Source organism: Streptomyces sp. NPDC088254 (assembly GCF_044740925.1).
In the GTDB taxonomy this organism is placed as follows: Bacteria; Actinomycetota; Actinomycetes; order Streptomycetales; family Streptomycetaceae; genus Streptomyces.
The window spans coordinates 507,233-548,325 of sequence record NZ_JBIURQ010000004.1; the positions used below are offsets into that span (position 1 = coordinate 507,233).

The window sequence follows — 41,093 nt, forward strand, 5'->3', positions numbered from 1 at the left end:
GCGCCGGTCGGGGCCGTGCCCCTCACGGGGCACGCTCACCAGCCAGCGGCCGTCGGCGAGCCGGACGAGACGGGGGTTGAGCGTCTCGGTGTCGTCGGACCGCTGGGGCACGACCGCGAGACTCCGGGCACGCGCCCGGCGGGGATCGACTCCGACCACCGTCACCAGTCCGTCCACCCTGGTCAGCGCGAACGTCGTGGCACCCGACCAGTCGTGCTCCAGCTCCGGGCCGCCGGGCCCGGCGCAGGCGGCGGCCAGCAAGGCCGCCGGGCCGGCCAGTGCGACGCCGAGGCGCACCCGCGTGCCGTTCGAACGGGCCATGCCCGGGCTCACCAGTCCCTCATCGCGTCGGTCGGCGACATCCGAGCCGCCCTGCGGGCCGGACCGAGCGCGCCCGTCACCACCACCAGCAAGGTCACGGCCACAAGGGTGAGCACGGTCCCGGGCGCCGGCAACGGAACCCAGCTCTCCGCATAGGGCGCGAGATCGGCGCTGCCCCGCATCAGGGCCGCGCCCACGCCGCCGAGCAGGACGCCGAGCACCGTGCCGGCCACCGCCGCGACCGTCCCGGCCAGGGCCATCTCGGCGACCAGCATGGTCAGCACCGTCCCGGTGCGGAACCCCACCGCCTTGAGGACGCCGATCTCCTGGACCCGCTGCCGCGCGAGCGCGCCCGTCACGGTGACCGCGCCGGCGAAGGCCAGCACGGCGAGCACCGCGAGCAGCACCCGCCCGGCCGTCTTGACCAGCTCCAGCACGGCCGGCAGCGCGTCGAGCTGTTGACGGAGGGTGAGAGCCGGGTAGCCCAGCTTCTGCACCGACCGCATCACACCGGGCACGTCGGCGGCCGTCTCGGCGACGACGGTCAGCTGGTCGTAGCCGACGGTGCTCAGGTAGCGGTCGGCCGGTTCCCCGGCGCGCTCCGCCGCCCAGGCGACCACGTCGGCGTCGGCGGCGTAGGCCGCGTCGGGGCCGTCCAGTTGCCAGGCTTGGTCGTAGACGCCGACCAAGCGGGCGTGGCGGGTGACGCCGACGCCCTCGCCCGGCCGTACGTAGCGGATCGTCTCCACCTCGATCTCACGGCCCACCAGCCGGCTCAGGTCCACCCCCTGGGAGACGGCCGGGGCGACGATCTCGCCGGGCCGGAGAGGGAAGAGACGGGCGCGGACCGACTTGGTGACCGGCGGAGCGAGCGCCGCGCGGTACGTCGTCGCGTACAGCAGCGCGGTGACCCCGGTCGGCGTGGACACGCCGAACGACGCCTGCGCCCGATGCTGCACAGAGGCGACGTGCGGGAGTCCAGCCAGCCGGGCCGCCGTACGCGTCGTCAGCGGCGCTGTGCCGGGGCGGCCGTCGGGCCGGTCCACGGTGACGCTGCGGTTGGCGGCGCTCTCCTCCACCCCGGTGTGGGTGGCCCGCCGCGCCGTGTCGGCGATGCCCAGCGCCCCGAGGCAGACGGCGCCCCCGACGGCGACCAGCGCGACGAGACCGTACATACGGCGGCGCAGCGCGCGGGCGTTGGCCCACGCGAGCAGGAAGACGTTCACGCGGCACTCCCCTCGGGCGCGGGCGCGCCGGAGTCCAGCCGGTGCACCGTGTCGGCGGCGCCGGACACGACCGGGTTGTGCGTCACCAGCACGACGGCCCGCCCTTCGTCGGCGAGTTCGCGGAACAGGTCCAGGAGCAGCCGCTCGGCGGCCTCGTCGAGGTTGCCGGTGGGTTCGTCCGCCAGTACCAGGGGCGGATCGTTGATCAGGGCGCGGGCGAGCGCGACCCGTTGCTGCTCCCCGCCGGACAGCTCGCCGGGAAGGTGCCGGGCCCGCCCGTCCAGCCCGACGCGCTCCAGGAGCCGCCGGGCCCGCTCCTCGCTCCGGGCACGGGGGCCGGCGTGCGGCAGCAGGACGTTGCGGAGCGCCGAGTGCTGCGGCAGCAGGTTGTACGCCTGGAAGACGAACCCGATCCGGCGACGGCGCACATCCGCGAGCGCGCGGTCGCCGAGCCCCGTCATGTCGGTCCCCTGGACGAACACCCGGCCGCTGTCCGGCACGGTCAGCAGGCCGAGGATGTGGAGCAGCGTCGTCTTCCCCGCTCCGGAGGGGCCGACGAGGGCGCTGATCTCACCGGCCCGCACGGTGAGATCGACGTCTTTGAGAACGTCGATCCGCTGCCCGCCCTGCGGGTGGGACCTGTTCCGTACGTAGGACTTGCGGACGGCCTCGGCCCTCAGCAACACGTTCACCACACTTCCGCCCGCCTTCCGGTCCCGCCGCCCGCGCTCGTCAGCCGGCCCACGCGGCCGTGCAACTGCCGGTCGAGGGCCCGCACGCCCCACGTGGTCTTGAGGTCGCAGGCGGTGTCCCCGCCGCCGACCTGGAACAAATCGGGCAGCCCGGGGCAGCCCTTGTACGCCGGGACGCCCCGTGCCAGGGCGGCCCGCAACGCCCCGTCGGGTGCGCCGCCGAGCACCGCGTGAGCCCGTGTGACCAGCGTGTAGTCGTAGACCGAGGCGAACGACTCCGGCTGGCGGGCCCACCGTTGGAGGCGGTCGGACGTGATCCAGCCGGGGACGCGGTCCCGTCGCCCCGCGTCCGTCATGCCGATGACGACGGTGGCCGCGGCGACCGCCCGGTCCGGTGTGTCGGGTCGCCACGGGACGACTCGGGGGGCGGTGATCCGGACGCCGGCGTCCGCGCAGTCGAGGGCGATGCGCTGCCATCGGGTGGCGTTGCGCTCGGTCACGGTGGCGGGCAGCACCGCCTCATCGGCGCACAGGCGTTCCGCCTCGGGAGGCGGTGGGCCGCCTCCGCCGGCGACCCTGCGCAGAGCGGCGCGGCTGAGACGTTCCACGGCGTCCTGGCCGGCGGCTCCCGTTCGCTCGTCGCGGTCGAGTGCCGCGACGAGGCGTGGATCGGCGAGGGGGCGGCCGCTGAGCGCGCGCAGCCGTTCGACGAACAGGGAGGTGTCCGGGTTGCCGACATAGGAGTGGGAGTCCCGCACGGTCCCGTCGGCGAGCCGCTCACCCTCCAGCCGTTCGATCACGGGCGTGAACACGCTCGCAGGGGAACCGGCCGCCTTCAGGACGTGGACGAGGAAGTACAGGTGCTCGTAGGAGAGGACCGGCGCACCCGCCCGCAGGATGGCCTCCCAGCTCCGGCGGCGGATGACGGGCCGAAGGCCGGCCGCCTCCCGGATCAGGACGTGGTCATAGGTGTCGTTCAGCCGCGCAGCCCGGACCTCAGGCGTCAGGGTGGCCCAGTCGTGGGTGCTCGGCGCGGCGATGGCCGTGAGGGCTTCCGGTACCGGCTGGTCGAGCAGCCGCAGGGCGCAGGCCAGCGCGGCGCTTTCGTCGAGAGGCCGTGGGGTGCGGGCCAGCGAGTTCAGCCAGGCAGCGGTCCCGGGCGCGCCCCGCCGGCCGAGCGACCGGAGTACGTCCAGTGCCGCCCAGGTGGCTCCCAGCCGTGCCGCGTCCCCGTCGTCGCCCAGCGCGGGGTCGACGTACCAGCCGCCTTCGGTGCGCAGCTCTTCCACGGCTGTTACGTCGTCCAGGCCGAGTGCCCTCCGGGCACCGGCCTGCCGCAGGGGCACGAGCCAGGTCCGCCCCCACAACGGCGAGGACTCCAGCGCCTCCTGACGCATCGCCGCGACACGCGCCGCGGAGAGTTTGGTCCGGGCGCCGCGCCCCAGCTCCGACAGGGTGCGCAGGGCGTAGGACTGCGCCTCGGGCGCCGCCCGTGACTCCCGCAGGAAGGGCGGGTAGTGAAATCCGTTCTGCCGGCTGATCAGGACGTCGAACCCGTCGCTCGTGCCGGACCGGCGGGCCACCGGAGGCCTCCCGTCCTGCTGTCCCGGCATGCCCATGCACGAGGCCAGCAGGACGGTGCAGAGCGCCGCCCCGGCACCGGTCAAGAGGCGCCCGCGTAGGCGCACTTCTCGCTGACCCTGATCGCACCGGCCACATGCGCGGAACCGCAACTGCGCGTGGAGACATACATGGTGCCCCGGCTCGGGCGCATCTGGCCGAAGGTGTCGGAGATGCTGGCGTTGGTGTTCTTCCAGCGCACCACGCCCAGGGACTTGCGCACCATCGTCAGCGTCGCTTCGGGATTCTTCGAGATCGAGACGGACACACGGACGCCGTGGGCCTCGAGTTCGGCCCGGTTCTGGATCCAGCGGGCCATCTTCGGACGCTTGCCGGACATCCGCGTGGACGCCTTCCAGTCGCATGCGTTGGTGTAAAGGGTGCAGTGCCAGGCATTGATGTCGATCTTGTTGCCACCCGGCAGACCTACGGACGTGGAAGCCGAGGTCGCATGCGTGGGCGTCGCCGAGAACACGAGCGCCACCGCCGCCAGCACGACGGAACAACCGCGCACGAGGCGCGCACCTTCTCTCTTGCTCATGGCGATCGTCTCCTGCATCGATGACACGTGGCCGGGCCCCCTTTCCTACAGCCGCCGAGGCGGACACACACAGGGCCGCTCACTACCAAGAGTGACGAACGTCCGAATGTGCCTCCTGAAGGGTCAGAATCAGGACGACGGCTGACGTTCGGGTGGGGCATGAGGGGAACCCGGGGAGCCTGATTTGCCGTCATCTCTCTTGGGGGCCCTCATCTCTGACGGCCCCGATGGCCCGCGCTTCGCCGGGGCCCGGCTTTTCACGTTCGCGGCGGCTGATGTCCCCTGCCCGGCCGCTCATCATGGAGACACAGTTGAAGACATCCCCGTCCGTGGAGACGGCCGTGCCGTCCCAGGTCGATGAGGCCTCTGAGGCCGAACGGGACGCGACAGCGTCGGCCGGTCGCCGTGCGGTCAAGGAGCGTTCGCGGGCGCTCGCCCGTCGTTGGTGGCCGGCTGTCGCCGAGTGCGTGGTCGCCGTGGCGATGGCGTTGGGGTTCACGTACTGGGGTGTGACAGTCGCCAACAGCCCGGTCACTCGGGTGGGGCAGGTCAGCGGGCTGTCGAACCTTCAGTTCCGGCTCGCGCTGCTCGTGTTGGTGGTCCTCGCCGTGGTGGGCTGGGCGACCGTGCGCGGGAGCGAGCGGGTGCGGGCGGTCACGGTCCGGCTCGCAGCCGCGGCCGTCGCGGGGCTGAGCACCGGATTCATCGGCGCGGGTCAGGTGTTCGCCCTGCGCGGGACCCCCTGGCCCCTCAACGGACCCTACGGCGACAACAACCGCATCCTCGGCTGGGCGGAAGAGATCCTGCACACCGGCTCGATGGACGCGTTCTATCCGCCTGCCGTGCCCTACATACTCGGGTACGCGGCCAAGGCCGGATTCCTGGGCGGGCAGCCGGCCTTCGGGTTGAAGTGGCTGTTCATCGCGTTCGTCGCGCTGACCGGGCCGGTCGCCTACCTCGCCTGGCGGTCGTGCCTGCGGCCGCTGCCGGCGCTCGCCGTCGGCCTGCTGCCCGCGCTCCAGCAGACGCTGCCGCACAAGCCGTACAGCCCCTTCGTCCTCGTCGCCCTCGTGCCGCTCATCGCGAAGCTGCTGCTGTGGCTGCGCGCCTCGCCCCGCTTCACCACCCGCGGGACCGCGGGGCGCGGCGCGTTCCTGGGCGTCGTCTTCGGGCTGCTCTTCCTCGTCTACTCCGGCTGGCACGTGTGGTCCCTGCCCGGCGTGCTCGTCGCCGTCCTCTTCTTCTACCCCTGGCAGACCGGACGGCTGCGAGGTCTCCTCTTCCTCGGCGGTTCGCTGGCCGGGTTCCTGCTCGTCGCGGGCCCGTATCTGCGGGTGCTGCTCGGCGCGACCGGCACCCGCGACCAGTGGTGCTCCGGCTACACCCTCACCGAGCCCGCCTACATCGGCACCACCCCGCTCAGCAGCCGGGCCTGGGACGAACCCGGCGAGTACCCGGGCTTCGGGGAGTTCGCCGGACTGCACACCTACGCCGTGATCGTCCTGATCGGACTCGGCGTCGCCGTCGCCCTCGGGCTGCGCAAGGCCGTGGTCGTCGCGCCGCTCGCCTGCTTCGCGAGCGCCTGGTTCATCCGGTTCTGGCTGGCCGGGCACATGGAGGCGGACCAGCAGGTCCAGCTCTTCCCCCGCACCATGATCGTGATCCAGGTGACGCTCACCGCGCTGACGGTGCTGGCCTGCGTGTTCGCGGTGCGAAAGCTCAAGCCGCTGGTGCGTGCCCTGCCGGGCGGGACGACGCGCGGGCAGCGGCAGTTCACCGCCGTGGGCGCGCTGCTCGCGCTGGCGCTCGCCGGCGGCATGATCGGCTCGTTCTTCAGCAACCAGTACCTGCCGACCGCGCCGGGCGAGAAGCTCGCGGGCACGCTCGCCTGGCAGGCCCACCAGTTCCGCAAGCCCGACGGCGCCTGCCCCAAGTACGCCGACCGGCACAGGTGCCAGGCCTACCCCGAGCGCACGTACGTCGAGGCGCCCGAGCCGGTCGAGAAGATGGTCTGCGAGTACCCCTGGCGCAAGGAGAACGCCGACGGTTCGATCCGCCTGCTGCTGACCCAGGGCTGAGCGGGGCCGAAGAGACGGGTGGGGCCTGTTCCGTACGCGCATCGCGTACGGAACAGGCCCCGTGTGCTTGCCGGTCGACCGGCCTCGGGCTACTTCACGATGGTGATCCGGGTCGCGGCCGGGGGCGCGATCGGGTTCGTGGCCGAGGAGTTGGCGGTCATGTACTGCTCGAGAGCCGTCAGGTCGTCGGCGCCGACGACGTCACCGGTGCCGAGGCCCAGCGTGGGGAAGCCGTCGCCGCCGCCCGCGAGGAAGCTGTTGGTGGCGACGCGGTAGCCGGCGGCCGGGTCGATGGGCGCGCCGTTCAGCCTGATGGAGTCCGTGACGACCCGGTCGGCGCCGGTCTTCGTCAGGTCCAGCGTGTACGTCAGGTTGGCGGACGGCTGGAGGATCTTCGGCGCGCTCGCGTTCGAGCCGCTCACCTGCTCCTTGAGCACCTGGATCAGCTGGGCGCCGGTGAAGTTCTGCAGGTTCACGGTGTTGGAGAACGGCTGCACGGTGAAGCCCTCGGCGTACGTCACCACGCCGTCGCCCTCCGCGCCCTTGGCCGCGTAGGTGATGCCCGCCCGGACGCCGCCGGGGTTCATCAGCGCCAGGTCGGTGTCGGCGTCGAGCTTCTTGCCGTACCAGAGCTGCGCGTCAGCGATGAGGTCGCCCATCGGGGACTCGGTGCCCGTGTTGGGGACGTCACCGGAGACGTAGCCGATCGGGCGGTTGCCGATGGGGGCCGCCAGGGTGTTCCACTTGGAGATCAGCTCGGTCATGTCGGGGGCCTTGGGGACCGTCCGGGTGACCACGTGGTTCGCGGACTTGACCGCCGTGCGGGCGATGTCACCCGTGACACGGTCGTAGGTCAGCGTGGTGTCCGTGTAGAGGCGGCCGAAGGACGCGGCCGAGGTGACGGTCCGCGGCCGGCCCGCCGGGTCGTTGATCGTGCACGCGTACGCGGCGTGGGTGTGACCCGTCACCAGCGCGTCCACCTCGGGCGTGACGTTCTCCGCGATGTCGACGATGGGGCCGGAGATCCCGTCGCCCGCGCCCGGCGAGTCGCAGTTGTAGTTGTACGCGGTGGAGGCCGGCAGGCCGCCCTCGTGGATCAGCGCCACGATCGACTTCACGCCCTGGCTCTGCAGCTCCTTGGCGTACTTGTTGATCGTCTCGACCTCGTCCGTGAACTTCAGGCCCTTGACGCCCTCGGCGGAGACCACGCCCGGCGTGTCCTCCAGGGTCACGCCGATGAAGCCGATCTTGACGCCGTGCTCCTTCCACACCCAGTACGGCTTCAGGATCGGGTTGCCGGTCTTCTCGTCCTGCACGTTCGCCGCGAGGTAGGGGAAGTCGGCGCCCTGGAACCTCTCGTCCGTGTAGCAGCCGTCGGTCGGGTGACAGCCGCCCTTCTGCAGCCGGCGGAGTTCCTTCGCGCCCTCGTCGAACTCGTGGTTGCCGACGGAGGTGACGTCCAGCTGAAGCTTGTTCAGCGCCTCGATGGTGGGCTCGTCGTGGAACAGGCCCGAGATCAGCGGGGAGGCGCCGACCATGTCGCCGCCGGCCGCGGTGATGGAGTAGCGGTTGCCCTTGCGCGCCTCGCGCAGGTGCGTGGCGAGGTACTCGACGCCGCCCGCGTCGATCGTCTTCGTGGTGCCGTCCGCCTGGACCTCCGTGACCCGGCCGGAGGAGCCGGACGGCGGTTCCAGGTTGCCGTGCAGGTCGTTGAAGGACAGCAGCTGGACGTCCTGGTAGCGGTCGTCCTGCTTGCCGGAGGCCTTGGCGTCGTGGGCGTCGGCCGGCATCGCCGCGGCCAGGGCGCCGGCGGTGGCGAGAGCGGCGGCCGCGGCGACCAGACGGGACGTACGGCGTCTGCGGCTCGGATACGACTGGGAAGTGGCTGGCATGCGCCCCCCTGTGTGTCGGCGATGGTGTCGGGGTCCTCCGGGCCGGGCGGCCCTGAGAGGCGTATGAGGGGTCCTCGGACCCCGGAGACAAGCGGCCCCGTCGGGCCGCAGCCTAAGGTCAACGCGCGTAGCGCGACAGGGGGTTCAGGTCACATCCTGATTTCCCTTTGCCCGCGGCCCTGGCCATGCCCCTGCCTTCGGCCGGCTCTCGCCCTCTCCTCGGCTTGGCTGGTTCCCGTCCTCGACCCGCATTCCGCAGCACGTTCGCCCACGCTCTCCCCGTCGCCGTCGCTTTTCCCCGGCACGCCGATGAGAACCCCTTACCCTCGTACGCATGACCAGCGACGACGCCGCACGGACCTACGGCTCCCGATCCATCGAGACCCATTCCGCGCTCTCCCCCAAGCAGACCGAGGCCGTCCTCGACCTGCTCGCGGAGGCCGCCCGGAACGACGGCCAGCAGGCTGTGTCCGAGCAGGGCCGGCTGCAGTTGCGCGGCGGCCCCCGGGACGGCGTCTGTCATCTGCTGCTCACCGTCGGCGACGAACTCGTCGGCTACGCCCAGTTGGAGGACACCGACCCCGTCGAAGCACCGGCCTCCGAACTCGTCGTCCACCCCTCCCACCGCGGGCACGGGCACGGCCGCGCGCTCGGCTCCGCCCTCCTCGCCGCCTCCGGCAAGCGACTGCGCGTCTGGGCCCACGGCGGCCACCCCGCCGCCCGGCACCTCGCCCAGGTCCTCGGACTGACCCTCTTCCGCGAACTGCGGCAGATGCGAAGGCCTTTGACCGGCCTGGACCTGCCCGACCCGGTGCTGCCCGAGGGCGTGCACATCCGGACCTTCGTCCCCGGGCAGGACGACGGCGCGTGGCTCGCCGTCAACTCCGCCGCGTTCGCCCACCATCCCGAGCAGGGCTCGCTCACCCAGCGCGACCTCGACGACCGCCAGTCCGAGCCGTGGTTCGACCCGGCGGGCTTCTTCCTCGCCTTCCAGGGCGAGCGGCTCGTCGGCTTCCACTGGACGAAGGTCCACGCCGAGGAACAGCTCGGCGAGGTGTACGTCCTCGGTGTGGCGCCCGGCGCGCAGGGCGGGGGGCTCGGCAAGTCCCTCACCACGATCGGCCTCCGCCATCTCGCGGGGCAGGGCCTGCCCACGGCGATGCTGTACGTCGACGCCGACAACAAGGCGGCGGTCTCGGTCTACGAGCGGCTGGGATTCGTCACCCATGAGACGGACCTCATGTACCGCACGGAGACCTGAGAGCGCAGCAGGTCTCCCGGAGCGCCGGGCGCCCCTGAACGCGCCCTGCATGGTGAGCCTTTCACCGGCGTCTCAACGGCTCCGGCGTGCACAGGGCCGCCGACGCCAGCATCACTGCCAGCACCGCCGCCCACCGCGTCTGCGTCTCCTCCCACCACGACTGACCGGGCAGCGCCAACAGGCCCCAGCGCGCCGGGACGAGCGCCGTGAGCACAGCGGCCGCGCCGAGGCACAGTGCCGTGCCCTTGCCCACTTCGGCCCGGTCGGAGAAGCGGATCGCGGCCGAGGCGAGGGCGACGGCGGCGACAGCCGTGGCCGCTGCCTCCAGAGTGACCGGCCCGAGCGGTGGGCGGGCGGACGCGGGGACGGCGAGCAGGACCGCCGTCCACCACAGCGCCGCGAGCGGCGCGGCCATGGCCAGGCGCAGGCCGGCTCTCAGCGGGCGGCCCAGCGGGGTCGTCGCGGTGGTGTGACGGGCGGGGTCGTCCAGCAGGAACGCCAGCCCGACCGCGCCGGTCAGGGCGATGAGCCGCAGCAGCATCAGCCCGCCCTCCTCGCCCGGCGCCTCGGCCGGCCAGCGTGTGCTCGCCGCGAGCAGCAGTCCCGTGCCGCCCGCCGCTGCCGGCGCCCGCCGGGGGAGGGACCGCCACACGGGTGGCAGGAGAGCCCGGAGCTGGTCCCGGATGACAATCGTGCGCCTCTCGGGCCGGCCCGCCCTCTCCCCACCGACCGCCCCTCGCCTCGCTCTTCCTACTCCTCGCACTGCTCGGCTCCCTTCGGCGCGGCGACGCCCAGCAGCTCCGCCGCCTCGGCCGTGGTGGTCTGGGCGGACGTCAGCTTCCGCCAGTTCGCCTTCACCCGGGGTGAGATCTCCGCTCCTGGGCGGGCCAGGAGTTCCTGAATGACCGTCGTCTGCTGCTCCGTCAGGGACAGGCCCTCCGTGGGGGCCAGCACCTGTGCCGGGCCGCTGTCGCTGTCGTCCAGGCGCACGTTTCTGAAGGTCGCCCGGGGAGTGGGATCGGCGGCCAGGACCAGCCACATGACGGTGATCCCGCGCGCGCCGCACAGGCCGTGCATCGTCGCGCCCTCCGTGCCCGCGACGAGCACCGTGGCGACCCCCACCGGGAACTCGGGGACGCGGTTGCCGCCCCAGCGGGTGCCGACCGTCACCTCGCCCGGCGTGCCGGAGGGGGTCAGCGTGGTGTCCGCCTCGATGTCCCCGGTGGCGTCTATGCGCTGCCGTACGGTCAGCGAGGTGTCCGCGGCTGTCCCACCGGCGGAGGACCGCACCCTCTCGACGACCTCGGCCCAGTCGTCACGCACGTTCTCCCAGTCGGGGAAGGAGCAGTACGTCGAACCGCCGGCCGTGGTGCACGTCTGGACCTTCTGCGGTGACGTGGACGCCGTCCGCCGGGCTGCCTCCAGCGCCGCCGTGTCGCGCAGGGCCTGGCCGAGCGCTCCCGCCACCGTGGCCGCCAGGGCGAGGGCGGTGACCGCCTTGAGTGCGCCGCTGCGACCACCGGACCGCAGCAGCGCCGCACAGGCCAGCACGGCGCACAGGCCCAGGACGTAGAGGGCGTGCCAGCCGGCGGGCCGGCCCAGCAGATCGGCGGGGACCGGGTCGCCGCCTGCGTTGCCGGAGAACAGGACCGGTGACAGCCGGCCCAGCCCCTCGCCGTCGGCCCCGGCCGCGGCGGAGGCGATGACGACGAGCAGGTACGCGGCGACCACGAACAGTATGGGCGCGAACGGCGTGGGCACGACCCTGGCCAGCACGACACCGAGGACACCGGCCAGCAGGACGGTCAGGGGGCCCACGGCCAGCTCACCGAGCGAGCCGTGCCCGATCGCGCCGGGCTTGAGCGCCTCCCGGGCGAAGCGGACGCCGACGGCGACCGCCGTGAGTGCCGCGAACGGCAGCACCGACAGCAGATGGGCGAGATCGCGCCGCCAGGGCTCCATCGCAAGCGTGTCGAACTGCTGGACCGTGCCGTGCTTGCGGGAGCGCAAGGCGGCCGCATTGGTGCAGACCAGCAGCGCGAGGGCGAGCAGCAGGGGCGCCGACTGCGTGTCGCGGTCGACGGTGTGGAGGACGGGGTAGTCGTCCATGCCGTCGTAGTGCATCAGCTGCACGGCGACGACACCGGCGTAGAGCGCGAGGAAGACCAGCACCGGAATCTGCAGCAGCAGTTCGCGGGTCTCGAAGCGGGCCAGGGCGAGGACCGCGCCGGCCCGGCGGCGGCCGGAGTACGGCGGCCGGGCGTGCGGCGGTCCGGGGTGGGTGGCGGTGCCGCCGCCGGCCGGGTCGGCCGTGACGCTCATGCCCGCACCTCCCGGTCCGTGCCGTCGAGGACGAGCAGATAGCCGTCCTCCAGGGTGGGTTCGAGGAGGTCGGCGCCTTCGGGCGGATCGCCGACGTTGCGGAAGGAGCCGGCGCCGGTGCGCCAGCCGGCCAGGGCACCCGGGTCGCGCTCGGGGCTGCTCCAGACCCGGCCCGCGGCACGGGCGGTGAGCTCGGCCGGGGTGCCCTCGAAGCGGATCCGGCCGTGGGCGAGTACCAGGACCCGGTGGCACAGCATCGCCACGTCCTCCGTCTGATGCGTGGACAACAGCACCGTGCGCCCCTCGCCGGCCGCGGCGATCAGTTCCCGGAATCTCATGCGCTGTTCCGGGTCCAGCCCGACGGTCGGCTCGTCCAGGACGAGGAAGCCGGGGTCGCCGACGAGCGCGGCGGCCAGCGCCACACGCTGCCGCATGCCTCCGGACAGCCGCTTGATGCGCTTGCTGCGCACATGGGAGAGGTCGACGGCCTCCAGGACGCGCCGCACCTCGCGGTGCCGGGCGGCGCGGTCGGTCAGCTCCTTGAGGATCGCCACGTAGTCGACGAAGTCGAAGGCCGTGAAGTCCGGGTGGAAGCCGGGGCTCTGCGGCAGATAGCCGAGCGCGCGACGCAGGTCCACGCGACCGGCCGTCGTGCGGGGATCGTGGCCCAGGGCCGTGAACTCGCCTCGGTCGGGCGGCAGCGCCGTCGCCAGCACCCGCAACAGAGTGGTCTTGCCCGCGCCGTTCGGACCGAGCAGCCCGGTGACGCCCCGGGTGAGCCGCAGGGATACGCCGTCGAGGGCGTGCGTGCCGCCGTAGCGCAGGGAGAGACCGGTGGCCGTCACGGTGGCGGAGGGCACGGAGGGCGTGGCGGCCGGCGTGGCCGGGACGGTGGTCATGCGGAGCTCCTGGAGGTCCGGTCGCGGAACGGGGAGGGAATCTGAGGGCGCGGGCGGGGCTGAGGGGCGTGCGCCGGGGCCTGTGTGCGGGGCAACGCTTGGGCGGGGTCCCACGCGGGCACGTGGGCTTCGGCCGGGCGCGGTGTCATTCGGCGCCTCCGCCGGGGAAGCCGCCGAGGGGACGGGCGTCGAAGCGGTCACGGCTCTGGTGGAGCAGCAGGCCGGCGAGGACGGCGACCGCCGCCGCGGCCGACTGCCCGTACACCGTGAAGGGCGCGAGCGTCTCCCGGCTGTACTGCTCCGCCACCACCAGCAGGGTCACCCAGGAGCCGGCGACCAGGGCGGGCGCCAGGACCGGCCCCAGTCTCGGGGTCAGCGCCAGCCCCGTGGCGGTGAGCGCGAGCGCCGGCAGCAGCCAGGTCAGGGCCAGCAGTCCGTACCCCGGCAGGGCGAGCGTCGCCAGGCCGTTGAAGGCCAGGCCCGTGGTCAGCACCGCGACCGTCCGGATCATCAGCAGCCGGAAGCCGTGCATCGGGGCGACGACGGCCATCTCGAACGTCGGGTCGAGGCCCGGCCCGTAGGACAGGGCGACCCCGGCGAGCGGCAGCAGCGGCGCGAGCGCGAGGAACAGGGCGGGACGGTCCACCGTGTGCACCGCGAGGACCGTTATGACCAGCAAGGACATCACGGCAAGCAGCCAGGAGCGGCGCAGCACCGGCGTCGCGCTGAGCAGCCGGGCGGTGTGGTCGGCCACGCCGAGCCGCACCAGCAGCCGCTCGAACAGCCCCGGCCGCGGTGCGTCCAGCTCGGCGTCCAGCCGCTCCCAGCCCGCGTCCAGCGCGACGGGGTCGACGGCCGCTCTCAGCCGGGACCGGCACTCCCCGCACCCCGCGAGGTGCGTGTCGGCGGACCAGAGCAGGGGCGGCGCCAGCTCACCGGTCGCGTACGCGCGAATATCGTCTTCCGCCACATGCCATGTCATGCCAGCGCCTCCCGCAGTTGCTTGCGGGCCCGCTGTGCCCGCGTCTTGACCGTGCCTGCGGGGATGCCGAGCAGCACGGCCGCCTCCCGCGTGGTGAGTCCGTCGATGACGGTGGCCTGGAGGACCGCCCGCAGCTCCGGGGAGAGACGGGTGAGGGCCCCGGCGAGATCTCCGTGCTCCACCCCCGCGAGCACGCGCTCCTCCGCCGACGCCTCGTCGCGGTGGCGCAGCTTGGACAGCGCCTGCCGAAGCCGCCCGCGCGCGCCGTCGCCCCGCATGGCGTCCACCAGCCGGCGGGCGCCGATGCGCCACAGCCAGCCGGCCGCGTCCCCGGAAGGACCCTCCTCCCGGTAGCGGGCGGCGCCCCGCCACACTGCGAGGAACGTCTCCTGGACGACGTCGTCGACTATCCCGGCGTCGGCGCAGCGGCCGCGCATGCGCGCGGTCAGCCACGGCGCGTACCGCCGGTACAGCTCCTCGAAGGCGTGACGGTCCCCGTCTGCCGCGATGGCCCGCAGCAGCTCCCCGTCGCTTCTCGTTTCGCTCACATCCCCTCATCGGTCGAGCCCCGCCGATCGGTTCACGCCCCGGCCCGCGAATTTTTCCGCCACCGGCCCACGCCGGCCGGCACCCCGGAACCGCACCGGCCCGACGGCCTCCGGCAGCCCGGCCCGACCGTCCGACACCGGGCCCACCCGAACCGTCGGACACCGGCCCACCCGAGCCGCCCGGCACCGGCACACCCCACCCGCTCGACACCAGCCCCCGCCCGACACACCGGCCCACCCCCCGCAAGACAGCCCCGTAAGACAAACCCAGTCCCACCCACCCCACCCCCGCGAGCCGCCCCCAGATATCCCGTACGCCATGTCTCCGTAACCGTCGGTTCAGACAGGCTTGCGAGGCTCGGGCAATGGAACCCGTCGTGCCCGCGCCGGCGCCGCGCTCCGAGTCGTCGCGGCCCCCCGAGGTGCTCCCCCTCCACGGAAGCCACCGCACAAGCCCCAGCGGAAGTGACATCGCGCCCCCCGCCGTCCGTTCCGACGCGCCTGTCCCGGCTCTGACGCGGAACAATGGGTTCATGAGGCAGAACACCCAGGCACAGCACGAGCAGCCGTCCGTCGGTTCCATAGCCGCGCACCGCCCGCACACGGTGGCCGCCGCGGTCTCCGACCTGGAACGCGACATCGACGCCGATCTCGACGCCTACGAAGAGGCACAGGCCGACGGGGCCCTGTTGCCTCAGGGGCGCTTCCTCGACCGGGAGCGCAGCTGGCTCGCGTTCAACGAGCGCGTTCTGGAACTCGCCGAGGACCCGAACACGCCGCTGCTGGAGCGGGCGAACTTCCTCGCCATCTTCGCGAGCAACCTCGACGAGTTCTTCATGGTCCGGGTGGCCGGTCTCAAGCGCCGTATCGCCACCGGCGTGGCCACCCGCTCCGCCTCCGGCCTCCAGCCGCGCGAGGTGCTGGAGATGATCTGGGCGCGCTCGCGCGAACTGATGGCCCGGCACGCCGCGACATACCACGAGGACATCGCGCCCGCCCTCGCGGAGGAGGGCATCCACCTGGTCCGCTGGAGCGAGCTGACGGAGAAGGAGGGCGCCCGCCTCTTCACGCTGTTCCGGCACCAGATCTTCCCGGTCCTGACCCCCCTCGCGGTCGACCCGGCGCACCCCTTCCCGTACATCTCGGGTCTCTCGCTCAACCTCGCGGTCGTCGTCCGCAACCCTGTCAGCGGCCACAAGCACTTCGCGCGTGTGAAGGTGCCGCCGCTGCTGTCCCGCTTCCTGGAGAGCTCCCCCGGCCGCTACGTCCCCATCGAGGACGTCATCGGCGCGCACCTGGAGGAGCTGTTCCCGGGCATGGAGGTGCTGGAGCACCACGCCTTCCGCCTCACCCGCAACGAGGACCTCGAGGTCGAGGAGGACGACGCCGAGAACCTGCTCCAGGCGCTGGAGAAGGAACTCATGCGGCGCCGTTTCGGGCCGCCGGTGCGCCTGGAGGTGGAGGAGTCCATCGACCGCGAGGTCCTGGACCTCCTCGTCCGCGAGCTGAAGATCAGCGAGGCGGAGGTCTACCCGCTGCCCGGCCCGCTGGACCTCACCGGCCTCTTCCGCATCCACGGCCTCGACCGGCCCGAACTGAAGTACAAGAAGTTCATCGCCGGCACCCACCGCGACCTCGCCGAGGTGGAGTCCGCGAGCCCGCCGGACATCTTCGGCGCGCTGCGCAACCGGGACGTGCTCCTGCATCACCCCTACGACAGCTTCTCCACCTCCGTGCAGGCCTTCCTGGAGCAGGCCGCCGCCGACCCGGACGTCCTCGCGATCAAGCAGACCCTGTACCGGACCTCCGGCGACTCCCCGATAGTCGACGCCCTCATCGACGCCGCCGAGTCCGGCAAGCAGGTCCTCGTCCTGGTGGAGATCAAGGCCCGCTTCGACGAGCACGCCAACATCAAGTGGGCGCGCAAACTGGAGGAGGCCGGCTGTCACGTCGTCTACGGCCTGGTCGGCCTGAAGACGCACTGCAAGCTGTCCCTGGTGGTCCGCCAGGAGGGTGAGACGCTACGGCGCTACAGCCACGTCGGCACCGGCAACTACCACCCGAAGACGGCCCGGCTGTACGAGGACCTCGGCCTGCTCACCGCCGACCAGCAGGTCGGCGCGGACCTCTCCGACCTGTTCAACCGGCTCTCCGGCTACTCCCGCCGCGAGACCTACCGCCGACTGCTCGTCGCCCCCAAGTCGCTGCGCGACGGGCTGGTCTCCCGGATCACCAAGGAGATCCAGCACCACCGCGCCGGACGGCCCGCGTACGTCCGCATCAAGGTCAACTCCATGGTGGACGAGGCGATCATCGACGCCCTCTACCGGGCGTCCCAGGCGGGCGTGCCGGTCGACGTCTGGGTGCGCGGCATCTGCGCGGTACGGCCCGGGGTGCCCGGCCTGTCGGACAACATCCGCGTCCGCTCGATCCTCGGCCGCTTCCTCGAGCACTCCCGGGTGTTCGCCTTCGGCAACGGCGGCGAGCCCGAGGTGTGGTTCGGCAGCGCCGACATGATGCACCGCAACCTCGACCGCCGTATCGAGGCGCTGGTCAGGGTCACCGACCCGGCTCACCGGGCCGCGCTCAACCGGATGCTGGAGACCGGCATGTCGGACGGGACCGCGTCCTGGCACCTGGGCCCGGACGGCGAGTGGACCCGCCACTCGACCGACGCGGACGGCCAGCCCCTGCGCAACGTCCAGGAGATGCTCATAGACGCCCGGAGGCGCCGGCGTGGCACAGCGACACCATGAACTGACGGACTCCACGGCCGCGCCCGGCACGGAGGACGCCCTGACGGGCTACCTCCGGGCGCAGGCCGTGGAGTTCCTCCGCGCCCTGCGCCTGCACCAGGAGAGCGGCGGCGCACCGTACGGCGGCGGGGGCGCCGCCGGCCGTGCGCAGCCACGCACGGGAGGAGCAGGGCACTCGCCCGACGCGGCGCGCGCCCTGCGCCGCGCCGCCCGCCGCATCAGCGGCACCCTGCACACCTTCCGTCCGCTCCTCGATCCCGGCTGGTCGGAGCAGATCCGCCCCGAACTCTCCTGGCTGTCGGGCACGCTGGCGCAGGAACACGCCTGCGAAGCCCGCCTGGAGCGCCTCCTCCTGGCCCTCCACCGCCTCTCGGGCACGTCCCCGACGCCCCCCACACCCCCTGTGCCGTCGTCGGCCCCGGCACGGCATCCCGCAGACCTGACCGAGGCGGCGCCCGCCGGCGCCCCCACCCCCACGAGCCCGGCCCGCCCCACGGCCACGGTCACCGCCGTCACGGCAGCAGCCACCCTCACCTCCCCCCACCCCCCGCTCCCCGACCGCGCCCATCTCACCGTCGGGGCGGTGAAGGCCGGCGCCCTGCTCGACCGGCAGCTGAACCTCGCCCGCACCCGCGCGCACTCCGCCGCCCTCCAGGCCCTGGGCAGCTCCCGTTTCCACGCCGTCGCGGACCAGGTGGCCGTGCTCGCCAGCGAGGTCCCGCTCGCGCCCGCCGCCGTGGACGCCGGCCTGCGGTCCTTCGCGGCCGCCGCCGAGGAACGCCTCACGGACGCCGTCGCCGCGCTCCCCCTCGTCACCGCGGGCCACCCCTACAACGCGGAAGCCCTGGTGCACGGCCTCTCCCCGGACCCCGCCCCGCACCCGCAGGACACCCCCTGGCACCAGGTCCGGCTGCTGCTGCGCCTGCACCGGTACGCCCTGGAGGTGCTGCACAACGGCGACCACGTCCCCGTCGACGCACGGCTGCTCGCCGCCGGCGAGGCCCTCGACCGGCACCGCGACGCGGCGGAGGCCGCTGCCGCCGCCGCTCAGGCGGCCCGCACACCGAGGATCGCCCCGGCGACCGCGTACGCGCTCGGCGTGCTCCACGCCGACCAGCGGCACGAGGTGGAGGCGGCCCGGTATGCCTTCCAGCGTTCGTGGCAGAAGCAGACCGTCGGCACCAGCACCTAGCCGAGCGCCTCGGAGAGGAGCCCCCCACCGTGCGGGAGACCCCACCCCACGACCTCCCACCCCACGACCTCCCACCCCACGACCTCCCGCCCCGCGACCTCCCGCCCCGCGGACCGCACGACCGACCGGCTCACGACCTCCCACCCCGTCAGGAGGCGGCGACCGTGCCCGTTCCCCGACCCTCCGTCCAGGCCGCGGGCTGTGTCCTGTGGCGCCGTTCGCCGATCGGCGGTGAGCTGGAGATATGTCTGGTTCACCGACCGAAGTACGACGACTGGTCGCACCCGAAGGGCAAGCTGAAACGCGACGAGGGCCCCCTGTCGGGCGCCGTGCGCGAGGTGGGTGAGGAGACCGGTTACACGGCGCTGCCGGGAGCCCGGCTGCCCACCGTGCGCTATCTCGCGCAGGGCCGTCCCAAGGAGGTCCACTACTGGGCGGCCGAGGCGACGGGCGGCTGTTTCACCAGCAACGACGAGGTCGACCGCATCCTGTGGCTGCCCCCGGCGGCGGCCCGCGACCGCCTCACCCAGCCGAGGGACCGCACCCTCGTGGACGCCCTGCTGACCGCCCTGCACCTCGCATAGCGCGGCCCGGAAGATCACGCCGCACCGGGACTCCCCCCGGGCCCCAGCCGTATCCCGCCCACCCCGTGTCCGCCCCGTGTCCTGGACGTGAGCGTTCCGTCACCTCGGCCGCGCCTAACCAGGCCGACCACAGGGGTTCACCCCCCGTTCATTCACGCCCATCGGCGCCTTCACCTGTTCTGCCTAATTTCGGCCTTACCCGGTGCGGCGCGCGCCCTCACGGACGCCGACGGACCACCGAACTTTCGCACGCCGCCGAATTCAGGACGGCGGCTCCTGGAAGGATCTCCCTCAAGTGAAGCTTCAGCGCATGAACCGGCGGGCCCTCTCCCTCGGTGCTCTCGCCGTCTCCGGCGCCCTGGCCCTCACGGCGTGCGGCTCCGACGACACCGGCTCCGGCACGAACGGTGGCAGCTCCCCCGCGGCGGCGGCGAGCGATGTCAAGTGCGACGACGCCAAGGGTCAGCTGCTCGCCGACGGCTCGTCCGCGCAGAAGAACGCGATCGACGCCTGGGTCAAGAACTTCACGCAGGCCTGCAAGGGGGTCCAGGTCAACTACAAGGGCTCCGGCTCCGGTGCCGGCGTCACCGCGTTCACGCAGGGCCAGGTCGCCTTCGCCGGCTCCGACTCCGCGCTGAAGCCCGAGAACGTCACCGCCTCCAAGCAGGTCTGCTCCGGCGGCCAGGGCATCGACCTGCCGATGGTCGGCGGCCCGATCGCCGTGGCGTACAACCTCTCCGGCGTCGAGGACCTCGTCCTGGACGCCCCGACGATCGCCAAGATCTTCAACGGCAAGATCACCAACTGGAACGACCCGGCGATCAAGAAGCTCAACCCCAGCGCCAGCCTGCCCGACCTGAAGATCCAGCCGTACCACCGCTCGGACGAGTCCGGCACCACGGACAACTTCACCAAGTACCTGATCGCCACCGCCAAGAGCGACTGGCCGTACGAGGGCGGCAAGGCCTGGCAGGCCAAGGGCGGCCAATCCGCGTCCGGCTCCTCCGGCGTCGCCCAGGGCGTGAAGCAGACCAACGGCGCGATCGGCTACATGGAGCTGTCGTACGCCAAGGACGGTCTGGGCACGGTCGCCATCAACACCGGCGCCGCGGCCCCGGTCAAGGCCTCCTCCGACGGCGCCACCAAGGCCATCGCCGACGCCAAGGTCGTCGGCACCGGCAGCGACCTCGCGCTGAAGATCAACTACGCGACCAAGTCCGAGGGCGCCTACCCGATCACGCTGGTCACGTACGAGATCGTCTGCGACAAGGGCAACAAGGCCGCGACTCTGCCCGCCACGAAGGCGTTCCTGCGCTACATCGCCAGCGAGCAGGGTCAGGGCATCCTCTCGGGCATCGACTACGCGCCCATCCCCGAAGCCGTCATCACCAAGGTCCGCTCCACCGTCGAGGGCCTGAGCTGATCCGTGGTGCGGTCCGGCGCCGGGGCGACCCGGTCCGGACCGCACCGTCCGGTGCACCGCCGCCAGGGGCCGTCCACACTCCCGGCCCCGCCCGAGCCGCCCACCCCGAGCGGCTCCGCAGACCGGAGAACCCCATGGACATATCGACGAAGAAGTCACAGAACCCAGCCGAGCCGCCGCCCCCACCGTCCTCACGGGGCGGACCGGGCGACCCGATCGCGCCGCACACGCCGGGCGCCCCCGGCACGGCCGAGCTGAAGCGCGCCGCCCGCGGCGCCACCCGGCCCGGCGACCGGATCTTCCTCACCCTCACCCGCGGGTCGGGCATCCTGCTGCTGGCGATCATGGCGGCGATCGCGGTCTTCCTGACCTACCGCGCCTCCCTCGCCATCAGCAAGGACGAGGCGAACTTCCTCACCGCGTTCGAGTGGAACACCAACCTGATCCCGCCGAAGTTCGGCATCGCCGTGCTCGCCTTCGGCACCGTGGTCTCGTCGGTCGTCGCGATGGTCCTCGCGGTGCCCGTCGCGGTCGCCATCGCGCTGTTCATCACCCACTACGCCCCGCGCCGGCTCAGCGGCCCGATCGCCTACGTGGTCGACCTGCTCGCCGCCGTGCCGTCCATCGTCTACGGCCTGTGGGGCGCGCTGATCCTCGTACCGCACCTGGACGGCCTGTTCGGCTGGCTCGACGACTACCTGGGCTGGACCGGGATCTTCTCCTGGGACCAGGGCGCCCCGCGCTCCATGCTCACCGTCGGCATCCTGCTCGCCATCATGATCCTGCCGATCATCACCAACGTCAGCCGCGAGGTCTTCCGCCAGGTGCCGCAGATGCACCAGGAAGCCGCCCTGGCCCTCGGCGCCACCCGCTGGGAGGTGGTCCGCATGGCGGTGCTGCCCTTCGGCCGCTCCGGAGTGATCTCCGCCTCCATGCTCGGCCTCGGCCGCGCCCTCGGCGAGACGATGGCCGTCGCCACCGTGCTCTCCCCGGACTTCGACATCCACGCCAGCCTGCTCAACCCCGGCGGCGGCACCTTCGCCCAGAACATCGCCAGCAAGTTCAACGAGGCGACCGAGTTCGGCCGTGACGCGCTCATCGCGTCGGGCCTGGTCCTGTTCGTCATCACCCTGCTGGTCAACGGCGCGGCCCGCGCGATCATCGCCCGCCGCAAGGAGTACTCGGGGGCCAACGCATGAGCAACGCCGTTCTCGACAAGCGTCCCGGCAGCCTGCGCGGCGCCACCCTGCCCAAGTGGACCTCGCCGGCCGTCGCCGCCGGTTCCGTCGCCCTGGCCGTGGGCATCGGCCTCGCCGCCGGACTGCACAGCCGCATCCAGTGGGGCCTGATCGCCGGCCTGCTCTTCCTGCTCGGCACGTACGGCGTCGCCGCGCGCGTGGAGGGCCGCCGCCAGGCGAAGGACCGCATCGCGACCGCGCTCGTCTGGGTCGCCTTCCTCCTCGCCGTGGTGCCGCTCGCGTCCCTGATCTGGGCGACCGTGCAGCGCGGCCTGAAGGTCCTGGACGTCTACTTCCTGACCCACTCCATGGGCGTCGTCGCCGACTCCGAGCCGGGCGGCGGCATCTACCACGCCATCCTCGGCAGCCTGGAGCAGGTCGGCCTCGCCACCCTGATCGGTGCCCCGATCGGCGTGCTCACCGCGATCTACCTGGTGGAGTACGGGCGCGGCAGCCTCGCCCGGGCCGTCACCTTCTTCGTGGACGTCATGACGGGCATCCCGTCGATCGTCGCCGGCCTGTTCATCCTCAGCCTGATGCTGATGTTCGACATGCAGCCCTTCGGCTTCGCCGGCTCGCTCGCCCTGGCCATCCTGATGATGCCGGTGGTGGTCCGCTCCACCGAGGAGATGCTCAAGCTCGTCCCGAACGAGCTGCGCGAGGCCTCCCTCGCCCTCGGCGTCCCGAAGTGGCGCACCATCCTGAAGGTGGTCGTCCCGACCTCCATCGGCGGCATCATCACCGGCGTCATGCTGTCGGTGGCCCGTATCGCGGGCGAGACGGCGCCCGTGCTGCTCCTGGTCTTCGGCAACCCGTTCATCAACGCCAACCCCTTCGAGGGCGCGCAGGCGTCGCTGCCGCTGTACATCTACCAGCAGTACTCGCAGAGCGCGGGCTCCCAGGCGGCGTACGACCGTGCCTGGGCGGCGTCGCTCACGCTGATCGCCTTCGTGATGATCCTGAACCTGGTGGCCCGCGGCCTCGCCCGTTGGAAGGCCCCCCGATGACCCTGTGCGGCATCAGCCGAGTAACCGGTCGCCGACGCGGCCGCAGCGACCGAGACTGGAAGTGAAGCAGTAGCCATGGCCAAGCGAATCGACGTCAGCGGACTGACCGCGTACTACGGCTCCCACAAGGCGATCGAGGACATCTCGATGACGGTCGAGCCGCGCTCGGTGACGGCCTTCATCGGCCCCTCCGGTTGCGGCAAGTCGACGTTCCTGCGCACGCTCAACCGCATGCACGAGGTGACGTCCGGCGGACGCGTCGAGGGGAAGGTCCTCCTGGACGACGAGGACCTGTACGGCGCGGGCGTGGACCCGGTGTCGGTGCGGCGGGAGGTCGGCATGGTCTTCCAGCGCCCGAACCCCTTCCCCACGATGTCCATCTTCGACAACGTGGCGGCGGGCCTGCGCCTGAACGGCGAGCACAAGAAGTCCGAGCTGCCGGACATCGTGGAGAAGTCCCTCAAGGGCGCGAACCTGTGGAACGAGGTGAAGGACCGCCTGAACAAGCCCGGCTCGGGCCTGTCCGGCGGTCAGCAGCAGCGGCTGTGCATCGCCCGCGCGATCGCGGTCGAGCCGAACGTCCTGCTGATGGACGAGCCCTGCTCCGCCCTGGACCCCATCTCGACGCTCGCCATCGAGGACCTGATCAGCGAGCTGAAGGAGCGGTTCACGATCGTCATCGTGACGCACAACATGCAGCAGGCGGCCCGCGTCTCCGACCGCACGGCCTTCTTCAACCTGGCCGCGGTCGGCCAGCCCGGCCGGCTGATCGAGCTCGACGAGACGGAGCGCATCTTCTCCAACCCGTCGGTCCAGGCCACCGAGGACTACATCTCCGGCCGCTTCGGCTGAGCCGGCCGGACCGAGCCCCTCGCGGTGCTGCATGGCGGTGCCACCGTGAGGCCGAAGGCCCGCCCCCCTGGCTTCCGGGGGGGCGGGCCTTGTCCGTGTCCGCGTGTCTGCGCGTGTGTTCCGAGTTCCTAGAGGAACGCCAGGTTCACGAGCCAGAACGCCATCGCCGCGACGGCCGCCGCAGCGGGCATCGTGATGAACCAGCCGAGGACGATGTTCTTGGCGACGCCCCAGCGCACGGCGTTGACCCTCTTGGTCGCGCCCACGCCCATGATCGCCGAGGTGATGACATGGGTCGTCGAGATCGGCGCCTTGAACAGGAACGCCGTGGTGAACATGATCGACGCGCCGGTGGTCTCGGCGGCGAAGCCCTGCGGCGGGTCCAGCTCGATGATCTTCCGGCCGAGCGTGCGCATGATGCGCCAGCCGCCCGCGTAGGTGCCCAGCGACAGCATCACCGCGCACACGATCTTGACCCAGACCGGGATCGGGTCGCCGTAGCTCTCCACATCGGCGATGACCAGCGCCATCACCACGATGCCCATCGTCTTCTGGGCGTCCTGGAGACCGTGTCCGAGCGCCATGCCGGCCGCAGACACGGTCTGCGCTATGCGGAAGCCCCGCTTGGCCTTGTGGGGGTTGGCCTTCCGGAAGATCCACAGGATCGCCGTCATCACCAGGTAGCCGACGATCAGGCCCACGACCGGCGACAGGAACATGGGGATGACGACCTTCTCCAGCACCCCGTCCCAGTACACCGTCGTCCCGCCCGCGAGCGCGGCGCCCACCATGCCGCCGAACAGCGCGTGCGACGACGACGACGGCAGCCCGAAGTACCAGGTGACGAGGTTCCACGTGATCGCGCCGACCAGCGCCGCGAAGAGGATGCCCATCCCCTTCGAGCCCTGAGGGGTCTCGATGAGCCCCTCACTGACGGTCTTGGCGACGCCGGAGCCCAGGAAGGCGCCTGCGAGGTTCATCACGGCGGCCATGGCGAGCGCCGCACGCGGGGTCAGGGCGCGGGTGGAGACCGACGTGGCGATGGCGTTCGCCGAGTCGTGGAAGCCGTTGGTGTACGTGAAGAAGAGCGCGACGCCGATGGTCGCGACCAGCGCGAAGGTGTCCATGAAAGGTTCAGGACTCCTTGACGGCGATGGTCTCCACCGTGTTCGCCACGTGCTCGAACGCGTCCGCCGCCTCTTCCAGCACGTCCACGATCTGCTTGAGCTTCAGGACCTCCATGGCGTCGAACTTGCCGTTGAAGAGGTGCGCCAGCAGCTTGCGGTGGATCTGGTCGGCCTGGTTCTCCAGCCGGTTGACCTCGATCCAGTACTCGGTGAGGTTCGCCATGGTGCGCAGGTTCGGCATGGCCTCGGCGGTCAGCTCCGCCGCCCGCGCCAGCACCTCGATCTGCTGCTCGACGCCCTTGGGCAGTTCCTCGACGTTGTAGAGGACGACCAGGTCGACGGCCTCCTCCATGAAGTCCATGATGTCGTCGAGCGACGAGGCGAGGGAGTAGATGTCCTCGCGGTCGAACGGCGTGATGAACGAGGAGTTGAGCTGGTGGAAGATCGCGTGGGTGGCGTCGTCACCGGCGTGTTCCGCGGCCCGCATCCGCTCTGCGATCTCGGCCCGGCCGGCGGTGTCCGCCCCGAGCAGTTCCATCAGGAGCTTCGAGCCCGTGACGATGTTGTCCGCGGACGCGGCGAACATGTCGTAGAAGCTCGTCTCCCTGGGGGTCAGACGAAAGCGCACGTGGGGTCCTCAGGATGCATCGGTTTCGGTCAGGCTGATGCTAGGCGCATCATCCGGCCACGACTAATGGGCCGTCCCCCAGTGTCACCCATCATGCGGGGAGACCGGCAGCGGGGCTGCCGAGCGGTCCGGTCCACCGGCCGTCCTGTGCGACGGCCACAGGCGCTCCTACCCGCCGAAGTTCGGTACCATATACCCAGGAGGGGTATCTGCATGGAGGACGCGATGGACGCCACGCACGCGACGGACGCGACGGACGCGACGACCGCCGTCGGGACCGGCGCCGAGGCGCCGACCGCCGCGCCCGGGGCGGCCCCGGCCGTGCACGGGTACCACAAGCAGAAGGACGAGCACCTCAAGCGCCTGCGCCGCATCGAGGGCCAGATCAGGGGCCTGCAGCGGATGGTCGACGAGGACACCTACTGCATCGACATACTCACGCAGGTCTCCGCCTCCACCAAGGCCCTACAGTCCTTCGCCCTCCAGCTCTTGGAGGAGCACCTGAGGCACTGCGTCGCGGACGCGGCCCTCAGGGGCGGCGACGAGATCGACGCGAAGGTCGAGGAGGCCACGAAGGCCATCGCCCGCCTGCTGCGGACCTGAGCTGTGGTGAACGCCTCCCCGTGAGCGGGCTCACCCTGTGGCGTTCCGCTCCTCGCCGACGCGCAGCACCTCGTCGATGCTCTCCATGCTGAGCCGCTCCCCGGCCTCCGAGGCCGCGATGATCAGCTCGCCGCACAGTTCGATCTCGGCGAGGGCCTCGTGGTCCTGAACCGCCGTACCGCCGACCGGAGCCACGCGCATCACCTCGTCTCTGCCGTCACCGGCTCCCTAGGATGCGTCACGAAAGCGGCGTCGTCCGCCCGGAGCGCGGGGCAGGCGAGTATTTCGCGACACGCCCTAGCGTAGGGAGGGGCGCACGCCCCGCGCATGGCACGGACGGGCTAGTTCTTGTCGCCTCACTCCCCGGCTTCCCATGCCTCATTCCTCGGCGATCCGCCCCGCGTAGATGTCCCCGGCCGCCGGGAGCCGTACGTCGACGGGGATCCCGAAGTCGTACAGCCACGTCGTCGAGGCGACCGCCACGACCGCGCCGGAGGCCCCCCGCGCCTCTGCCTGACTGCCGTTGACAAACCCGAAGCGGTGCCTGACCTTGCGGATCCGCCCCTGTTCGTCGAGGTAGACGTCGAACGGCACCCGGGCCGTCGCGAACCCCTTCGCCGCCGCGCCCAGCGCCTTCCGCCCGCCCCCGGAGGCGACCGCGGCGGCCGCCGCGAGGTCGGCGGTCCCCCGGTAGTGCCGCACCTCGACCCCGGCGAGCCGGGTCCTGCCGACGTACGTCGCGTCGCGCGCCCCCCGCAGCACCTCGGCGGCGGCGTACGGGTCGGTGGCGCCGCCGGTCACCAGGTTCCCGTCGGACAGCGTGGCCGTGTCCACCCGCACCCACTTGTCGGCGGGCACACCCGCGCCCCGGTTCTTCATGAACAGCGCGCCCGGCGTGAGGAGTTCCGTGATGGGCCGGCGTCCGCTGGAGCCGGCGGGGCCCTGCGGCAGCACGACCTCCAACCGGCCGAGCCGCCGGCGGTAGTCGTAGACGCCCTCGCCCCGGATGGTCACCCGGGTGCCGCCGGTGGCCATCTCCATCGACGTGCGGGCCTTCGAACTGCCCGCCGCCACCAGCGCGTCGGCGGCCCGCCGCAGCGCGCGCACCGGATCGGCGCTCATCAGGGCCGCACGGTCCGCCGCGCGGTCGTCCTCGCCGTCGCCCCCGTCGGCGGAGCACCCGGCCGCGCCGGCGCAGAGCCCGGCCGCGCAGACCCCGGCCATGAGCCCCGCGACGACCGCCGATCCCCACCGCCGCTGCTGCCGCTCCGCCATCGCCTGTCTACCCCCAGCCGGTACGTCCGTCACGGGCCCATGTCGTCCGGTTCAACGACCGAAGGTGGGTAGCGTTCTTTTCGTGACCCAGCAGAACGGCTCAACGCCGCATCCCGGCCCGGAAGAAGCGCCCGGCGGGGAACACCGCACCACCACCGTCGAGGAAGGCCGCTTCTGTCTGGCCCGCTGCACCTGCGGCTGGCGCGGCCCGGCCCGCAGGTCCCGCAGCACGGCCCGCTCCGACGCGGACCACCACGCCCACGGCTGACCGCGCACGGCGCCCGGAAGCTCCCCCGGTGGAACCCCTGACTCCGCGCCGCCGTCTCGCTCCTTGACGGCGCGTGCCGCGCGCCGAAGGCACGGTACGCGCGCGGGTGGACGCGCAGGGGGGACGACGACATGCAGCGACGTATGTTCATCGCGGGCGGCACGGCCGCGTTCGCGGCGGCCGCGGCGGACGCCCGCCGGTCGGGCGGCGGCACCGGCATCGCGGGGAGCCCGGCCGACGGCAGCCGGGCCGCCGGCGCCCCGATGCGGACGGCGAGCGCGGCGGCAGCCGCGAACTGGGCGGCCCTCGCCCGCGACCTCGACGGGACCCTGATCCGCCCCGGCGACGCCTCCTGGACCGCGGCCCGCCAGCTGTACAACACCCGCTTCGACACGCTCAAGCCGGCCGCGGTCGCCTACGTCGCCCACGCCGCCGACATCCGTACCGCCCTCGGCTACGCCCGCGCGCACGGCGTCAGGATCGCCATCCGCAACGGCGGCCACTCCTACGGCGGTTGGTCCTCCGGCGACGGCCGGCTGATCCTCGACGTGTCCCGGCTGAACCAGGTCCGGGCGAGCGGCGGCTCGGCCGTCGTCGGCGCCGGCGCGAAGCTGATCGACGTCTACCGGGCGCTGGCCGCCAAGGGCGTGACGATCCCGGCGGGCTCCTGCCCGACGGTCGGCGTCTCCGGCCTGGTCCTCGGCGGCGGCCACGGCGTGGTCTCCCGCGCCTACGGCCTGACCTGCGACAGCCTCACCCGGGCGACGCTGGTGACGGCGGACGGCAAGGAGCTCACCGCCGACGCCACGACCAACAAGGACCTGTTCTGGGCCCTGCGCGGCGCGGGCAACAGCAACTTCGGCGTGGTCACCGAACTGCACTTCAAAACCCACGCCGCGCCACAGGCCGTCACCTGCCACCTCACCTGGCCCTGGTCGAAGGCGGCGGCGGTGCTCAAGGCCTGGCAGGAGTGGGGCCCGTCCCAGCCCGACGAGATCTGGTCCTCCCTCCACCTCGCCAACACCCCCGGCGGCAGCCCGAGGATCTCCGTCTCCGCCTTCTCCATCGGCACCTACGGCGAACTCAAGAACGCCGTGGACCGCCTGGCCTCGCGCGTGGGCGCCTCCGCCACCGGCGTGTCCCTGCACCGCCGCGGCTACGAGCAGGCCATGGAGATCTACGCCGGCTGCTCCTCGTTCACCGCCGACGCCCAGTGCCACCTGCCCGGCGCGACGCCCGGCCGCTCCCCGCAGGGCAAGCTGGCCCGGGAGACGTACGCGGCCCGCTCGGCCTTCTTCGACCGCTCGCTGTCGGCGGCGGGCATCCAGACGCTGCTCAGGCAGTTGACCGCCGTCCGCGGCGGCTCCGGCAGCATCGCGCTGACCGCGCTGGGCGGCGCGGTCAACCGCGTCTCCCCCACGGCCACCGCCTTCGTCCACCGCCGCTCCCGCATGCTGGCCCAGTACCTCGCGTCCTGGCGGGCCGGCACCAGCGACGCCGCCGCCCAGGCCTGGCTGACCTCGGCGCACCACGCCATGACCCCGTACGCCTCGGGCGCCGCCTACCAGAACTACGCCGACCCCGCCCTCGCCGACTGGCGCAAGGCGTACTACGGCGCCGCGCTGCCCCGGCTGACGCAGCTGAAGAAGCAGTACGACCCCAAGGGCGTCTTCTCCTACCCGCAGGGCCTGTGACCGCGGACAGATGAAAGGGGCGGGGCCGGTCGTGCGACCGGCCCCGCCCCTTCGGCAGTTCGCTTCGATACCGTTGGACGGCCTAGGCGGCCAGGTCCCGTTCCCGGCTGGTGGCCTCCATCCGGGCCCCCGGCACCACGGCGTCCCGCCCGTCCGCGGCCTCCCGCGCCGAGCGGCTCCGCACGACCCAGCCGAGCCGGGGCGAACGGTCCACCGCGCACAGCAGGGGCGTCAGCAGCATCGAGGCGAGCGGCGACAGCAGCAGCGCCACGGCGGTGCCGAGCGCGAACCCGCCGATCACGTCGGTCGGGTAGTGCACGCCCATGTACACCCGGCAGAAGCCCTCGACGAGACCCAGCACGAGTCCGGCGATCCCGAACCGCCGGTTGGCGACGAACAGCGCGACGCCCATCGCCATGGTGATCGTCGCGTGATCGCTGACGAACGAGTAGTCGGTCTTGCCGGAGACCAGCACCTCCAGCCCCTCGTGGTCGAGGAACGGCCGGGGCCGCTCGACGAACCCGCGTATGGGCACGTTCACCAGCACCGCGACCGCGGCGGCGAGCGGCGCCCACACCAGCGCGGCCACGGACACCGAGGCCTCCTCCACGCCGACCGGTCTGCGGCGCACGGTCCACCAGCAGCCCACGATCAGCAGCATCATCGCGAGCAGCAGTCCGTACTCGCCGACGAACTCCACGATCCGGTCCAGCCAGTGGGGCGCGTCCTTGGCGAGGCCGTTGATGTCGTAGAGCAGGTCGACGTCGGGGTTCGACCCGGATGCGGCGAGTCCAGCCATGGTGCTGCGGCCCTTCGTCGTGATGTTGCCCGGCGCGCCTCACGCACGCCGTTCGTGCCCACCCCCGTGGTTCGTAGATCCGCTTCCGCCAGTACGGGACAGGTACGCCGGTCACAAGCATCGCTGGGCTACGTCAACAGGAACGCACGTCCCCCGTCGATACGTTCCACTCTCCACCGAATGATCACTCAGACGTTATCGAAGGGAGATGGTCCTCGCAGCTCAGACGGTGCGTTACCGGACCCTTCAGACGGTCGTGGGGAGCGCTTTCGCGCCATCTTCGGTCACCCGGGTGGCACCGAAGTACTTGCGGGTGTCGATGGGGTCGAACCGGATCACCGCGCCCGTGAACGGCGCGTCGATCATGTAGCCGCCGCCGACGTAGATCCCCACGTGGTCGATGGCCCGGGAGTTGGTCTTGTCCGTGGAGAAGAACACCAGGTCTCCCGGCAGCAGTTCGTCCCGCGAGGGGTGCGGACCGGCGTTGTACTGGTCGTTGGCCACCCGGGGGAGCGTGATCCCCACGCTCTCGTAGGCCGCCTTGGTCAGCCCCGAGCAGTCGAACCGTCCGCCCTGATCAGGCGTGCCGTTCCCGCCCCACAGATAGGGCGTGCCGAGCTTCTTCTGGGCGAAGTAGATGGCCCCGGCGGCCTGCTTGGAGGGATCGACGCGGGTGACGGGAGCGGCGAAGCTCTTCGCCAGCGTCGTGATCGTCTTCACGTAGTTCCGGGTCTCCTGGTACGGCGGCACGCCCCCGTACTTGATGACCGCGTACGCGCCCGCGTTGTAGGACGCGAGCATGTTGTGCGTGGGGTCGCCGGGCACCTTCTTCACGTACGCGGCGAGCGTGCAGTCGTACTTCGCGGCCGATGGAATCGCGTCATTCGGGTCCCAGACGTCGCGGTCGCCGTCGCCGTCGCCGTCGACGCCGTGCGTGGCCCAGGTGCCGGGGATGAATTGCGCTATCCCCTGCGCCTTCGCCGGACTCTTGGCGTTCGGGTTGAATCCGCTCTCCTGGTACAACTGCGCCGCCAGCAGAGCCGGGTTGATCGCGGGACAGAGGTTGCCGTACTTCTGAACGAGCGCCGCATAGGCAGCCGGCACCGCGCCCTTGGCCAGCCCGACCCTTCCGCCGCCCACACCGTTGACGATGTTCCCGGCGACCATGTACACACCGACGACGAGCAGCATCACGAAGCTGAGCCCCACCGCGGCGGCGGCACTTGCCACGATCCATGCCTTACGCACCGTCAACCGCCCCTCGCCCAGCCGGATTACGCCCGCGACAGTCTATGAGCTTCCCCCCGGGAAACCGGCGCAACCGGGGCCCTCGCAGCCCGCGGGGCCGCCATTGACGCGATACCGCCGCCACCCCGCCCCCGCCGCCCCAGCCGCACCCGCCGCACCCGCCGTCCGTCAGGGATCGGCCGCCGCCTCCCGGTACAACGCGCCTGCCCCGCCGCCCAGCACCACGCTGTACGACACGTCGGCCGTGGCGCCCCCCTGCTCGTGTCCGCCGAGGACGCCGACGACGTCCCCCGAACCGTTCACCCAGGGGCTCCCGCTCGTCCCGCCCGTGAAGTCGGGGCAGTCGATGCGCTGCTGGGTCGCGCTGCGGGCCACAGGGCGGTTGGAACACGTCGACGGGGCCTCGGCGACGTCGGGATACCCGGTGACGGTCACGACGCCGGCGCCGGTCACCGAACCGGTGACGAACCCGTTGCCGCCGACGACGTCCTCGACCTCCTGACCGCCCCCCTGCCCCGCGAGCACCGCGAACGCCACGTCGCTGTCCTCGTCCTGCCCCTCCCTCCACCCGGCGGGCAGGAACACCCGCTCCACCTTCCACATCCCGTAGGGGGCCTTCCCGTCGCGATATCCGGGCGCGAAGTACAGAGCCCCCCGCCCGGCCAGGCAGTGCGCCGCCGTCACGACCAGGTCGCGGTGGGGGCTGCGGACGACGGACGCGGTGCAGAAGTGCCCGCCGGCGAGGTCGCCGCCCGGCCGGTCGAACAGCGCACCCACCCGCACGGTGCGCGCCGTCGCCCGCGCGGCGACGGTCGCACCGAGGGGCCCCGGTCCGTCCCCGGCGACCGCCTCGGAGGCCGAGGTGTCTGCCAGCAGCACGAGGACGCAGAGCAGGGCGTACGGGCGACGACCGGTACGAGTGCGCTTCATCGGGGTCACTGTTACCCCCGAAAGTGAGAGCCAGGTCAGAGGAGACTGTCCCCCGCCTGTCGTCCCGTACGAGGGTGAGACCCCGTAACCCCACAGGGGTACCGGGACCGCCCCGAGCCGGCTCTCAAGACGTACGGGGCCGGACCTCAGGGGCGACGTGGGCGGCGGGCCGCGACCGTCAGCATGTACGGCGTCCGCAGTCCGGCCCAGTCCACCAGGAGCCCCCGTGACACACGCCGTCCCCGCGCCCGCCCTGCCCGTCCGCCCCCGCCCCGACGTCCCCGCCTGGACCCGGCGGGCGGCCGCAGCGGTCCTGTGGGTCAACCTCCCGTCCTCCTTATGGCGCATCGCCGTCGTCCTCGGAGTACCGCTGGGGCTGCGCCAGTCCGAGTACGACGCCATGCTCATCCCCGGCTGGGGCCTGCTGCTCCTCCCCCTGCTGTCCCTGGCCCAGGAGGGCCTCGCCTGGCTGACGTACGGGCTGATCCGGCCGTGGGGCGAGGTGTGGCCCCGCTGGATCCCGTACCTCGGCGGCCGGCCCGTCCCCGTCCTCGCCGCCGTCGTCCCCGCCGCACTCGGCGCCCTCGCCTGCACGGTGTACGGCGTCCTCCTCGTGTGGACCACCCTCCACGCGCACATGGACGTCACCCCGTGGGGCCAGTGGATCCTGAACGCCTGCTACCTCCCCCTCGTCGCCTGGGGACCCCTGCTGGGCGCGGTCACCGTCCACTACCACCGCCGCCGGACCGGGATCTGACCGGCCGTCGCCCGCCCCCGCGGTCCCTCCCGCGCATGAGAACATCGACGCGGAAGCTCACCCGACCAGCCGTCAGACCCGGCGTCAGGGCTGAGAAGTGGGTCAACGACGGAACCACACCTCAGGTTCCGCGACGACCTCATTGCCCGGCGTGACCTGCCGTGATACACAGAGTAACCGTACGAGCTATTCGTACGAATCCCGCTCACGATTGACGCCAAGTCGACATGCGACGGCGGCTTTGTCGGCGAGAATGATGGCTGACCTCTGCACACCCGCAGAGGCCCGTGGAACTACCCACCAGGGGCGGTGACTTACATGCTCTTTGCGGCCGACAAGGGAGACATCAACACCATCATCGGCGGAATCGCGCCGGACTGGGGGCCCTTCGGCAGCCTGGGCAACGAGGCGAAGGTGATGATCGAGGTCGTGATGGCGGTCGCCATCCTCATCTGCCTCGGCATCGCCATCTGGGGCGCGGCCAAGCAACGCATCGGCGCGACCGCCCTGCGGGACACCTTCAGCGCCGAGCAGGGCAAGGGCCTCATCATCGCCGGGCTGACGGGCGTCTTCATCATCGGATCACTCGGCACACTGTTCACGATCGTGTACGGGATGGCCGTGTAGCCCGCCCCGCCCGTCCCCGTCCCGTCCGGGCACGCCCGGCACCCGGACCCCACCCACCCGTCGTGCCCACCGGCTGAGGTTGCGTTTCCCTGATGTCGAGTCACCACACCGCGCCCGCGCGGGAACCAGCACGGCTACCGTCGTACTTCGAGGCGTTCCGGTACGGCAGGTACGGCAACGAGGGGGCGTACACGGCATGAGTCCCGGCGACGAACACGACTACGGTGAGCCCACGCGCACGCGGATGCGCCTGCCCGAGTCCGACCCCTACGGCGGCGCCCAACGCCCCGCCCGCTCCAGCTCGCGCAGCCTGGTGACGGTCGTCGGCGTCGTCGTCCTCCTCATCGCCGCGATCGCCTTCGCGAACCGCGGAGGCGATGACTCCCCTTCCTCCACCGCAGCCGGCGACACCGACAAGCCGAAGTCGTCGACGACGGCGGCGACAGGCACGAAGCCGGTGGGGACGAAGGCCTCCGGCATTCCCTCGGGATTCGCCCGGAGCGAGCAGGGCGCCCAGTCGGCGGCCGCCAACTACGCCGTGACGCTCGGCTCGACCGACATGTTCCAGAAGGACAGCCGGCACACCATCCTCACCACCGTCTACACCGCCGACGCCGCCACCAAGCTCAAGGCGCCCATGGACCAGGCCTACTCGGCCGACTTCCTCGCCAAGCTGGGCCTCGACGCCGACGGCAACGCACCGCAGGGCAACACGTTCGTCTCCCGCGTCGTCCCCGTGGGCGCCACCGTCCGGGCCTATACCGACGCCACGGCCAAGGTCTCGGTCTGGTACCTGGGCCTGATCGGCATGTCAGGGGAGAAGTCCACCGACCCCGTCACCTCGTCGTGGAAGACCTGGACCTTCGACCTCCGGTGGTCCGGCGGAGACTGGAAGATCGTCACCGACGATCAGACGGACGGCCCCGCCCCGGTCCCCGGCGACGACAAGGCCGCCGCCTCCGACGAGATCAGCAAGGCCATCGAGGAGTACGGAGGGTTCACGTATGCCCGGTAAGCCGCACCGCGTGCTCCGGCTCGCCGGAGTGGTCACGGCCGTCCAGACCTCGGCCGTGCTGCTGGCCGGCCGCGCCTTCGCCGCGCCGAGCCCCAGCCCCTCGCCGTCCCCCTCCACCAGCTTCGACTGCAGCATCATCTCGGGCGAAGCCCAGAAGTACTGCGAGCGCGGCAACCGAAGGACCGGAACCACCACCAACCCCGGCGTCTCCGACACCCTCGACCCCCTCTCCTCCCTGGCGAGGGGCTGCGCCGACGCCGCCGCGTGGACCGTCGACAAGCTCAGCGAGGCCGTCAAGGACACTGCGAACGTCGACTTCACCAACCCCAAGTTCCTCCAGCAGTACGCCGTCGTCTTCGCCGCCTCCACCGTCCTGACGCTCCTGCTGTGGCTGCTCGCCGTCTCCAAGCGCGCGGTGCGCGGCGTGCCGCTGACCACCGCCATCGGCGAGGCCGTCGGCTTCCTCTGGCTCACCGTCCTGGCCTCCGCCTTCACCCCCCTGATCCTCTACACCGTCGTCTCCGCGACGGACGGCCTCACCGACGTCCTCGCCAAGACCACCGGCAACCAGACCGACACGTTCTTCGGCACGTTCTCCGCCGCCCTGGAGAAGGGCGAGAACATCGGCGGCGGCCCGATCATGCTGATCGTCGTCTCCCTGGTCTCCGTCCTCGCCGCCGGAGTGCTCTGGCTGGAGCTCGTCATCAGGGCCGCCCTGCTCTACGTCGGCGCCCTCCTCGGCACCGTCGTCTACGCGGGCCTAGTCGACAAGAACCTGTGGGGCCACGTCCGCCGCTGGGCCGGCATCATGATCGCCGTCATCCTGGTCAAACCGGTGATCGTGATCGTGCTCGGCCTCGCCGGCGCCCTCTCCGCCGACGACGGCCCGGACGCCTTCGGCGCCGTCGTCTCCGGACTGTCGATCATCCTGCTGGCCATCTTCGCCAGCGCCATGATCTACCGCTTCGTCCCCGGCTTCGGCGACGAGATCGCCGGCTCCCGCAACAACCGCATCATGCAGGGCGCCGAAGGCAAGGCCGCCGCCGTCATCAGCTCCCCGGCGACCCTCGTCGCCCAGGGCATCAAGACGCACAGCACCCGCGCCGACAGCAACGGCGGCGGCTCGGCGGCCTCCGGCTCCAGCAGCCCCCGCCAGGCCAACCAGGCCGCCGGCGGCGTCGCCGCACACAGCACACGCCCCTCGAGCGGAGGCGGCGGATCCGCCCCCTCCGCCGCACCCGCACCCCGCTCCAGCAGCCCGGTCAACACCCCGCACGCCGGCAACACCCGCAACAACCGCACGGGAGGTGAAGGGCGTTGACGGCTGATTCCCACGTGGGCCATGTGTCCCACGCGATCGCGCCCCGCCGTACATATCTGATCGGCCGCGCCCGGCCGAACGCGATCGTCGGACGCAACCGCGAGAGCGGCGAGATCGCGCTCATCGTCGTCGGCGCGTTCCTCGGCATGATGTGCGGACTCCTCGTCCCCCTCCTCGCCCTGCGGATCGTGCTGCTCGCCGGCTTCCCGATGCTCGCCCTCGCCGTGGTCTACGTGCCGTACAAGCACCGCACGTTCTACAAGTGGTTCGAGATCAACCGCAGCTACAAGCGCACCCTGCGCAAGGGCACCGTCTACCGCTCGGCCGCCATGGAGGCCGGCACCCGCCTCGACGGCCAGGAGATCGAGATCGGCCCGCCCCCCGGCATCGGCCGCATCACCTGGCTCGCCGCCCCCTTCGGCCCCGACGAGATCGCCGTCCTCCTGCACGCCGACCGCCGTACCGTCACCGCCGCCATCGAGATCGAGGGCCCCGGCGTCGGCCTGCGCGACAGCGAGGACCAGGAAGCCCTCGTCGACCGCTTCGGCACCCTGCTCAAGCACGTGGCCAACGGCGACGGCTTCGTCACCCGCATCCAGATGCTCGCCCGCACCCTCCCCGCCGACCCCGACGCCCACGCCAAGGACGTCGCCCAGCGCGGCGACGACAAGTCCCTGCCGTGGCTGCAGACCTCGTACGACCAGCTCCAGTCCATGGTGTCCACCAGCAGCGAGCAGCACCGCGCCTACCTCGTCGCCTGCATGCACTACACGCGCGAACTGGCCGCCGAGGCCCACGCCATGGCCCGCGCCTCCCGCCCGCAGAACGGCCGCAAACTGGACCGCGACGCCGGCCTCGCCGTCGTCATGGCCCGCGAGCTCACCGACATCTGCTCCCGCCTCCAGGAGGCGGACATCCGCGTGCGCCAGCCCCTCGGCCAGGGCCGCCTCGCCTCGCTCGTCCACTCCATGTACGACCCGGACCACCCCATCGACCACATCCAGGCGATGACCCGGCGCAACGCCTGGCCGGCCGAGCTCGACGCCATGGAGCCCACCTACCTCCAGGCCAAGACCCGCGAGTCCAGCACCCGCGCCCCCTGGTGCCACGCCACCGCCTGGATCAAGGAGTGGCCGATGACGCCCGTCGGCGTCAACTTCCTCGCCCCGCTCCTCGTCCACACCCCGGACGTCATCCGCACCGTCGCCGTCACGATGGACCTCGAACCCACCGAGGTCGCCATCGAACGCATGCTGACCGAGAAGACCAACGACGAGGCCGAGGCGAGCCGCGCCGCCAAGATGAACCGCACCGTCGACCCCCGCGACGTGGCCGCCCACTCCCGCCTCGACCAGCGCGGCGAGGACCTCGCCTCCGGCGCCGCCGGCGTCAACCTCGTCGGTTACATCACCGTCTCCTCACGCAACCCCGAGGCCCTCGCCCGCGACAAGCGCACCATCAGGGCGTCGGCGGGCAAGTCGTACCTGAAGCTGGAGTGGTGCGACCGCGAACACCACCGCGCGTTCGTGAACACGCTCCCGTTCGCCACCGGCATCCGAAGGTAGGGGCTTCACATGCGGGACCCGCTGTCCGTCCTCACCGACGCCTTCACGTCCTTCCTCTTCGGCAAGGTCGAGACGACCCGTCTGCCGGTCCGCACCTCCACCGGCCAGGCCCAGGCCGTCTACCTCCCGACCGCCGCCCCCGGCCTCGGCGACTCGGGCGTGATCATCGGCCGCGAGGTCTACTCCGGCAAGGGCTACATCTACGACCCCTTCCAGCTGTACGGCCAGCAGCTCCCGGCACCGCACTGGCTGGTCCTCGGCGAGTCCGGCAACGGCAAGTCGGCGCTGGAGAAGACGTACGTCCTGCGCCAGCTGCGCTTCCGCGACCGCCAGGTCGTCGTCCTGGACGCCCAGGGCGAGGACGGCGTCGGCGAATGGAACCTCATCGCGCAGGCGCTGGGAATAACCCCCATCCGCCTGGACCCGATGGCCGCCCTGGACCACGGCATCCGCCTCAACCCGCTGGACCCCTCGATCACCACGACGGGCCAGCTCGCGCTGCTGCGCACCATCATCGAGGTGGCGATGGGCCACGGCTTGGACGAACGCTCCGGCTTCGCCCTCAAGGTCGCCCACGCCTACGTCAACCAGACGATCGTCGACCGCCAGCCGGTCCTCACCGACATCGTCGAACAGCTCCGCCACCCCGAACCGGAGTCCGCTGAGGCGATGAACGTCGCCATAGACGACGTACGGGCCTGGGGCCTGGACGTGGCGCTCGTCCTGGACCGCCTGGTCGACGGCGACCTGCGCGGCATGTTCGACGGCCCGACCACCGTCGGCATCGACCTCGACGCCCCCCTCATCGTCTTCGACCTCTCCCACATCGACCGCAACTCCATCGCCATGCCGATCCTGATGGCGATCGTCGGCGTGTGGCTGGAACACACCTGGATCCGCCCCGACCGGAAGAAGCGCATCTTCCTGGTCGAAGAGGCCTGGCACATCATCAACAGCCCCTTCGTCGCCCAGCTGTTCCAGCGCCTGCTGAAGTTCGGCCGCCGGCTCGGTCTGTCCTTCGTCGCCGTCGTCCACCACCTGTCCGACGTGGTCGACGGAGCCGCGGCGAAGGAGGCCGCCGCGATCCTCAAGATGGCGTCCACACGGACGATCTACGCCCAGAAAGCCGACGAGGCCCGCGCGACCGGCCGCGTCCTGGGACTGCCGCGCTGGGCCGTGGAGATCATCCCCACCCTCACGCCCGGCATCGCCGTCTGGGACGTCAACGGCAACGTCCAGGTGGTCAAGCACCTGGTCACCGAGACCGAACGGCCCGTGGTCTTCACCGACCGCGCGATGACGGAGTCCTCCGTCGACCTGGCCGCCGACGACGCGCTGCGCGCCGCCGAGCGGGAGGCCGAGGAACGGGCGGCGGCCTTCATGGAACAGCACATGGCCGACCTGGACGGCTCGTCCTCGTCCGAGTCGACGGTCGCGTAAGGCGGTCGCCGGGCCATGAGACCGACCGACGACCACCGTCACCAGCGGCAGCACCGGGACGCGGGCCCGGGAGGCGGCCGGCCGGCGCAGACAGGAGGCGTCCCCGACGGCCTCCTGGTCGGCATACTCGGCTTCCTGCTCGGCATGACCCTGCTCGTCTGGACGGCCACCGGCCTGGCCGCACTCTTCGCGCACGGCGCCTGGCCCGCCGGCGTCACCTTCACCCGCACGCCCCTGGCCATGCGCCACCTCGTCGGCCGGCCCCACGACATCGCCGGAGCCTGGCCGCAGACCCACCCCGCCGAACTCTCCGGATACGGCCTCTTCTGGGGGCTGTTCATCGGCCAGCTCATGCTGGTGTTCGTCCTCACGGTGTTCGTGCTGGGGACGGTGGCCCGGTGGCGGGCGGTCCGGGCACGCAGGAAGGCGGAGAGGGCGGCGGCCCTGGACCGGGTGGCGGCGACGACCGCACCCGCACCGGAGCTGCACGAGCCACAGGCCACGGGGACTGCTGCTACCAGTGCGGCTACTGCATGGGAGCAGGCCGAAGTACCTTCAGCCGACCCGACTCCGCCCTCCGCCACGACGGTCGCCGTCACCGCGGCCGTCCCGCAGCAGCTCCCCGAGCCCACGGAGGTGCTGGCCACGACGCCGTCGAAACCCGAAGGCCCTGTCCTCTACGGCTCGCGCGAGATCCGCCACGCCACGGCCGCCCGCGCCGTCCGCGACGCGGAAGGCCCCCTCCTCGTCGTCACCTCCGCACCGGCCCTCTGGCAGGGCACGAAGGACGCCCGCGCCAAACTCGGCCCCGTCCTCCTCTATGACCCCGCCCACCTCTGCGACACCCCGGCCCGCCTCCACTGGTCCCCGACGGCCGGCTGCGCGGACAAGGCGACGGCGGCAGCGCGAGCCGCCGCCCTCCTCACCCCTGTACGCCCCACGGCCCGTCTGGACCAGGCCGTCGCCGACACCGCGGAAACGCTCCTCCGCAGCTACCTGCACGCCGCCGCCGTCGACGGCCGCACCATCCGGCATGTCCACCGCTGGTCGCAGGGCTCAGGCGTCCAGGAGGCCGTCCGTGCCCTGCGCACCAACCCGAAGGCGGCCCCCGGTTCGGCCGGCGAACTCGAAGCCGCTCTCACGTCACATCCCGAACGCCGGGACATCGCCCACGAGCTGACGTCCCGTGCCCTCTCCGCGCTCTCCACGGTGAACATCCGCGAGGCATGCACTCCCAACCGAAGTGATGCCCTCGCCTTGGATTCCTTCGTGAACGAAGGGGGAACGCTTTATGTGCTCGGCGATTCCATCGAGGACCCGAGGAGCGATCCCGGTGCCATGCCGCTCCTGACGGCACTCGTCTCCAGCGTGGTCGAGCGCGGCCGGCGCATGGCCGAACGGTCATCCTCCGGTCGCCTCGACCCACCACTGACGCTGGTCCTGGACGACGTGGCGGCCGTGGCGCCGATCCCACAACTCCCGGACCTCCTGGCGGCCGGCGCCGACGCGGGCCTGCCCACCCTGGCCCTGCTCCGCTCCCGCGAACAGGCCCGCTCCCGCTGGCCCCACACGGAACTGCCCGTCTGACCCCGTCGATGACCGGGCAGCCCGTCAACTCACCTCGGACGGGCCCCGACCGCGCGGCGGCTCCAGTACGAACTCCAGCTCGCGAGCGTCCGGATGGGCCGGCACGGAAACGACCACCCCGGTCGGCCGGAACCCCACCCGACGGTAGAAGGCCTGCGCCCGTCCGTTCTCCTCGTGCACGAGGAGCCGTACCCGCTCCACCCCGCGTGCCCAGGCCCACTCGAGCACGGCGTCGAACAGCACCTCGGTCAGTCCGATCCCCCGCACGTCGGGTCGTACGAACACGCCGACCACATGCCCCTGACGCCGCTCGACCGGGAATCCCGCCCAATCCTCGACCCCGGCCTCTTCCACCAGCACGGTCGCCGTGCCCACCCATTCCCCGCTCGGGGCTATCGCCACCAGCTGCTGAGCGGTGTCCGAACCTTCGGCGACCCCCGCCGTCCGCTCCTTCCAGAGCGATTCCGGCTTCCCCAGCGCCTCCTCGTACGTCTCCAGGAAGGCGAGGTGCGCGACCGGGTCCTGCAACGCCAGCAGTCGCAGCTCCCTCGCGGGAGCCCATTCGTCAGGACGCACGGACCGGATCACATAGTTCATGCCGATCACCGTATTACGGGCCCGACAGGGCCGTAAAACGAAAAACCCCCGCACCGTGAGGTGCGGGGGTTTTCCCAATGATTGTTCGGCGGCGTCCTACTCTCCCACAGGGTCCCCCCTGCAGTACCATCGGCGCTGTGAGGCTTAGCTTCCGGGTTCGGAATGTAACCGGGCGTTT

Annotated in this window: 38 protein-coding genes and 1 rRNA gene (1 of these 39 cut by a window edge); 19 read left to right on the top strand and 20 right to left on the bottom strand. The window is 71.8% G+C overall.

What is annotated here, in order from left to right:
* The 5 genes in view from ACIOC0_RS15320 to ACIOC0_RS15340 are tightly spaced (at most 8 nt apart) and all read right to left on the bottom strand, a layout consistent with a single transcriptional unit that may run on beyond the window.
* Window positions 1-321, bottom strand: partial view of a hypothetical protein gene (locus ACIOC0_RS15320; protein ID WP_402155465.1) — the start only. 717 nt of this gene lie to the left of the window's left edge; only the first 321 of its 1,038 coding nucleotides appear in the window; the start codon lies at window positions 319-321; the stop codon falls past the left edge of the window.
* Between the two features lie 8 nt (window positions 322-329).
* Window positions 330-1,547, bottom strand: coding sequence for an FtsX-like permease family protein (locus ACIOC0_RS15325; protein ID WP_402155466.1), 1,218 nt, complete (start codon window positions 1,545-1,547; stop codon window positions 330-332).
* Complete coding sequence (locus ACIOC0_RS15330; RefSeq protein ID WP_402155467.1) at window positions 1,544-2,239, bottom strand: ABC transporter ATP-binding protein; 696 nt, start codon at window positions 2,237-2,239, stop codon at window positions 1,544-1,546. Before ACIOC0_RS15330 ends, ACIOC0_RS15325 begins: the two co-directional genes overlap by 4 nt.
* On the bottom strand, window positions 2,236-3,906 hold the full coding sequence (locus ACIOC0_RS15335; protein ID WP_402155468.1) for a hypothetical protein: 1,671 nt from the start codon (window positions 3,904-3,906) through the stop codon (window positions 2,236-2,238). Before ACIOC0_RS15335 ends, ACIOC0_RS15330 begins: the two co-directional genes overlap by 4 nt.
* On the bottom strand, window positions 3,903-4,418 hold the full coding sequence (locus ACIOC0_RS15340) for a hypothetical protein (protein WP_402155469.1): 516 nt from the start codon (window positions 4,416-4,418) through the stop codon (window positions 3,903-3,905). Before ACIOC0_RS15340 ends, ACIOC0_RS15335 begins: the two co-directional genes overlap by 4 nt.
* Before the next feature lie 293 nt (window positions 4,419-4,711).
* On the opposite strand from ACIOC0_RS15340, the gene ACIOC0_RS15345 reads away from it, so the two are divergent.
* Window positions 4,712-6,478: a hypothetical protein gene (locus ACIOC0_RS15345; protein ID WP_402155470.1), complete on the top strand. Its 1,767-nt coding sequence runs from the start codon at window positions 4,712-4,714 to the stop codon at window positions 6,476-6,478.
* An 89-nt stretch (window positions 6,479-6,567) separates the two neighbouring features.
* Here the strand turns inward: ACIOC0_RS15345 and ACIOC0_RS15350 are convergent, their stop codons facing one another.
* Window positions 6,568-8,370: a bifunctional metallophosphatase/5'-nucleotidase gene (locus ACIOC0_RS15350; protein ID WP_402155471.1), complete on the bottom strand. Its 1,803-nt coding sequence runs from the start codon at window positions 8,368-8,370 to the stop codon at window positions 6,568-6,570.
* Between the two features lie 334 nt (window positions 8,371-8,704).
* Between ACIOC0_RS15350 and mshD the strand changes: the two genes are divergently transcribed.
* Window positions 8,705-9,631 (top strand): mycothiol synthase, encoded by a 927-nt coding sequence (gene mshD / locus ACIOC0_RS15355; protein ID WP_402155472.1) that lies wholly within the window; start codon window positions 8,705-8,707, stop codon window positions 9,629-9,631.
* A gap of 61 nt (window positions 9,632-9,692) precedes the next feature.
* On the opposite strand, the gene ACIOC0_RS15360 is transcribed toward mshD, so the two are convergent.
* The 5 genes from ACIOC0_RS15360 to ACIOC0_RS15380 form a co-directional block, all read right to left on the bottom strand.
* Window positions 9,693-10,283, bottom strand: a complete 591-nt coding sequence (locus ACIOC0_RS15360) for an ABC transporter (RefSeq protein ID WP_402155473.1) — start codon at window positions 10,281-10,283, stop codon at window positions 9,693-9,695.
* Between the two features lie 98 nt (window positions 10,284-10,381).
* Window positions 10,382-11,953: an ABC transporter permease gene (locus ACIOC0_RS15365; protein ID WP_402155474.1), complete on the bottom strand. Its 1,572-nt coding sequence runs from the start codon at window positions 11,951-11,953 to the stop codon at window positions 10,382-10,384.
* Complete coding sequence (locus ACIOC0_RS15370) at window positions 11,950-12,852, bottom strand: ABC transporter ATP-binding protein (RefSeq protein WP_402155475.1); 903 nt, start codon at window positions 12,850-12,852, stop codon at window positions 11,950-11,952. The genes ACIOC0_RS15365 and ACIOC0_RS15370 overlap by 4 nt, the downstream gene beginning before the upstream one ends.
* 145 nt (window positions 12,853-12,997) lie before the next feature.
* The gene (locus ACIOC0_RS15375) at window positions 12,998-13,834 is read right to left on the bottom strand and encodes a zf-HC2 domain-containing protein (protein WP_402155476.1); all 837 of its coding nucleotides are present in this window, start codon (window positions 13,832-13,834) and stop codon (window positions 12,998-13,000) included.
* Window positions 13,831-14,382, bottom strand: a complete 552-nt coding sequence (locus tag ACIOC0_RS15380) for an RNA polymerase sigma factor (RefSeq protein WP_130441786.1) — start codon at window positions 14,380-14,382, stop codon at window positions 13,831-13,833. The genes ACIOC0_RS15375 and ACIOC0_RS15380 overlap by 4 nt, the downstream gene beginning before the upstream one ends.
* A gap of 533 nt (window positions 14,383-14,915) precedes the next feature.
* Between ACIOC0_RS15380 and ACIOC0_RS15385 the strand changes: the two genes are divergently transcribed.
* The 7 genes from ACIOC0_RS15385 to pstB all read left to right on the top strand — a co-directional run bounded on the left by ACIOC0_RS15385 (window position 14,916) and on the right by pstB (window position 23,434).
* Window positions 14,916-17,138, top strand: a complete 2,223-nt coding sequence (locus ACIOC0_RS15385) for an RNA degradosome polyphosphate kinase (protein ID WP_402155477.1) — start codon at window positions 14,916-14,918, stop codon at window positions 17,136-17,138.
* On the top strand, window positions 17,119-18,330 hold the full coding sequence (locus ACIOC0_RS15390; protein ID WP_402155478.1) for a CHAD domain-containing protein: 1,212 nt from the start codon (window positions 17,119-17,121) through the stop codon (window positions 18,328-18,330). The genes ACIOC0_RS15385 and ACIOC0_RS15390 overlap by 20 nt, the downstream gene beginning before the upstream one ends.
* Window positions 18,331-18,494: 164 nt before the next feature.
* Complete coding sequence (locus tag ACIOC0_RS15395) at window positions 18,495-18,914, top strand: NUDIX hydrolase (RefSeq protein ID WP_402155479.1); 420 nt, start codon at window positions 18,495-18,497, stop codon at window positions 18,912-18,914.
* Between the two features lie 295 nt (window positions 18,915-19,209).
* A complete protein-coding gene (gene pstS / locus ACIOC0_RS15400; RefSeq protein ID WP_402155480.1) occupies window positions 19,210-20,337 on the top strand; it encodes a phosphate ABC transporter substrate-binding protein PstS in 1,128 nt (375 codons plus the stop codon).
* A 134-nt stretch (window positions 20,338-20,471) separates the two neighbouring features.
* On the top strand, window positions 20,472-21,536 hold the full coding sequence (pstC, locus tag ACIOC0_RS15405; RefSeq protein WP_402155481.1) for a phosphate ABC transporter permease subunit PstC: 1,065 nt from the start codon (window positions 20,472-20,474) through the stop codon (window positions 21,534-21,536).
* The gene (pstA, locus tag ACIOC0_RS15410) at window positions 21,533-22,582 is read left to right on the top strand and encodes a phosphate ABC transporter permease PstA (RefSeq protein ID WP_402155482.1); all 1,050 of its coding nucleotides are present in this window, start codon (window positions 21,533-21,535) and stop codon (window positions 22,580-22,582) included. Before pstC ends, pstA begins: the two co-directional genes overlap by 4 nt.
* Window positions 22,583-22,657: 75 nt before the next feature.
* Entirely contained in the window at window positions 22,658-23,434 is a 777-nt protein-coding gene (gene pstB / locus ACIOC0_RS15415) for a phosphate ABC transporter ATP-binding protein PstB (protein ID WP_130441772.1), read from the top strand.
* A gap of 128 nt (window positions 23,435-23,562) precedes the next feature.
* Here the strand turns inward: pstB and ACIOC0_RS15420 are convergent, their stop codons facing one another.
* Together ACIOC0_RS15420 and ACIOC0_RS15425 are read right to left on the bottom strand one after the other, a co-directional pair.
* The gene (locus ACIOC0_RS15420) at window positions 23,563-24,561 is read right to left on the bottom strand and encodes an anion permease (protein ID WP_402155483.1); all 999 of its coding nucleotides are present in this window, start codon (window positions 24,559-24,561) and stop codon (window positions 23,563-23,565) included.
* 7 nt (window positions 24,562-24,568) lie between these two features.
* A complete protein-coding gene (locus ACIOC0_RS15425) occupies window positions 24,569-25,189 on the bottom strand; it encodes a DUF47 domain-containing protein (RefSeq protein WP_402155484.1) in 621 nt (206 codons plus the stop codon).
* Between the two features lie 213 nt (window positions 25,190-25,402).
* Between ACIOC0_RS15425 and ACIOC0_RS15430 the strand changes: the two genes are divergently transcribed.
* Complete coding sequence (locus ACIOC0_RS15430; protein WP_402155485.1) at window positions 25,403-25,792, top strand: metal-sensitive transcriptional regulator; 390 nt, start codon at window positions 25,403-25,405, stop codon at window positions 25,790-25,792.
* A gap of 30 nt (window positions 25,793-25,822) precedes the next feature.
* On the opposite strand, the gene ACIOC0_RS15435 is transcribed toward ACIOC0_RS15430, so the two are convergent.
* Together ACIOC0_RS15435 and ACIOC0_RS15440 are read right to left on the bottom strand one after the other, a co-directional pair.
* Window positions 25,823-25,987, bottom strand: coding sequence for a hypothetical protein (locus ACIOC0_RS15435; RefSeq protein ID WP_165430427.1), 165 nt, complete (start codon window positions 25,985-25,987; stop codon window positions 25,823-25,825).
* 183 nt (window positions 25,988-26,170) lie between these two features.
* The gene (locus tag ACIOC0_RS15440; protein ID WP_402155486.1) at window positions 26,171-27,067 is read right to left on the bottom strand and encodes a hypothetical protein; all 897 of its coding nucleotides are present in this window, start codon (window positions 27,065-27,067) and stop codon (window positions 26,171-26,173) included.
* A gap of 82 nt (window positions 27,068-27,149) precedes the next feature.
* On the opposite strand from ACIOC0_RS15440, the gene ACIOC0_RS15445 reads away from it, so the two are divergent.
* On the top strand, window positions 27,150-27,335 hold the full coding sequence (locus tag ACIOC0_RS15445; RefSeq protein WP_402155487.1) for a hypothetical protein: 186 nt from the start codon (window positions 27,150-27,152) through the stop codon (window positions 27,333-27,335).
* Window positions 27,336-27,466: 131 nt separating this feature from the next.
* Window positions 27,467-29,029, top strand: a complete 1,563-nt coding sequence (locus ACIOC0_RS15450; protein WP_402155488.1) for an FAD-binding oxidoreductase — start codon at window positions 27,467-27,469, stop codon at window positions 29,027-29,029.
* An 82-nt stretch (window positions 29,030-29,111) separates the two neighbouring features.
* Here ACIOC0_RS15450 and ACIOC0_RS15455 read toward each other — a convergent pair whose 3' ends face one another.
* The 3 genes from ACIOC0_RS15455 to ACIOC0_RS15465 all read right to left on the bottom strand — a co-directional run bounded on the left by ACIOC0_RS15455 (window position 29,112) and on the right by ACIOC0_RS15465 (window position 32,006).
* Entirely contained in the window at window positions 29,112-29,828 is a 717-nt protein-coding gene (locus ACIOC0_RS15455; RefSeq protein WP_402155489.1) for a phosphatase PAP2 family protein, read from the bottom strand.
* Between the two features lie 246 nt (window positions 29,829-30,074).
* Window positions 30,075-31,082, bottom strand: coding sequence for an NlpC/P60 family protein (locus ACIOC0_RS15460; RefSeq protein WP_402155490.1), 1,008 nt, complete (start codon window positions 31,080-31,082; stop codon window positions 30,075-30,077).
* A gap of 162 nt (window positions 31,083-31,244) precedes the next feature.
* Window positions 31,245-32,006 (bottom strand): trypsin-like serine peptidase, encoded by a 762-nt coding sequence (locus tag ACIOC0_RS15465; RefSeq protein ID WP_402155491.1) that lies wholly within the window; start codon window positions 32,004-32,006, stop codon window positions 31,245-31,247.
* 226 nt (window positions 32,007-32,232) lie between these two features.
* Here ACIOC0_RS15465 and ACIOC0_RS15470 point away from each other — a divergent pair, with 226 nt between their 5' ends.
* From ACIOC0_RS15470 to ACIOC0_RS15500, 7 genes are all read left to right on the top strand, one after another.
* Window positions 32,233-32,763 carry a hypothetical protein gene (locus ACIOC0_RS15470; protein ID WP_402155492.1) on the top strand — a complete coding sequence of 177 codons (531 nt, stop codon included), beginning with the start codon at window positions 32,233-32,235 and terminating at the stop codon, window positions 32,761-32,763.
* 318 nt (window positions 32,764-33,081) lie between these two features.
* Entirely contained in the window at window positions 33,082-33,390 is a 309-nt protein-coding gene (locus tag ACIOC0_RS15475) for a hypothetical protein (RefSeq protein WP_004000049.1), read from the top strand.
* Window positions 33,391-33,586: 196 nt separating this feature from the next.
* Window positions 33,587-34,405, top strand: a complete 819-nt coding sequence (locus ACIOC0_RS15480) for a hypothetical protein (RefSeq protein WP_402155493.1) — start codon at window positions 33,587-33,589, stop codon at window positions 34,403-34,405.
* A complete protein-coding gene (locus ACIOC0_RS15485) occupies window positions 34,395-35,726 on the top strand; it encodes a hypothetical protein (protein ID WP_402155494.1) in 1,332 nt (443 codons plus the stop codon). The genes ACIOC0_RS15480 and ACIOC0_RS15485 overlap by 11 nt, the downstream gene beginning before the upstream one ends.
* A 23-nt stretch (window positions 35,727-35,749) precedes the next feature.
* The gene (locus ACIOC0_RS15490; RefSeq protein ID WP_402155524.1) at window positions 35,750-37,291 is read left to right on the top strand and encodes an SCO6880 family protein; all 1,542 of its coding nucleotides are present in this window, start codon (window positions 35,750-35,752) and stop codon (window positions 37,289-37,291) included.
* A gap of 9 nt (window positions 37,292-37,300) precedes the next feature.
* The gene (locus ACIOC0_RS15495; RefSeq protein ID WP_402155495.1) at window positions 37,301-38,731 is read left to right on the top strand and encodes an ATP-binding protein; all 1,431 of its coding nucleotides are present in this window, start codon (window positions 37,301-37,303) and stop codon (window positions 38,729-38,731) included.
* A 15-nt stretch (window positions 38,732-38,746) separates the two neighbouring features.
* Entirely contained in the window at window positions 38,747-40,318 is a 1,572-nt protein-coding gene (locus ACIOC0_RS15500) for a type IV secretory system conjugative DNA transfer family protein (protein WP_402155496.1), read from the top strand.
* Between the two features lie 24 nt (window positions 40,319-40,342).
* Here ACIOC0_RS15500 and ACIOC0_RS15505 read toward each other — a convergent pair whose 3' ends face one another.
* On the bottom strand, window positions 40,343-40,915 hold the full coding sequence (locus ACIOC0_RS15505; RefSeq protein WP_402155497.1) for a GNAT family N-acetyltransferase: 573 nt from the start codon (window positions 40,913-40,915) through the stop codon (window positions 40,343-40,345).
* An 83-nt stretch (window positions 40,916-40,998) separates the two neighbouring features.
* Window positions 40,999-41,093: ribosomal RNA gene (rrf, locus tag ACIOC0_RS15510) — 5S ribosomal RNA — on the bottom strand; the annotation flags it as partial.

Coding starts and splice junctions, on each gene's coding strand:
- ACIOC0_RS15495 (WP_402155495.1), top strand. CDS start 37,301: ATGCGGGACCCGCTGTCCGTCCTCACCGACGCCTTCACGTCCTTCCTC.
- mshD (WP_402155472.1), top strand. CDS start 8,705: ATGACCAGCGACGACGCCGCACGGACCTACGGCTCCCGATCCATCGAG.
- ACIOC0_RS15440 (WP_402155486.1), bottom strand. CDS start 27,067: ATGGCGGAGCGGCAGCAGCGGCGGTGGGGATCGGCGGTCGTCGCGGGG.
- pstA (WP_402155482.1), top strand. CDS start 21,533: ATGAGCAACGCCGTTCTCGACAAGCGTCCCGGCAGCCTGCGCGGCGCC.
- ACIOC0_RS15480 (WP_402155493.1), top strand. CDS start 33,587: ATGAGTCCCGGCGACGAACACGACTACGGTGAGCCCACGCGCACGCGG.
- ACIOC0_RS15505 (WP_402155497.1), bottom strand. CDS start 40,915: ATGAACTATGTGATCCGGTCCGTGCGTCCTGACGAATGGGCTCCCGCG.
- ACIOC0_RS15420 (WP_402155483.1), bottom strand. CDS start 24,561: ATGGACACCTTCGCGCTGGTCGCGACCATCGGCGTCGCGCTCTTCTTC.
- pstC (WP_402155481.1), top strand. CDS start 20,472: ATGGACATATCGACGAAGAAGTCACAGAACCCAGCCGAGCCGCCGCCC.
- ACIOC0_RS15475 (WP_004000049.1), top strand. CDS start 33,082: ATGCTCTTTGCGGCCGACAAGGGAGACATCAACACCATCATCGGCGGA.
- ACIOC0_RS15365 (WP_402155474.1), bottom strand. CDS start 11,953: ATGAGCGTCACGGCCGACCCGGCCGGCGGCGGCACCGCCACCCACCCC.
- ACIOC0_RS15370 (WP_402155475.1), bottom strand. CDS start 12,852: ATGACCACCGTCCCGGCCACGCCGGCCGCCACGCCCTCCGTGCCCTCC.
- ACIOC0_RS15350 (WP_402155471.1), bottom strand. CDS start 8,370: ATGCCAGCCACTTCCCAGTCGTATCCGAGCCGCAGACGCCGTACGTCC.
- ACIOC0_RS15465 (WP_402155491.1), bottom strand. CDS start 32,006: ATGAAGCGCACTCGTACCGGTCGTCGCCCGTACGCCCTGCTCTGCGTC.
- ACIOC0_RS15500 (WP_402155496.1), top strand. CDS start 38,747: ATGAGACCGACCGACGACCACCGTCACCAGCGGCAGCACCGGGACGCG.
- pstB (WP_130441772.1), top strand. CDS start 22,658: ATGGCCAAGCGAATCGACGTCAGCGGACTGACCGCGTACTACGGCTCC.
- ACIOC0_RS15450 (WP_402155488.1), top strand. CDS start 27,467: ATGCAGCGACGTATGTTCATCGCGGGCGGCACGGCCGCGTTCGCGGCG.
- ACIOC0_RS15385 (WP_402155477.1), top strand. CDS start 14,916: ATGAGGCAGAACACCCAGGCACAGCACGAGCAGCCGTCCGTCGGTTCC.
- ACIOC0_RS15375 (WP_402155476.1), bottom strand. CDS start 13,834: ATGACATGGCATGTGGCGGAAGACGATATTCGCGCGTACGCGACCGGT.
- ACIOC0_RS15430 (WP_402155485.1), top strand. CDS start 25,403: ATGGAGGACGCGATGGACGCCACGCACGCGACGGACGCGACGGACGCG.
- ACIOC0_RS15485 (WP_402155494.1), top strand. CDS start 34,395: ATGCCCGGTAAGCCGCACCGCGTGCTCCGGCTCGCCGGAGTGGTCACG.
- ACIOC0_RS15455 (WP_402155489.1), bottom strand. CDS start 29,828: ATGGCTGGACTCGCCGCATCCGGGTCGAACCCCGACGTCGACCTGCTC.
- ACIOC0_RS15340 (WP_402155469.1), bottom strand. CDS start 4,418: ATGCAGGAGACGATCGCCATGAGCAAGAGAGAAGGTGCGCGCCTCGTG.